Origin of the sequence: Leifsonia sp. TF02-11 (assembly GCF_017565305.1) — a bacterium.
Lineage (GTDB): Bacteria > Actinomycetota > Actinomycetes > Actinomycetales > Microbacteriaceae > Leifsonia.
Genome location: NZ_JAGEKP010000027.1, coordinates 1 through 43,746, shown reverse-complemented (window position 1 = coordinate 43,746; position 43,746 = coordinate 1). Strand labels below are relative to the sequence as shown.

Here is a 43,746-nt window from a genome sequence, read left to right as displayed (position 1 = left end):
CCCGCTCCAAACGTTCTCAGTCCGCTCGACTCCGCCGAGCGATGAGACCCAGCTCCTCTAGCCTTTTCATGCCCGTGGCTCTCCCTCGGACAAAAGGTCCAGCGCAGTCCGCACCGGCAACGACTATCAGCCGTACCGTGTGGGCCGAATCACGACGACATCGGTGGGCCAACTCAACTTGACAAAGCCACGACGACGTAGATGCGGTCGCGGGATTGGGGCGCGGGAGCGCCGAACTTCTGCGCGTGCATCGCGTTGAGGGAGACGACGCGGAACTTGTAACCGAGTGCCCGCAGCTCCTGCCGCCACACGGTCCAGGCGGTGCGGTACTTCGCGTTGATGGCGATGTCGACGACGTTCTCGACGACGACGAGCCGGTAGCGGTGGTGCTCGATGAAGCGCAGCACGTCGAACATGAGCAGGCGCGAGCGGGTCTTCGCCTCGTCGGAGAGCGGGTCTTCGAACAGGCCTTCTTCGATGTCCGGCAGCTTCGATCCGTTGGCCTGCGACCACTTCGTGCACTCGGGGGAGGCCCAGAGGATCGTGGTCGAGGGGAAAAACGACGGCCGTTCCTGGTGTAGGTCGACGATGGCGTGATCGGTGCTCTGGTGGTTCGCCGCGTGGATGTCGATCGCGACGTCCCAGTGGTTCGCGGCGACCTTGACCTTGACCCCGGGCACCTGTCCGGCGCCGGTCGAGGATCCCCCGGCCCCGGCGAAGAGGTCGGTCATCGTCACGTCGGATTCGAGAGTGGGAAGCATCAGCGCTTACCTCCCGTGCGCTCGATGTGGAGCTGCAGGGCCGCGACGGCCGGGATGACCAAGAGGAAGATGATCAGTGCGGCCCAGAGGCTGCTGCTGGCGACGGGTCGCGCCCCGATGTGGCCAGCGAAGAAGGCGGGGACGATGTCCGCGGCTGCGACGATCACCAGGGCGGCGATGAAGCCGAGGAGGACGCTGTACGCCGCGGTGAACATCCGCGCCTGCTTGGCCCGCGGGATGCGGCGGGGGCGCGGTGCCCGCACCCCCGCCGTGGTGGTGATTCGGATGGTGGTCACGGTCGGTGCCTTTCGTTGTGGGTCTCTCGCCTACCTCTCTACTCTACTTTAAAGTAGAGTCTACTTTCAAGGGGATTCTACGTTTTAGTAGATGTTTTTTGACCGCTGGCCGGTCAGCTTGCGGCTGGGGCGGGGCCCAGTTCGACGGCGCTCCAGGTCCAGCTGCCGCTGCCGATGCCATAGACGGTGGTGCCTTCGGAGTCACGCCCGCGAACGATCTCAGGCGGATCGCCCGCTGATTCGTATTCGGCACTTTGCAGGAGGTAGGCCTGCAGCTCGCCGTTCCAGCGCACGAGGATGCGGAACTCGTCCGGGGCGTCGGCTTCATCCTGGGCGAGGTCGGCGGCGATCTGATCGGCGACGTCGCGAGTGAATGCTGGGCAGAGGTACCCGTTCCAGCGGATGTCGCTGACGGTGTGCGCGATGTAGACGCGGCCGTCGCCGTAGGTGACGGGCACGTTGAAGCGAAGGCTGGTTGCGGGCATGAGGGCCTCCTGGGGTGGCTGGCTGGCAAAGGGTCGGGTGCTGCCACAGAAGGCGCACCGCGTGACGAAGGTGGGCTCATCGCGCAGGGAGATGAGCACCGGGAAGCTCTCGGCGCTGCCACACCGGGGGCAGCGGGAGGTGTCCCCGGCGTGCGCGGCTTGGATGGCGAGGGCGAGGGCTCGTCGCCATTCGGTGCTGGCGGTGTTGATCCGAGCCAGGACCGGGGAGCCGACAGCGGCGAGGCCGGCCAAGGTGAGGTCGGTGAGGGCGTCGTCGTAGACGCGACCGCAGTCGGCGCACACGGCGAGGCAGGTCTCCGGCATCTCCGCGAGCCCGTCTGGGGCCGGGCCGGGCTTCTCGCTGACGAGCCGCCCGCTGCGGTCGGCGGCGTGAAAGCGTTCGCTGTTACCGCAGCGACACTCCACGTTGAGCGATCCGGGCTCGAGGCGGGCGGTCTCGCCGACCGCGATCGGAATGGTGGGATAGGGCGGCGTGATCGCCCCGGCGGTGAGGGTGGAGATCATCGGAGGACCTCCGCTGCGAAGTCGTAGCCGCCGAAGGGGCTGCGTCCGGGCACGGCACGGGTTCCGATTCCGCCGCGGCTGGTGAGGATCGGCGCTCCCGGGAAGGTCCATTCGGTGGGGTAGGCGTCGAGGAATGCGCGGCCGCTCTTGCTGTGCTTGCCGGAGACCTCGTCGCGCCAGCCTGCGGGGGCGACGGGGATCTCGCGCCAGCCGGGCATGGCGTGGTCGTGCCAGGCGGCGAGAGCGTCGTTCTCGGATGGGGTGATGTGGTGCCAGCCGCAGGCGGTGCAGATGACCTGGTGCAGGAGGGTTCCGACGCAGCTGCACGGCGTCGGGCTGTCATAGCGGGACCCGGGGCAGAGGTGGTAAGTGCCGCAGGTCGGCCTCGAAACGGTCCAGTGTGTGTGCGCCCACCGTGAGCGGCTTCTCGGTGATGTAGGGCCGGTGCCACATGTGGCTGGCCTGGAGGCAGTTAAAGTGTCCGTTCTCGAAGAGGTAGCGGCTCCAAGCGGCGTCGAGCTCGGCCGGGTTCCAGTAGGCGGTGGTGAAGTGCAGCGGCGCACCGGCCCACGCGGGCGCGGCCGCCACGTCCATCTCGTGGATCATGGCATCCAGGTCGAAGGTGAGCTGGCTCATCGCTGTGCCTCCTGGTGGGTGGTCCGCTGGAAGGTGGCGAAGATCCCGGCGATGATGCCGACGATCAGCGTCACGAAAGAAGTCAGGGTCACGATGGCCGCGATGACGCCGACCCACGAGGGGATGACTGTCGGCGAGCTGGCGAAGATGGCGATCAGGCCGAGCACGGTCAGCAGGACGAGGGCCTTGCTGTGAGGGAAGAACCGCATGGGGTGTCCTTTCGGAGTGGGGTGAGGGGGTGCCGCCCACTGGCGGCACCCCGAAGCTGTTAGTCGGCGAGCTGGATGCGCTCGGAGTCGTCGGCGCGCTCGATGGTGATCGGCACATTCCCTGAGACGACCAGGCGGACGCCGCCCTTCCCGTCGGGCTCCGCGAAGAGGGTGAGGAGGGTGGCGTCCTCGTCGTCGCAGAAGTCGACACGACCGAAGTCATCCGGCATGGCCTGCCGCGGAAGTCCGGACGGGGAAGCCACCTCGCCCTTCACCCAGTCGTGCGGCTCCAGGCGGTCGCCGGTGTCGTAAGGGGTCAGTCTGTAGGTGGTCGCGTAGTCGCTCATTGGTTTCCTCCTCGTCGCTTGCCCACCCCTCTATTCTACTTTAAAGCAGAGTCTACTTTCAAGGCGAATCGCCTTTTTGGTAGAGTGATTTTTGCTCGGAACGAGTCCGGGAGAATGGGGGCAGGAGAGTGGAGGACCTGATGGCCGGATTCGAGCTAGACCTGGTGCGGAAAGCCGCGGGCCTGACGCAAGGGCAGGTGGGGGAGCGGCTGGAGAAGTCGTTCAAGACGGTGAGCAAGTTCGAGCGTGAAGCGGACCGCATGACGCTGACCAGCTTGCGCAGCTACCTAGTCGCCGTCGGGGCCGAAAGCGCCACCATCTCAGTGACCGTCGGCGGCGAGGTCATCGACCTTCCCCTGGATCTCACCTCCGCTACAGCTGGCGACTCCTGACCGCTCGTGCCCACCGCCCGACGGCAACGGCATCCCGGTCACGTTCGATAGCGGCGCCCACGGACTGACAAAGGTCGATTCCCGTCCCTCTGCGCGCCTTGCGGTAGAGCGCAGCTGAGGGCGCTCTTTTCGTGCCGCTTGCGGTACGAAAAGAGCGGCAACCCGGACGGCAACTCGCACCGCGACTACGGGGACGTCGTCTCCGCAACGGCTGCGACACGCCGGGGACGAGGATCGAGATGCGTGCCGCGCACATCCTGGTCATGACACAGAAAGCATCGACCATCCGGGAGGCGGCCAAGACCGCCCGCTCGGCGGAGCGCTTCCGCCATGAGGTCCTCCTGGAGAGGATCCGGCAGGCCGGCGACACGGAGCGGGCACGCATCCACGCGCGAACTGCACTGCAACTGCGCGCGATGACAGTCACGGCCGCGCTGCTGGGCGCCCTGCTCGGAGGATCGTCCCTCGCTGCGCACCCACCCGGAGTCGGAAGCCCGGCGTCGGCACCGAGCAGCGTCGCGCCCACCTCCGACGACGTCGCTCAGACGGACCCCGCTCCTATCGCGCAGAGGTAACTTTCGCGTCTCCTTGCACGGGCCAGGGTGCAGGAGGGGCGTGCATACCTACCTGGATGCGCAGCCCCTCCCGCCTCGAGTCCTCGGTCAGCGGATCTGCCGTGTGGGTGGAGCAACCGTGTTGGTCTCCCAAGCGGGACGCGGGCTCGTTGGCGTCGTGAGGGCATCTATCCGGGCGGCGATGCCCTCGACGTCGACCCGGGCGGGTCCGGTGCCTGCCGCGGCCGCCTCGGCTGTCGGCGCTGCCGCCGGAGCGGCCTTGGACGCCTCTGCGGCCAGCGCGTTGAGTTCCGCGGTGATCGAGGTGAGGCGTTGCTGCGCCTCGGCGAGTTCGGCGGCCCGAGGGAATGGCCGGCCGATGCGCGCCTGCGCGTCCTGCAGCGTGGCCTCGGCCTCACGGAGAACCCCGCGCTGATCCGTGAGGAGCCTCGGCAGGGACGCGGTGAGGTTCTCCAGGCGCGTGACATAGCCGATGCCGGGCGATGCCATCTCTTCGCGACCTACCGAGACGGTGGCATTCGGGACACCACGAAGCTCCGCAACGATCTGGATCGAGCCGAGCATCGGTCGGGTTCGCATGTCGATCGTGAAACCGCCGAGCTGGCCCAGCTCGCCGAGGTCACGTTCGGCGTACACGGGGAGGGAGCCGAGGTACTTGCTTCGCGCCCAGACGGCGATCGCCGCGGCCGCGTCCGCACGCTTGTCGTACGCGCGCCCGTCGATGACGGCACGGAACCGGTCGCCGTCAGTCGGGACGGCTGAGGGGATCATCTGCTCCAGGATCTCGATGCGGTCTTGGGCGAGCTGCGCGCGCTGGGTGGCGACGGCGTGCATCTCGTGGAGGTTGCGCTGGGAGCGGGCATGCGCGCGTTCGAGGCGTTCCAGCTTCGCTGCCTGGTCGGCGGCTTGCGCCTGCTCGAGTAGCAGCGGGTTGCCGCTGGAGAGAGCCTTCGCCTCGGCGGCCGAGAGGGCGAAGTCGCCGATGTCTTCCATCTCCCGCACGTCGAGCTTGCCGCGCATCACCTGGGCGATGAACTTCGCCTTCCGCTCGACGGTCTGCCACATGTACGCGTCGAAGGAGCGCTCCACAACGTAGTTGTGCACGGCGATCTCGGCGTTCTGGTTTCCCTGCCGAATTCCGCGACCGTTGCGCTGCTGGATGTCCGCCGGCCGCCACGGCACGTCGATGTTGTGCATGGCGATTGCTCGGGCCTGCACGTTCACACCGGTGCCCATCTTGCCGGTCGAGCCGAGCAGGACGTCGACGTTCCCGGAGCGCGCGGCGGCGAACAGGCGACCCTTCTCGGCGTCGTTGCGTGCCGAATGAATGAACCGGATCCGGTCGGGGTGCATCCCGCCGGCCACCAGGAGCCGCTTGAGCTCGTTGTAGGCGTCCCACCGGTCCTTGGCGGGGGTGCCGAGGTCGTTGAAGACGATCTGCAGGCCGCCGGGGTTCTCGGAGACCTCGCCGGTGATCGTGTCGAGGTAGGTGAGGTCCTTGCCCGCCTGCCACTCGTTCAGGATGGTCGCGGCGACGACTTCGAGCTTGCTGCCGGGCTGCGCGTGCTCGGCGCCGACCATCCGCATGTCCAGTGCCGCCTTGCGGCCGTCCCCGGCGATCTTGAGCATGTTGTCTTCCTCGGGCGGGACCGCCTTCGCGGCGACCATCTCGGCGCGCTGGCAGATGTGCTCGAGGTAGGACTCCAGCGCGGGTGTGGGCGGGATGACGTGAACGTGCGGTGCACGCTCGCCGTCCGGTCGCGCGCGCAGCAGGGGGACCGGAAGCCCGAGGTCTTCGGCGGTCTTCACGTCGGCGAAGACGTGCCACATGCGCAGCATCTCCGGGACGTTCTGGAACTTCGAGAAGCGGGTCTTCAGCCGGAAGCCACCGGCCGGGCCCATCTCCATTTCTGTAACGAGTTCGCCGAATGTTGCCGCCCAGGTGTCGAACGTGAGCACGCCCGCAGCCTGCAGCAGGTCTGGGCGCAGGTACCGCTGCATGACGTGCGCCTCGGTGATGGAGTTCGCCAGGGGGGTCGCGGTGGCCAGGGTTCCGGCGCGGAGGCCGTGCCGGGAGCGCAGGTACTCCATCTTGAGGTGGAGGTCCGTCGCGCGGCCGGATCCGGGGAGGATGGCGGCGGCGTCGATGTTGGATTCGGTGGTGAGGTTCTTGTAGTCGTGGGCCTCGTCGACGATGACGTAGTCGATGCCGGAGGATTCGAAAGTGATGCCGGGGTCGACGGGCTTGTCGAGCTTGGCCTTGAGCTTCTCCTCGAAGCGGACCTTAGCCTTCTCGATCATCTTCACGGTCGACGATCCGGCAGAGCGCGCGGCCTCGATGTTTGCCTCCAGCTCGTGCACGCGTTCGCGGATGTATTCGGCCTCGAATGCGGGGGAGACCGGGATGCGTTCGAACGCCGTCCGGGTTGCGATGATGGCGTCCCAGTCGTTCGCGGCCGCGCGGGCCACGAACAGGCGGCGCTTGTCGCCGGCGAGGTCGTCGGTGGATGCCGCGAGGATCTTCGCCTGCGGGTAGATCTGGAGCCACTCGCGGGCGAACTGCTCCAGCATGTGATTCGGGACCACGACGATGGGCTTGTTGATCAGACCCATCCGGCGCATTTCGGTGGCGCCCATCGCCATCTCAGCGGTCTTGCCCGCGCCGACTTCGTGGGCGAGCAGCACTGCCGGTTCGGAGATCATGCGGGCGACGGCGGCGCGCTGGTGCGGCCGCGGCGTGAAGTTGGCGGCCATGCCGGGGAAGGTGAGGTAGTCGCCGGCGTCGGTGTAGTCGCGAAGCACGATGGAGTTGAACCGGCGGTTGTACTCCTCGGTGAGGCGGTGGGCGCGCTCGGCGTCTTCCCACACCCACTCCGCGAATCGCGCCTGCAGCTTCTCGGCCTTCTCGGTCGCTGCCTGGGTCTCGGTCGGGTTGAGGATGCGCTTGCCGTCGTCGAGCTCGTCGTAGACGGTGAGCGCGCGCTGTTCCATGACCGCTTCGGCGACGTCTTGCGCGGGCCGGCGGCTGGTGCCCCATTCGTCGGTGGCGAGGATCGAGCGCCGCGTCTGGGACTTGACCACCCACTTGCCGGGCATCGGGTTCTCGACAGTGAGTCCTTGGTCGCGCAGGATCTCGCGCAGGAACTGCTGGTGGGTACCCGGGTCGATCCACACCGCGCCCATCCGGACGGCGATCTCCTCCATGGTCAGGGGCTCTGGCACCACCCTCTCGAGGGCGGGCACGTTGGGTGCAAAGCGGTCTGGGTCGGCCTCGGCCGCGGCGCGGGCAGCGTCGAGCTTGACCCGGATGTCTCCGGAGAGATACTCGGCGGCGGGGACCAGGCGGTCGAGCGCGGGGTCGTCGTAGACGAGAGTGCCGAGTGCGGCGCGCGCCTCGCCCTCGTCGGTGCCGAGCAGATGGGCGATCAACGGGAGGTCGATTCCTCCAGTGCGGTCCATGGAGAGCGCGATCGCCTCGGACGGAGTCTCGGCCCCCTGGACCTCCGGCCGCGGTACCACGACGCGGCGCGAGAGCAGCGAGGCGGGGACGGCGTCCTGCTTCTCGTCATCGAACACTTCGAGCGCCATCACCAGCGAGCCGAACGGGTCCTGGCGGAGGATCCGTGTCGCGGTCGGGGTGATCCGAGCCATGCGTGCGGTGCCGGTTTCCTCGTCGACGCGGCCGGTCTCGCGCATCGTGTAGCGGTTCAGTGGACCGTACTTGGTGGAGTAGCGCTCGTAGTCGGCGCGCAACCTCTCGCGTGCGTGCTCGAGCTCGGCGGTGTCGTCGGCGGACGCTGCTTCCATCTCCAGCAGGATGCGGGCCTGGTCACGCAGGCTGAGCAGGGCGCGCAACTCGGTCGCGGCCGACTTCGGAACCTTCACCGGCTCGGCGCGGCCGCCCTGCACCTGCGCGAAGCTGCCGTCGCTTTCGGCCAGGAGGGTCCCGTCGAACACCTCTGCAAGCTCGGGGCGGTGCTCGTTCTGCTGCAGCTGGGACTCTTCGGAGCGCGCGGTGAACAGCTGGCCGCGCTCGCGCGCATCCGCGACGATCCCGTCGAGCGCTCCACGCAGGCCGCTCTCCACTGAGGTCAGGTCGCCGGTGACGTAGAGCGTGGGCCCGAACTGGCTCGGCCCGATGGTGTAGGTTCCGAGGACGTTCTCGGGGCGGGTGTCGAAGTACGCGTTGGTCTTGACGATCTCACCGTCGACCTGGTGGGCGTGAACCGTCTCCCAGACGTCGGATGCAGCGGGGCGGCCAGGCTCTCTGCGGCGGAAGACCAGTAGGTCGGTGACGACCTCGGTGCCCGCAGCACGGCGGTGTGCGCCAGAGGGGAGCCGGACCGCGCCGACCAGGTCGGCCATCCTGTTCATCTCCCGGCGGGCAGCGGGGTTCTGGGTGTCGAGCGTGTACCGGCTGGTCAGGACGGCGACCATGCCGCCGGGTCGGGTAAGCGCGAGCGACTTGATGATGAAGTGGTCGTGCAGCGAGTGCCGGCCGGCGTTGTGCACCGGGTCGTGCAGAGTGACGTTGCCGAACGGGACGTTCCCGATCGCCGCATCGAAGTGTCCGGCCGGGTACTTCGTGTCGGCGAAGGACTCGGCGCGGATCTGCGCGTGCGGGTAGACGGCCGCCGCAATCGCCGCCGTGGTCTCGTCGAGTTCGACGCCGACCATGCTCGCCGACTCCGGCGCCATGCCGATGAAGGTTCCCGCGCCGGCGCCCGGCTCGAGCACGGTACCGCCGTCGAACCCCAGCCTCTGCAGGGTCGACCACATCTGCCGCACGTAGGCGGGATCGGTGTAGTGCGCGTTGATTGTCGTGCGGCGCGCCTGGTCCCACTGCTCCTGGGACAGAAGGTCGCGCAGCAAGGCGCGCTCGGTCGACCACGCGGTCTTGGACTCGTCGAACACCTCCGGGATGGCTCCCCACGACGAGAACCGGGCCAGCGTCTGCTTCTCTTCAGCGGTTGCCGGGCGCCCCTCGTCGATCAGCGTGCGGGCGAGCATGATCGCGCGCACGTTCGCGTCGAAGCGTGCCTTGGCCCCAGAAGGCGCGAGGTCCTCCTGTGATGTCGGGATGAACCGGCTCAGTCCTCCGTCGGCCGCGTCGCGAATCGGGCCCGCAGGCGTGCCTCCAGCAACTGCTCGTTCTGCAGAAGGAATCCGTACGGGTTCTCCTGCTGCTGCAGCTCCCTCAGGAACTCCTCCGGCAGGCCGTGCTGACTCGCCAACTCCTCGATCGGCATCGCTGCCGAATCCCGGCTCTGCGAGCTCTCCGCCCAGTCCGCCAGCCAGTCCAGAGACAGGCCGTTGGTCGCCCGCCACTCCTGGTACGCGTCCTCGCTCGTCGGTTCCGGGCTGGGCGTCACCAACTCCGAGAACGCGATCTCCTCCGCCTGCGCCTTCGCCGCGTTCAACCGGCCTGTCTTCTCCAGCACCGACTCGCTCGGGCTGTCCGGTCCGGCCAGGTCGGGGATCAGCTGAGCCACCCGGACTCCGATCTCCTCCCCGAGGTCCTCGAAGAACTCCTGCGGTCGTTCCATCGTCGCCAACGATGTCGGGGCGAGCCTCGCCCACCTCTCCATCGCCTGCCTGCCGTACAGGTTCATGCGTCTCTCCTTGTGTCTTCCAGAAGTCCTCGAAGCTGACTTGTCCCGACGAGAGCGCCTGCTCCGCCGGGGACGGGTCCGCCGTTCGCGCCTCGTCGATGCGGGCGTCCGCCGCCTGATCTCCCAGTCCCCACAGGTCGAACTCGAGCTGCGTTTCGGGGGGTGAAGCCTTGCGGCGTCTGCCTGCCATGCGGTGCCTCCTCGTGATGCTTGGACATCGCCGAGATTAACAACACCTGGCCGTGATTAACAGCACCTGGCCTGGGGAAAAGCCCCCAGTTCCAGTGGCGCAGACGGTTCTTGTAATTCGCTAGCTCGCACACCTCGCGGGAGTGCACGAACGCGGGGAGCCCGGCGCCTATTGCCGCGCTCAGGTCCGCGGTGCGCATCAGAGTACCTCCTCGGAACGCGGCTTGAGCGACACCGGTTTGCGTCGCCGGAGCGGTGACCGGCCTACGAGGGCCAAGTTGTCGTCCCCTCCTACGGGGACGAGATAGAGCTTGTAGACGTTGAAGAGGTCCCGATCGCGAGCTTTCGCCGTGATCCGCCTCCCGGCCGGGACGATGGCGTTGATCGCGGATACGAGGCCGGCCACTAGGCGCGGATCTTTCGTACTGGCGAGTGAGCTGATTTCCCAGTGCGGCAGCCAGCGCGCCGCCCCCAGCGAGCGGGAAGGCTCCGGTTCGTCCTCGTCCTTCGCCCGGGGGAGCGACTTCGCCCATCTCTCGTACCGCAGAAGCGGACGCAATATTGCGGCGAAGATACCCGCGATCACCGCAAGGCCCGCTCCCCAGGTGAGCGCAATTAGCGGGAGTAACGGCACTCCCGTCGCCCTGGCGATTGTCATCTCGACCGCAGCGGCCGCGACAAACGGGATCAGCAGTTTCAGGGCGGCGGTGAATACACGGGATGCGGGCATCACTTGCACAGCGGTCCGACGAGACGGCGTGAGGTAGAGCGCATTGAGGAGGCATCCCTGGATCCACGTGCTGATATGGACACCTGTCCTGATCTGCAAGCGGTCCGCCTGCGCGAGAAGCCGTTCTTCCTCGTCGGTCAGCGCGGCCGCAGCCTTTCGGCGCGCCCGGCGCGCCGCCTCGACGTAAGCGGTGATTGTGATGGCGGTCACCCGGAGCCGCCCCGCTCGCCCACGAACCCGCGTAGCAGCCTCTCGGCTCACCGCTCGGCCCTCAGTCGGGTCAACGGCGTCCCCGGCAAGTCGGCCGGGGAGGAGACTACCGCAATCGCGTTCTCGACGAGGCTTTGGGCCAGCTCGTCGAGAGCAGGACGGATGTCTGGACGCCCCGTGGTGTCGATCGTGACTTCGACGGGAACGTCGAGGCCAACCCGCTCTGCCTCGTCCTCGATCTGATTCCTGAGCGCCTCGCCGTATTCGGTCCACTCGCGTTCCTGCAACGCCGTCAGCGCGTCCTGGAGTGCGTAGGGCGCGAGTGCAGCTTCCCGCTCATCCAAGAGCCGAACGAACTCCGCGGCGAGGTCCGGACTTTTCGGCACGTACACCGAGGTCGCAAGGCGGTTGCTCCGCTCACCACGGATATCCGCTTCCAAGGTCGCGATGTTCTGTTCGTCGAGCCCCAGTGCTGTTGCGCCCGCTCGCCACGCGTCCCAGGACCACGCCGGCGTCTCCGGAGTGGTCGGGACGGGGTCGCCGCCGTCGCTGGGCTCATATACCCACACGTAGGGGCGCTCATCCACTTGTGGGAGCGCCGCATTCGCCGTCTCGTATTCGTCGTCAATCGCGACCTCGGCCTTGTCGTACTGGTCGTGAGCGAGCGTGTGCTCCGCAAGGATCTGGTCGACGTAGAGGGTGATGCGCAGCGGTTCAGTCCGATAGCGGGGGAGAACGTCACCGGGCGCGATCGCATTGACCGCGTTTCGGATGATGTCCGCCTCCCATGATCCGGGTCGCCCCGCGAGCAGGTTTTCGACGCCGCCCAGGTTCGCCGCCGCCCCTGCGAGGACCTGCAGAGCGATCTCACCGAAGTCGCGTCGCCGTTCCTCGCCAGATCCGGAGAGGTAGGTGGCTCGGGCGGCCGCGGTGAGCGCGTCGACGGCAACGCGCTCGTGGTCCGACAGGGCATCGGTGAGTTCGGTCTCCAATGTGCGTGCCAGCCCGGCGGCCCGCTCGGCGTCGATGCGCACCTGATGCGCACGCTCGGCGAGACCCACCAGGCCGAGCCGGCGAAGTGGCAAGGCTGCGACGAAGAACCCAACACCCTGACGCGACGTAACCAGGCCTTCGTCCTTCAAAGCCTGGTACGCATCACGGACCGTCTGAACGCTGTTGATGTCGTACTGCTCGCAGAACTCACGAATGGTCGGGAGCTGATCGCCGACCTTGTACCGGCCCGAGGCCAAGAGGCGTCGAAGCTGAGCGCGGATCTCCTCGTACACCGGGGTCGCTGTCATGATCGGGAGCGTAGCAGAGATATTGTGTTGGTTATCTAGATAAAGACCAATCCGGAACAAGCCGGCTTCCTCGTTGCAGGGTTCACCGCAACCCACGCAACCGCGGCATATGAACGCAACCAACCGGCTTCGCGCGGACATCCCCATGTAGGCGCTGGCGATCGCCAGCGCATAATCGGTCGGTGTCCCCTGGTGTGGCTCCGGCCCTGGCCTGAGGAGCACCCATGAAGCGCATCCTGGCGCTGGTCTGTGCAGCGACGGTCGCCGTCGCGCTGTCCGCTACTACTACGGCTGCGGCGGCTGTCCAGTCGTCGAGCGGGGACTACTGCGCGGTCCGAGTCGAGCCGCTCGCGTCGGACGCCGAGCCTGCAACCCCCGTTTGCTTTGAGACGCAAGCCGAGGTGGACGCGTACCTTGCCACCGTGACAGCACCGCAGCGGCTGGCCCGGAGCGCGGCGGCTGCGTCGAGCACCGTTCTCGGCACGGTATACAAGGACGCCAACTATTCTGGCGGCAGCCTGTCCTTCTACGGCACCGGCAGCTGCTCCGGGGTCACCTTCGGTTTTGCATCCGTGGATGCGGCATGGCAGAACGCGATCAGCTCGGCAAAGGCGTACGCCGGGTGTTTCGTATCCCTCTACAGCGCGCCGTCGTATGGGGGCAGCCAGCTGCTCTGCACGCCGAGCTGCGCCACCCTGGGCGCGTTGAACGACCGGGTGCTCTCACTGGTATTCCGTCCGGCGAGCTGAGGTTAGCGCTTCGGGGCGAGCCCGGCTGCCTGGCAGATCCCGGGCCGCCCCGGAATGACGGCAGGGCTGCCGTCATCCATGACACAGACCTGGAGTTGGGATGGCACCGGGTGGGGCCCCGGAGTCGCGGCGAGCTGGTCGGTGTGTTTGTCGAGCGCTCCACGGCGCCACATGTCCTGGCAGACGGTGATCGGGTCGGAAACGGTGCCTGCGCCGGTCGCTCCGTCGTGCATCGTCGCGGCTGCATAATCGAACTGTCCATCTGCACCGCGGTGGGGCGACGCGAGGCAGTAGACGATGTCCGAGTTCGTTACCCGTTGTGACTGCACTATCGCCGTTGCGGCGGTCGCGACTCCGCCGATCACGAGGACCCCGATGCCGCCCCAGAGAGCGAAGCGACGGCGTAACGTCGTGCGTCGGCGGCTGCTTTCCGTGCGGACCTGCGTCAACAGGGTCTCCCGGATCGCGTTCGTGCGGGCCTCGGTCATGTTTGGCATGTCGTCGTCGTCGTAGATTGGTGTCATTGTGGCGCTCCGTCCAGTCGAGCGGTGAGTTCGCTGCGGTCATCGCGCATCAGGTGACTGGGAATGCGGCGACGGATCTTCTCGCGGGCGCGGTGCAGCTTGGATTTCACCGTTCCTATGGGTATGTCCAGCAGAGCAGCCACGGTTGCAACCGGAAGCTCCTCGATCACGATGAGGTCGATGATGGAGCGCTCTTGCGCGTTCAGAGTGGTCATCGCGTCGTAGATGGCGCGCAGCTGGGCGTTCTGGTTCAGACGCTCGAGCACGTCATCGGCGTGATCGGCCTGTTCTTCGGGCTCGGGAAGCGCCGCGAGTAGGCGCCGCCACCGACGTGTGCCTCTCGCCTGATTCAGTAAGACGTAGCTTGTGACGCTCAGCAACCAGGGCAGAATCGCCCCGTCGACGATGCGGACTTTGGCTCGGCTGCGCCAGGCTTCGAGGAACACGATTGCGACCACGTCCTCGGCGTCGTGCACGCTCTTCAGCTGCGCGTACGCCTTGCGAAAGACCCGAATGCGGTAACGATCAAAGAGGACACCGAAGGAGCGCTCGGTGCCGGTTGTAGCCTCCAGCCAGAGAACTGCGTCTGTGCGTTCGTCGTCCACTCGAGAACCCCCGTCCAGAACGGACAGAGGCTAACACGTAGGGCTGACCCCACTCAGCGAAGGTGCGTGGTGATGGTGTTCTCGACGTGGCGCGTACGGTCGCCGAAGGCGTACCAGCACAGAACACCGAGCAGGGGGAAGAGAACCAGAGCGACAATCCACAGCACCTTGCTCCAGTACTCCATCTGGCTGGAGCGGACGATTTGGACCGCCGCAATCACGATGAAAGTCAGCCACGCCGCCAGGGCGACGAATCCGACGATGACGAGGACCCATCCGAGGACGTCAGGGGTGTTCATCAGACCCTCCTTCACATCTCGTGCGGGCGACGATCTGCCGCTCGCGAAGGCCTATGCCCGGCGACGATAGCACGCGAAAACAGCTTCACCTAGAGCGTCGGCGCGTCGGGAAATTGGTGGGAACCGGACCGGTTTTGCCGGACATCCCCTTGTAGAGACCTCCTCCCGGAGGCCCCTGATCCATTTCGTATTGGGGAAGGAATACACGGATGAAAACACTCAAGGACCGAGCGCTTCTGGGAGCGTTCGCGACCGCTGCAAGTGCAGCGCTCGTCGTCATCGGGGCGGCGATGCCTGCACAGGCAGCGACCACGAACTCATCGAATCTGGCGACGATCACGGCCGGTCAGACCAGCACCGGCACCCTCGTCGACCACACCTGTCTGTCGGCAGGCAAAGCAGCCTCCGCCTGCACCTACACCACAGGTGTGAGCCTCGGAACGCCCGATTCGGTCACGCGCGCCCAAGTCCTCGCGGACAGCGGCCTGTCGGCCTCGCAGAAGTCGGAGATCCTCGCGACCACATCGCCGAACGGCACCCTCGCCGTCTCATCGAACCACTGGTCGCAGTTCGTGACCGGCGCCGTCTACACGCAGACCCAGAACGGCACGTTCTACTACAACGGCTCGCGGGTCTGGGTCACACAGACCTACTCCGGGTACACCGGCTCCCACGCCTGCTTCACGAACTACGTCGTCCCGCCGTGGAATATCTCCAATATCGCCAAGAGCGACAGCGGATCGACCACGGCTCGCAACCTGTACTGCGGGTGGAACGTTGACCAGGCGGGCATCTTCACCTCGTCCTTCTCGATGACCGCCACCGTCCACACCAACGGCACCATCTCCGGCGCCGGCGCGACCGTCGGCTAAGTCCCGACTGGCGACGGCGGTCGCGAAGCTGGGGGAAAGGCTTCACTTCGGCCACGACTGCCGCGAAGGCCGCATCCACGGGTCCGACACGACTCATGGGTGCGGCCTTCCTCTTTCAACAGAACAGAACTTCGCGCTAAGAGACGATGGATCCTCCGCGCAGCGAGCGAGAACACTCAGGAAACACTCAACCTGACGTAACGTTCATTATCAGCGTTAGTTTTGGGTGCGATAACGGCTGCATTTCCAGCTGAACTTGCCGGTGCATTCCAACGTCTGCCGGTGTACGCTAACGGCATGGCGAAGCTCTCGACGGTCTCGGATCAGCGTCCCGGCCTGCGCGCACACGAGGAATCGATCGGTCTTCCATTCGACGACCTGGTCACCCGACTGCGCGACATCCTCGGCGTGCGCCTTGTCGGCTATATCGGCGGCGTGAAGTCGGCGAGGATGGTCTCCAGCTGGGCCGACGGCCACGGTGCGCCCGGCGAAAAGGATCAGGACCGGCTGCGCCAGGCGTACCACGCCGCGGCGCTGCTTCGGGAGCGCTACGACGCCGTCACGGTGCAGTCGTGGTTCAAGGGCATGAACCCGTCGCTGGGCGACACGGCGCCGGCACAGGTGCTGCGTGAGGGCGAGCCGCTGGAGGTCGCTCGCGAGGTGCTCGCGGCGGCGAAGTCCTTCGCCTACATCGGATGAGCCCGGTAGCACTGAACGTCTCGGGCGATCCGGGACGGGTATGGCGCGTCGGCTTCGAGCCAGACATGTGGGCGTGGACGCCGTGGCGGTACGCGACAGATGATGGGCTGTTCAATGGACGCTGGGACGACCAGCTCGGGCAGTTCCGCACGCTCTACACCTCGAACAGCCTGCGGGGGTGCTTCCTCGAGATGCTGGCGAAGCTGCAGCCGTCCGAGGCGCTCGAGACCGAGCTGGACGACTTCGAGGATGACGACGGGAGCGTCAGTCGCCATACCGAGGGCGGAAGCGGTGAGGTCGGGTACTCGTGGCTGAACGGACGGACCTTCGGCGACGCCGATCAGGACGGCCGGTACTGCTTCATCACGCACTCTGACAGCCTCGCCGCCCTGAAGGCCGGCTACCGCTTCGACCGCCACAGCATCGCCCTGGTCGACGTCGACACCGCGCTACTCAAGGACGCCCACGATCGGGTGCTGACCCGATCCATCGCGCACTGGCTCTACGATCTGCGTGACGACGACCGCAACGAGCTCGTCGACGGGATCGAGTTCCGCTCACGTCACGGCGACGAGATCCGGATGTGGGCGGTGTTCGAGCGCTCAGACGACGAACAGCGCAGCAGCCACATCGAACCAGTGAGTGAGCCTCAGCGGGTCACCCCGGAGACTGACGAACTCGTGCAGGCGTTCGACCTGCTCGGACTTCGCTGGGTGGAAGACTGAGGCCATGGCAGCACGATCGCGATCGGCGCGTCAGCCTTCCAGGGAGAGAACGCTCAGCAGCCGGTGATCCTCAGGGATCTGCGCCAAGAGGGCGGCCCGTGCCGCTGCATAGTCGGCTCCGCTTGCCTCAAGCTCGTCCACAGCCGCCAGCCGGATCTGCCCGGTCGCAATCACGCGGCCACCGCGCGGCATCGAGTTGTGCACTTGGACCAGCTCGTAGCCCTCGGGAACCTGCGCCTCGATCAGCTCGCGCGCGGCTTGTGCGTCGTCGGCCTCGGCGGTGAGCTCGGTCACGACTTTCGACTGGACCAGGCCCCGAATGCGCATGCATCAAGGCTACGTCGGGCCGCCGACGCTGCACCGGAACGGAGGCGTCTCCGCCGCCCGTCGTGAAAGCCTAAATCTCGACGGTCCCCTGGTGCTCGTAGTGGATCACGTCCCCCTCCCACCCCCGGAGCTCGAAGCGTTCGTAGCGCCCAATTGTGACTGGCAGATCGAACTGCCCCGGAGCCCGCCCGTTCAGGAGAGGTATCTCGCGACGCACCTCACGACCATCCGAGTAGTGCAGCACCGCATTGCCCACCTCGAACGGTCGACCGGGCTGCTCACTGGACATGTCAGCCCGGGATGTTGCGGGGGTCGTTGCCATGGCTGGAGCGGTCGCCGATCTGGCCATTGAGATTGTGCACGATGTGCTCGACGCCCCGTCGCACTGCTTCATCTCGTCCGGCGGCAATCGCGTCATCGCGGGTGTCGTGCGCTCCACCGATGGTTTCGCCTGTCCCCTCGATACGGTTGTGCCAGGCGCCGTTCTCGTGGAACGTTTCTACGTCTCCTTTGGGCATGTCAGCACCGTACGCCCGCTCATTCTGCGGCGCCAGGTACCGGTCGGTCCCTGGGATGCGCACGGGCACGTCAGGCCACGGAATAGGAGTAGCCGCGATCAGCGGGCGGCCAGTCACGCCCACCTGGCTATTGCGGAAGCCGACGGCAGCCTGCTTTTGCCGAGTTGCGCGATCAGGAATCGCGCGAAGGGCGGCGAGTTCGGCCCTGGCGCCTTCCAGGGCGCGCTCTAGCGCCACGCGCTCGGCGTCAGCAAGCCGAAGGCCGACCGCGTACAGGACTAAACCATCGTCGGTGAGCCGGTCGAGGCCGACAGGTGGAGGGAGCCGGTCGAGTCCCCCGCCTCCGAAACCTGCCGGAGCTGGATAGCAGGGTAGCCGCTCGGCACCGTCCAATAGCGGTACAGCGGGATCTACGAAGGCCCGATGCCAGGTCCACTCCGACGCCGCGCGCACCCGGTCCAGCTCGACGTAAAGCCACGCGAAGGTTTCCCGACCGTCGCGGATGCCGGCGTCGATGATCTCGATCGGCCCGTAGCGTCGCGTAGCCATAGTCACTCCCCTCACTACCTAGAAGGGCCGGGCGCGCAGCTGCCACGCTCAACTCACGCCGTCAGCGGCGCGGCGGTATGTGCCTACGTGGGCGGGTGCGCACGGCGTCCTTCCAAACCCATCCCTCATGCTTCTGCCCGTCCCTGGTGGTGAAGCGGATACGCACCGCATGTTCGTTCCATGCAAGAACCTCGACCTCCGGGCGAACTACCGCTTCGTGGAACCTCACAAAGGCGACCGCAGGTGTAGGAGCCGGCGACTCGATCGCGGGATCGTGGTCGAGGTCTACCTCCTCGTCAGTCAGCCACACCGGGCGGGGGCGAGTGATGATCTGCTCGATCACCCGATCCATGCCTGCGCCCGGATAACGCCGATTCTGACCCAATGTTCAACCTCCCGCCTTGCGACCCATTAGAACATATGTTCGAATCTTGGGGGAGGTTGCGATGAGAGTCCTGCGCGCCGGGGAGAAGGTCTGGTTGGTCGTCGACGACGTCGCGAGCAGAATCCATTTCGTCATCGAATACGGACCTGCAGTCAACCAGCTCACGCACGAGACACTCATGAAGTACCGGGTCGACCACTGGACCCTTAGACGCTCGGAACGATGGCCGTTGGGCTACTGGGACGAACTTGGAGCCGCTACTCGAGCCTGCGAGTTGGCGCTCGAAGAGCGCGCTTTCATTTCACCGGCGACAGCACCAGACGGTTCGATCGTGACTGCGGAGGAACAGCGCGAGCGGTGGCGAGTTGGCCTTGATCCACGCACGGGTGAGCCAATCGAGCATCGACACTGACCGCGTGTTGCCAGCACGGCGATATCGTCGCAGCATGGCGATATCGGAAAGCGCTGCGGCAATCCACCGGGCGCGTATCCGGACCTTCCTCGAACGGGTCGCTGATCGCTTTCCCGACAACCCGATCATCGCACTCCGGGAAAAGTACGGCCGCACTCTCGGTCTCGTTATCACCTGGGAGTCACAGGGCGATGGAACCTTCGCGGTCTCGGACCTGGAGACCCCCGACCTGGAGCGGCGCATCCTGGAAAGCGCCATCGTTGACTGTCGAGCGCTGTTCGCTCAGAAGGACACCTGCTATCTGCCCTCAGTTCTCAAGGCCTACAAGTCGCTGGTTGGGCCAGAGCGCGCTCGCAAACTGACCGACCTGTCGCAGTTAGTCAACGCCGTCGTGAGGGACGGAAGGCTGACCTCCCCCGTGATGTACTCCGGTCGGCTGGAGGAAGACAACGGGCTCGGCCCCGGGCGCCTCCTCGGCGATGATCAAATCGCCATGGACTACATCTACGGCGTTGCCTTCCATGACGATCCGGAGCGAGCGCAGCGATTGGCGAACGTCTCGGACACGGCCACCGTCCGGTTCGCCGTCATCGTGCAGCTCAATCAGCTCATCTATGCGGCCGAATGTCTGCGCGACCAGATCCACCACGACGTCAAGGCACGCTACCTCCGCCTCGATGAATGAGCCAGGCAGGCGAGGAACGTTTGGAAGCCGTCCGAGGAAGGTCAACGGCCGGGCCTCGGTGCCGCACTCGTGAGGCTGACCCGCTCTACCCTTCCTCGATGTCGCGCCAGTCATACACGGCAACGTCCGCGTCATCGCTCGCGAGCACGAAAGTCTCATAGGTGGTCCGCGATTCGTTCAGCGGGCGCTTGAACTCGCTCGGAAGGGTGGCCGTCCATCGCGACGATGCGGTAATGCTCAGTACGGCCGCCGGGGAAGCGCAGCAACGCGCTGCGCCAGCGCACGAGTCCGCCAAACTCTTCAAGGCCGTCGACGTCGCCCATCTGAATGACGATACTCACCGGCGTTGCAGGGGGGACAGGCATCACTGCTGAGATGAGGGGCGGAACTCCCACGGCGGTCAGGATGGTGACGATGTTGGCCATGTTGGCCGCCAGCTCGCTGGCGGCCCTCCGGGGAAGAGCGTGTGGCGACGGCCAAATGGCGGCCGCCCTTTCGGCGTCGTACATGAGGTGCAGTCATGCGGACTCTGTGCGGCGGCCCGATCACCGGCTGGGTTCACCAGTCCCATGGCTTGCGGGATCTCAACCGCGCTTGCCCTTCTTTCGCTGCTTCCGGCGCGGGGTGGGATGGCCCTTACCGCTGGGCTCATTCGCGAACCGGCCAGATGCGGGCGTCACACCCCTCTCAACGGCGTCAAGACCAGTGTGTTCTGCAGCGATCAACTGAAAGATGAGCTCGATGATGACGTAGCCGGCGCTCAGGAATCCAAACATGGCCCCAATCTGCACAACCCAGGCCTGCCACCCAAGAATCGCACGGCCATCGTTGACCGCAGTCCAGCACAATGACGCTGCCATAGCGCCCGCGAACGCACCGAATCCGACCGAGAGAGCCGAATAGCGCGAATACATGAACCTGCCAACTTTCACTCGCGGGCGACGCGCCGTGGCGCGAGCCTCTACCGCGATGATGAGAATGGCGATCGGCAGAGTCTGCAGGAGCATCCCCGCACCGTTTACTGATACCCAGGGCACAGCGGGACTCTATCTAGAGCGCTTCAGTGACGCGCCGCGTTCGCACGTCGAGTTGGCGCCCGGGGAGCTGTTCAGAAGCTGATGCGGACCGAGACGGCAATGCCTAGACCTAGTCCGTCTCCATCGACTGCCGTCGCGCGGTCACCATAGCGCCCAAGGTGGGGCGCAGCAGCTGTCGGAGGTAGGCCATGACGATCGAAGCACCGATGAGGACGATGCCGAGTGTGGGCAGGATGGCTCCGAGCACGCGGACAAGGATCTCCACGAACGAGAGCAGACCATTACTTACTCCCCCGGCCGAGTTGCTGGAGTCGACGAGGTAGTAGCTGAGGCTCGGGACAAAGATCACGAGCAGCGCGCCGACAACGGCCAGGCCGACGCCCCACCAGAGAACGACGTTGGGTCGAAGCTTGGACGAGTTCATCGTGTTGGTTCCTCCTACGGTCGGGAGCCGGCTCGCCATTTCTTCGGCGAGCCGGCTCCTTTCACCCTATGTGGGTCAGGCGCGCCAAAGGTATGCAGCCCCGGTTACGCCGGACAGCGAGAATCCCTGCATTTGGGTGTAGGCCAACACGTTGCCCCACGGAACGCTGTAGTCCCCGCCCGAGCAGCCTGTCGAGTACCAGGCTGCCGCGTGACTGGAGTTGTAGCCGCGGCCGTTGGTGCACAGCTCGACGTCCGAACCGTTCTCCCAGTGGTACTGGCGGTTGTACCCGTTATATCCAGCAACCGCGCATCCCTGAACGCTCGTCCACCAGGTCCCAGGGCCGGCGACCGAACGCACCGTTTCCCCGCAGCCAGACATCGGCGCCATGACCTTTCCGAGCGTCTGGGTCTTGCCTGCCCGGTCCGCGGCCTGGACATCCGCGATGACCTTCGGAGCGTCCCCCGCCTTGACGTTCACGACGACCTCGTGGCCGGACGGAACAGCGATCACCAGCGGACCGGAGAACGTCGACGGGTCCAGGGCGACTGCAGGCGGCGCTACGTCTGCAGTGACCGCCTGGGTGGCTGCTGCCGGCGCCGGCGTGGCATTGGCTGCGGGCGCAATTGCCAGCGTGCTGATCGCTGCCGCCACAACAGCGACACCAAGGGCGAACTTCCTCGTTCTTACTTGCATTCCTTGCTCCTTACGGATCCCGCGCAGCATCGACCGCCTCGTGAGCTGCCGCTCCCGAGCGAGACCCCATCACATCCAGCGACCGAACCCCCGCCGGTCGACTTACGGAACCTATCGTCAGGCTATGGATCACAGTCACCGAAAACGATTCCTGTGAAACCGCTTCACATTCGCTAGACTCCGCCGTCTACCCACTCGCCCATTCAAGAGTTACTCTGGAAGAGAGGAGGACGAATGCGCCCCACCATTTGGGTTCTCATTGGGCTCGTGCTCGCGGCTGCGCTGGCGTCCTGGGCTTTTGTCGCGGGCGCGCCGATGGGCCTCTATCTCGCGATCGCGTTCTGGATCGTCATCTCGATCGGCACGATCATCAGGATCATTTCGGCGGCGCGTGGGCGGAAGGTCAAAGCTGCCGCCCAGCCTGTCGTCGACGGCGTCGAGACATGGGAGAGCTTGTACCTGAACCATCGACCACCCCGTCTAGCCACGGTCGAGGCTCCCCCATACACGGCCACCGAGCCGACCGACTTCAACTCGCGGAGTGGGATCGACCTCGACCGGAAGCGGGCCGAGCTCTAGCGATCGGCCCCGCGATCGAGGGCTGAGCTTGCGATTGGCTGCGGGAAGGCTCGATGGCCGGCCTTGAACCCCGCACCCGGCAAGCTGCGTCAGTAGTTAAGCCCTACCAGGGAGTGTTCTCCCCTGGGCCGGGGCGGCGCGTCGCCTCGGGTATCCCTGGGCGCAGCGTGGGCGGCAGATTGAGCCTCTCTGACTCCTCGTTGATCCGGGTGAGCGCCGCCTGATCATCGACCAGCTCCATGATGATCGCGACGGCGAGCATAGCTGCCATAGCGGCCATGTTCGTCGCCGGGCCTCGGAGCGCGTGCGAGGGTTCGTGGCGTAGCAACAGGTCGTCGGCCTCGCCGGCGAAGTAAGAGGTCTGGGTGGTGGAGCGCACATGCACCGCGAGAGACAGACTGCCGTAGGAATTCTCGAGGAAGCGCTCTTCGTCGAGATCACGCATCATGTCAGTGAACGATGGCAGCCCCCTCCCCAGCGGGACCGTGATCGCTGCGGCCGTGGCGAGCAGCCCGTCGTCGCTGAACCATTTGCCGACCATCTCGATGTTCTCCTTCTCACCGCGGATCATCGAGACCCGCAGCTTTGAGAGTCCGTCGTACCGATGGAACGCCCACTGGGCCGTGACCGCGTGCTCCAGCGCCGCTCGCGCGAGCACCATCGCCTCGCGTTCGAACTCTGAGTCGACCAGCAACACATAGGCGCGCGCGTGCCTGATCGTTTGGACGCAGATACCCCAGAGCTGCTTGAACACAACTTCGTCGGCGACTCTGACGACAAAGTCGTCGCGGTCGATGAGCTCTGACGCCTCTCGAATCCAAGCGATCCAGTCGCCCTCGGTCGGTCGAGGTTCAGAGTTCATTGACGCCTCGGATCATTGGAGTGGACAGCGATGTGCTGGATGAGTTGTCCCCAAGCTGCGTGAGCCTGATCGACGTCGGGATATCGGCCGAGGTGCCACCGACCCTCCGGCAGACCCTGCAGCTTGTAGTCGACCACGAGTTCAACGTCGTGCTCTCCCTGCCGGGTAACGGGGATGAGACTCGTGATGTGATCGGGGTTGATCCATCGCGCGGGAGGCGGCCCACCCAGCGCAGCGTGGATGAGCGGAGCGTCGGCCGCGGCCGGCGGAAAGGCGATGAGAGCCACGCGCGACAGCGTAGTAGGACCCTCGTCCGCGAAGGGCCAGGGCGGTACGGTCATGCCATGGTTGCGACCACGCTCGTCGACGTCGACGGCCGTCGTCTGCGCCTTACCAACCTGGACAAGGTCCTCTACCCAGAAACCGGGACCACCAAAGGGGACGTCATCCATTACTACGCGAGCATCGCGCCGGCCCTCCTCCCCCACATCGCAGAGCGGCCGGTGACTCGCAAGCGTTGGCCGGACGGCGTAGGCACTGCGGCCGCCCCCGTCGAGGCCTTCTTCGAGAAGGACCTCGGCATGGGCGTTCCCGGTTGGGTACTGCGTGAAGCGATCCTCCACTCCGGCGGTAAGAAGCGTTACCCCGTCGTCGTCGATCGCGCGACGGTCGTCTGGCTCGCCCAGAGCGCGGCGCTCGAGCTGCACGTCCCGCAGTGGCGGTTCGACACTGAACGCCGGCCGACGCGGATGGTGCTCGACTTCGACCCGGGCGAAGGAACCGGTCTGGCCGAGTGCGCTCAGGTGGCTCTGTGGGCGAAGGCGATCCTCGACGACATGGGCCTTGCAACTTTCCCTGTGACCTCTGGCAGCAAGGGCATCCACGTCTACGTGCCTCTCGACGGCCGACTGACCTCCGACCAGGTCTCGAACGTCGCGCATGAGCTCGCGCGCGCACTCGAAGCGGATCATCCGGAGGAGGTCGTATCGAAGATGTCGAAGGAGAAACGGGTCGGGAAGGTGTTCATCGACTGGTCGCAGAACAACGCGAAGAAGACGACCATCTCCCCGTACTCGCTGCGCGGTACCGCCCGGCCCTTCGCGGCCGCGCCCCGCAGCTGGGACGAGATCGCTGCGCCTGGACTCGCGCAGCTCGACTTCGCCCATGTGCTCGATCGCTTTGAAGAAACAGGCGATCTGCTCGCCGACCTCGACCCCTCCCCCGCTGTTCGCCCACCTGAGCCTCTGCGAGCCAAGATCGACCTGGCACGCGCCAAAGCCGCTGAACGCCTCCCAGACGCCGCCGCACTGCCCGGAGGGAGCAGATACGAGCCGAAGCTCGACGGCTGGCGCGCAGCAGCTGTCGTCGACACCGAGGGAGTAACCCTCTGGTCCCGGCAGAAGACGAATCTGACCGAATCGTTTCCTGACGTCGCTGCGGCGATCGCCGAACAGGCAGATGCCGGCGTCGTGCTCGACGGCGAGCTGGTGCGCTGGCGCGAAGGGCGACTCGATTTCGACGCGCTGCAGCGCCGTTTTGCCTCTGGTAAGCAGCGTCGTCGGCAGCTGATCGCTGAGGAGCCGATCGACTTCGTGGTATTCGACGTACTCGCTGCGGGCGGCCGCGATCTGCGCGGCCTGCCCTACGACGAACGTCGCCGCACTCTCGAACAACTCGCGGCCGGGTGGCAACCGCCGCTGAGCATGATCGACGCCACTGCGGACGCGGCTGAGGGCCGGCGGTGGTTCGAGGAGCCGCTCGAGAGCGGAATCGAGGGCGTCGTCGTCAAAGGCGGTGCGCAGCCGTACCGCGGCGGCCAGCGCGACTGGTGAGTTAACTGCACCACCAGCGCGTTCGCCACAACGGGCCATCTCGCGTTGGTAGACCGGTGGTGCGGTCCGTGACCAGCCGTGGCGAGGAGCATAAGTGTGAGCGAACCGGACACCCCGAAAGACCCGGTCGGTCTCGGCCTGCGCACAGGCGATGTCCCGCTAGCGCGGGTGGGAAGTGTGCGCGCCGGGCCGGGCCCGATGGAGCCGTACCTGCTGCTAGATGAGGAGGGTCGGGTCGTCGAGTCGGTCAGCGCGTGGGTGCGCTACATGGTCGTCGGCGACCACAGCCCGCGCACGATCCGGTCGTACTGCTACGCCGCGCTCACCTGGTTCCGGGTGCTGTGGCAACTCGACGTCGGCTGGGAGCGGGCGACTGAGGCAGAGACAGCCGCTCTGGTGGGCTGGCTTCGCGTAGCGCCGAACACCCAGCGTCGCCGGCAGGCTGGTGCCCCGGCAGTAAACCTCAAGACTGGGAAGCCGAACCTCGGCCTGGGCTACAGCGCGGCGACCATCAATCTCACGCTGGCCGCGGTGCGCGGGTTCTACGACTTCCATGCGCACTGGGCTCGAGGGCCGGTGGTCAACCCGGTCCCGGAGTCGCCTGCTCGGCGTCGCGCGCTCGCTCACCGCAGCCCGCTTGAGCCTCGTCAGGCGTACCGGCGCGGGGCGTACAGGCAGCGCGCACATTCGCGCGCGCCGCGGTCGATCCCAGATGCGATGTGGGACGAGTTCTTCGCGCAAATGCCGAGCGACCGTGATCGGGCGTTGGTCGCTTGCTATGTCAGCTCTGGAGCGCGTGCCGAGGAGCTGCTGGGAGCCCAGATCGAGGACGTTGACTGGGCCGGACAGCGGATGTCAGTCGTCTCCAAGGGCTCGCGTGAGCGGCGTCTCGTCCCGCTATCTCCCGAGGCCATGACGTGGCTCAGCCGGTACCTGCGCATCTTCGACGATGCATCCAGCGGACCGCTCTGGAGGACCATTCGGGGAGAGCCGCGCCCACTGACCTACAGTGCCGCCCGCCGGGTTCTGCAGCGCGCGAACGGCAGGCTTGGGACGAACTGGACGCTGCACGATCTCCGGCACACGGCGGCGATGCGCATGGTGAGCAGTGGCGTCCTGACGCTACCTGAGGTGCAGGTTGTGCTCGGTCATGCTGACCTGCGGACCACGAGCATCTACACCACCCCGCGCATCGAGGAGGTCATCGACAAGGTGCATGAACACTACGCACGTCCCGCGCCGCCACGACCACGCTTCGCGTCCGGTTACGCCGCCGAGGACATCGCGATCATCTTCGGAGATGCCGGTGAGTAGGGCGCTCGTGTCCACGACCGGCGTCTGGAGCCGGAGGGAAGCACCCCAAGGCGACGACACCCGCCCCGGGTCGCCTTCGAAGAAGTCGTGGGGCAGCGCGGAGATCGTTGAGCCGCGCGCGCCTCAGCCTCGCCTGCCGCAGCCGCTCGGAGATTTGAGGTCGGCGTCGGTTGAAGCCCTGGTCTCCGCGGCCTGCTCCGTGCTTCCGCGGTCGGCCACTCAACTCGACAAGCGCGCGCGCTCCATCCGGCGTTTCACCGAGCACCTGAGCACCTTCCCCGGTGACACCTGGCAGCAGCGGTGGGACGCGAGCGGCTGGGAGACCTCAACGAGCGCGCTCGCATCGCTCAACCCTGCACCGGCCGCAAGCTGGACGATGACCAGCGGCTTCTCCTGGCTCGTTGCCCTCCGGGTCCTGGTCCCGTCGCTTCGCGTACTGCGGACCGGTGCGATCTCCGACTTCTTCAAGATCTTCATCGGGAGCCAACGCGGCGACGACGACCTGGCTGCTCTCACTGCTGCGATCGAAGCTGCCCCGGTAAGCGCGAAGTCGCGCCATCAGACCCTCACCGACCTCTCCTACATGCTCGCCATCCAGGCCATCCCCGCCTCGGACATCACACCCGGCGGCTTGATGCACTTGGGGCTGGCGTTGCGGGAAGTCAGCACCGCGCGGGATAAGAACACCCGCAAGCTGGCGGGAGCCCTGGTCTGGCAGGTGCTGTTCGACGCCGGCAAGTTCCCGGAGGGCACGCCCGTGACCATGCGCATCGCCACGGTGGGCGGGCGTAAGAGCGTGGCAGAAATGGTCGACTCATACGGCGTCTCCAACGCCGGGGTGCGCCAGCTCCTCATCGACTACATCACCCACCGCGGGGCCCTTGGGATGGACTACTCGACCCTCAGTCGTCTGGTCCGGGCTTTGACCCGCAACTTCTGGTGCGTGATCGAGCGGATGAACCCCGACCAGTCGAACCTGGACCTTGATGAGACTACATACGAAGCGTGGCGCTCTGAGATTGACACTGTGCAGACCCCGGAGGGACTGCGTCCTCGGCAGAGCGTCTGGGATCTCCTGATCACCGTGCGCGCGCTCTACCTCGACATCCAGAGCTGGGCGATCGAGGACCCGGCACGATGGGGGCCGTGGGTTGCCCGCTGCCCGATCCCGCCCATCGCCAGCCGCGGCTACAGCGCAGGGAGGCGTCGCCAAGCTGAGCGGATCGCCGATCGCACACGCACGCGGCAGCCGATGCTGGAGATACTGGTCGAACACGTCGTAGCGGTGCGTGATCAGATGAGCGCGCTTCTCGCCGCGGCCGAGTCATCTGCTGGAGCCGAATTCGAGGTGAACGGCGTCCGCTACCTGCGCGTCGCGCCGCCGCCGAGTGCCGCAAAGAATCCAGACGGTGGTCCGCGCGCACGACCCGGTTCAGCTCTGGAGCGGGAGACTGAGACTGGCGTGCTCCGGATTCAGCCGGCCGACGGCGGGCCCACCATCGAGATTCAGGGCGAGGAGGCCCGGACCTTTTGGACCTGGGCGATCGTCGAAGTGCTACGCCTGACTGGCATGCGGCACGAGGAACTGCTGGAGCTGTCCCATTTGTCGGTCCGGCAGTATCGGCGGTCAAACGGCGAGGTGGTCGCACTGCTCGTCGTGAGCCCTTCCAAGACAGACCGGGAGCGAGTCATCCCAATGTCACCCGAACTTCTCCACGTGATCGCCCAGGTAATCCGCAGACAGACCGACAAGCTCGGAGCGATTCCACTCGTGCACCGGTGGGACCCACACGAGCGCCAACACACCGAAGCGATGCCGTTCCTCTTCCAACGCAACCGTGGTCACACTACTGGTGTGATGAGTCCGACCACCGTCGCCAGGATGATACGCCGGATGTGCCAGGAGGTCGCGGAGCGCTACCCGCAGTTCCAGGGACTGACATTCACGCCGCACGACTTTCGACGCTTGTTCGCTACGGATCTCGTGAACAACGGACTGCCTATCCACATCGGAGCAGCACTGCTCGGACACGCAAGCCTGCAGACAACTCGCGGCTACGTCGCCGTGTTCGACGAGGACGTGGTCCGTCACTACCAGCTCCACCTGACCCGACGGCGGCAACTGCGCCCCAAGGAGGAGTACCGCCGCACCTCCGCCCAGGAATGGCATGAGTTTGAGGAGCACTTCGACAAGCGCAAGGTCGAGCTCGGCGGCTGTGGACGTCCGTACGGCACTCCGTGCGCGCACGAGCACGCGTGCGTGCGCTGCCCGATGCTGCACGTCGAACCTCAAATGGTGCCCCGAATGGACGAGATCGAAGCTGACCTCTTGGCGCGTCAAGAGCGTGCGGTGGCGGAAGGCTGGCATGGGGAGATCGAGGGGATCGAGGTCACACTCGACCACTTACGCAGCAAGCGCGAGCGTGTCACACGACTCAGACCCGTCGGACCAGTCGCTCTCCCCTCGCCGGTTCTGCGACCAACCGATGAACCGAGGGGGCCACAAACACGATGATCTTGAGGAGCCAACGTTGCCGCGGTGGAAGGTACCGGAAGTTCTTCGTGCTGACGTGCTTCAGTCAGCGGCTGGCAGCTGTCGGGGTGACGACGAAGTCGTCGAGGTTGCGCAGTTCGCTGCGGACGTGCTCGGAGGCGTGTTCGGCGACGTGCGTGGCGTCGTGCAGGGTTTCGGCGTCGGTGGTGATGATCGCAGATCCCAGCAGGCGGTGGCCAACCCAGCGCAGTTTGACGGTCTGGATGCCGGTGACCCCGTTGGCGTGTTCGAGGGCGCGCTCGATGCGCGCGATGAGGTCGGGGTCGACCGCGTCCATTAGGCGCGCGCCGACGGATTTGATGGTTCCCCAGAGCAGTACGAGGATCGAGATCGAGATCAGCAGACCGATGATCGGATCGGCGATCGGGAAGCCGAGCAGCACACCGATCGCTCCGAGTACGACGGAGAGTGACGTGATTCCGTCTAGGCGAGCGTGCACACCATCGGCCACGAGGGCTGCGGAGCCGATCTTGCGTCCGACCCGGATACGGTAGATGGCCACGAGTTCGTTACCTGCGAAGCCAATGAGGCCGGCGACGATGAGCCACCAGGCGTTCTCTACTGGGCGCGGGTGGATGAATCGATCGATCGCCTCCCAGCCTGCGATGACGGCCGAGAGGGCGACGACGAAGATGATAAACAGGCCGGCCAGATCTTCCGCGCGGCCGAATCCGAATGTGTATCGTCGGGTCGCGGCCCGGCGGCCGAGAACGAAGGCGATCCACAGCGGGACTGCCGTCAGCGCGTCCGCGAAGTTGTGGATGGTGTCGGCCAGCAACGCGACCGAACCGGTGAATACGACAAAGATCAGCTGCAGCACCGTGGTGCCCAACAGAATGAACATCGACACCTTCACCGCAGTGACACCGGCGTTGCTCGCCTCGAGTGCGTCATCCACGGAGTCGGCGGCGTCGTGCGTGTGCGGGACGAAGAGGTCGTAGAGGAAGCCCTTCACTCCGCCATGCGGATGGTTGTGGCCGTGCTCGTGATCGTCCTTATGGGGGTGGCTGTGCTCATGGGAACCGCTGTGCTCGTGCTCGTGCTCGTGCTCGTGGTCGTGGTTGTCGTGTTCGTGGGTGTGCGGGCCGTTCACGCGTGGACTTCCTCAACTGTGGCCGCCTCGGTGTGGTGGTGACGGGGGGTTCCGCCGAGCGAGTGCTCGGCCTGGAGGATCGCATCGGTCACCAAGCGGCTCGCGTGCTCGTTCTCCAGCCGGTAGAACACTCGCTGCCCGTCTTGCCTTGTCGATACGATTCGGGCGAGGCGCAGCTTCGCCAGGTGCTGTGACACGGCCGAGGGCTGCTTGTCGAGAATGTCTGCCAGGTGGTTCACGGATAGCTCGCCCGTGTCCTTCAATGCCAGAACGATTCGTACGCGCGTCGCGTCGGCCAGCATCCCGAACACTTCGACGGCGAGTTCGACGAACTGGCTGTCGGGAAGGCGTCCGCAAATCGTCTTATCTGCATCCATACGCAGATTATAAGTTCTAATAGTGCACTGTTCGCAACCCCAGCCACTAGCAAGTCCGCTCTCCATTAGAGATACCGGAGGGTATTCCGCGTCAAGCAAGCAGCCCCGCGGCAGTTGGGTGGCCCAGCGGCACTCTCCGCGATGGCGCCTTCGCCAGGTGTCTACCCGATAGCGTCAAGCAACTCGGCGCATGCCCGTTCGCAGCGCCGACACGCCTCGGCGCAGATACGGCAGTGCTCGTGCATGTCGGCATGCTTCTCGCATTCGTCCGCGCAGGCTCCGCAAACGATGCGGCCGGACTCGAGCGCCGCCCGGGTGACGTTGGCGTCGTAGCCGGTGTGGCGCGACAGAACGTTGGCGGTTGAGCCACAGATGTCGGAGCAGTCCAGATCCGTTCGGATGCACTTGGTGAGTTCGGCGACCATCTGCTCACTGAGGCATGCGTCGGCGCAGGCTGTGCAGGCCTGGGCGCACTCGATGCACGCCTCGATACAGGCGCCGAGTTTGTCGCGGTCTACGCCTCCAAGATCCCCCGGATACGTCTCAAGCATTCGCGTTGCGGTCGACATGATGACTCCCTACCTCTTCGTTGATCCCGCCTTCGGATGCGACGGTACCCGCCGGCCCACCGTTTTCCACCCGTCATCCCGGTTTGCGGGAATACCGTCTAGGGGTATCCTGTTCTTGAACGAAGATACCCTCGGAGGGTATCCGCTATGTTATGGAGGAACGATGGAGACAATCGACTACCAGGTGACCGGGATGACCTGCGGGCACTGCGAGCGTGCCGTGTCCAGCGAGGTGGGCCAGGTGGCTGGCGTCGAGGGCGTGAAGGTGTCCGCAAGCGACGGCGTGCTGCACGTCACCACTGGTACCGGAGTGGACGATGCCGCGGTGCTCGCCGCGGTCGATGAGGCCGGCTACACCGCCGTACGCAAGTAAGTACCTATCCCTCCCACGACCGCAAGGAGCCCGACGTGTCAGCATTCCCCACTCCCGCCGGCGGATCGACCCTCGAACTCGAGGTCGGCGGGATGACGTGCGCGTCATGCGCGATGCGGATCGAGAAGAAGCTGAACCGGCTCGATGGTGTCACGGCGACCGTGAATTACGCCACCGAGAAAGCACGTGTGTCGATCCCGGCAGGCATGGATATGGCGGCGGTCATCGAGGAGGTTGAGAAGACCGGCTACACCGCGGCCCTGCCCGCCGTCGGGCCGGCCGCAGCAGAGAACGCGAGCGACCCGGAGCTGACCGGGCTGCGCAACCGCCTGATCGGCAGCGTGGCACTGTCGGTTCCGGTCATCGCACTGGCGATGATTCCGGCTCTGCAGTTCCCCTACTGGCAGTGGCTCTCGCTCACCCTCGCGGCACCGGTTGTCGTGTGGGGTGCGTGGCCGTTCCACAAGGCTGCCTTCATCAACGCCCGCCACGGGGCGGCGACCATGGACACCCTCGTGTCGATCGGCACCTTGGCCGCGTTCGCGTGGTCGCTGTACGCGCTGTTCTTCGGCACGGCCGGAATGCCGGGCATGAGGCACGGATTCAGCTTCACCGTGGCCGCCTCCGATGGGGCAGGCAACATCTACCTTGAGGTTGCGGCCGGGGTGACCACGTTCGTCCTCGCCGGCCGCTACTTCGAGAAGCGATCGAAGCGACAGGCCGGCGCGGCATTGCGAGCGCTGCTGGAGTTGGGTGCCAAAGATGTCGCGGTCCTGCGGGACGGACACGAGACGCGCATCCCGATCGAGAAGCTGCAGGTCGGCGACGAATTTGTCATTCGACCGGGCGAGAAGATCGCCACCGACGGTGTCGTTGTCGACGGTGCGAGCGCCATCGACATGTCCCTGCTGACCGGCGAGTCCGTGCCGGTCGCGGTCGCCGTGGGGGATGCGGTGTCCGGTGCCACCGTCAACGCCGGCGGCCGCCTGCTCGTGCGGGCCACCCGGATCGGCAGCGACACCCAGCTGGCCCAGATGGCCAAGCTGGTCGAGGACGCTCAGTCCGGCAAGGCCGAAGTTCAACGCCTCGCCGACCGGATCTCCGGCATCTTCGTACCGATCGTGCTCGGCATCGCTGTCGTCACTCTCGCCGCGTGGCTGATCACCGGCCACCCAGCCGCGGCAGCGTTCACCGCCGCGGTCGCGGTGCTGATCATCGCCTGCCCGTGCGCACTGGGCCTTGCCACCCCCACCGCATTGCTGGTCGGAACGGGACGCGGGGCGCAGCTCGGCATCCTGATCAAGGGACCCGAGGTGCTGGAGTCCACCCGCACCGTCGACACGATCGTGCTGGATAAGACCGGCACCGTCACCACCGGGAAGATGACTCTGGTCGACATCGTGACAGCTCCCGGGGTCGATGAGAGCGCCCTGCTCCGAGTTGCCGGCGCCGTCGAAGCAGCGTCCGAGCACCCCATCGCCCGAGCCATCGCCGGCGCAGCGACCGAGCGCACCGGACCACTCCCGGTTCCGGAGTCCTTCGCGAACATCGAGGGCCGCGGAGTGCACGGCATCGTCGACGGTCACCTGGCGCTGGTCGGGCGGGCGTCGCTTCTTGAGGAGTGGTCCATTGCTCTCGACGAGTCCCTGACCGCCGCGAAGAACGTTGCGGAAGCGGCCGGCCGGACGGTCGTGAGCGTGGCCTGGGACGGCCGTGCCCGCGGGCTGCTTGTCGTCGCGGACGCCATCAAGCCGACCAGCCGCGAGGCGGTGGCCGCCCTCAAGCAGATCGGACTCACCCCGATCCTGCTCACCGGCGACAACGCCACCGTCGCTCGGGAAGTCGCCGATGCCGTCGGCATCGACACGGTGATCGCCGAAGTGCTCCCGCAAGACAAAGCAGAGACCATCCGTCGCCTGCAGGCCGAGGGCAAGACCGTTGCGATGGTGGGCGATGGCGTGAACGATGCCGCCGCCCTGGCCACGGCGGACCTGGGGCTCGCGATGGGGACCGGAACCGACGTCGCGATCGAGGCCGCCGACATCACCCTCGTCCGTGGCGACCTGCGCGCCGCAGCCGATGCGGTCCGCCTCGCCCGCCGCACCTTGGGCACCATCAAGACCAACCTGTTCTGGGCGTTCGCCTACAACGTCGCCGCGATCCCGCTGGCCGCCCTCGGCCTGCTCAACCCGATGATCGCCGGAGCCGCGATGGCGTTCTCCAGCGTCTTCGTCGTCAGCAACAGCCTCCGGCTACGCGGCTTCCGCCCCCGCGGCACCGCCACCACACCGACCGTCGACACCCCCACCCGTGTCCTCGAGACCGTCTGACCACCAACGAAAGGGAACACCACCATGACCGACAGCTGCTGCAGCACCACCGGCAACCACGACGACGCCGCCGCCTTGCCTGCCGGAAGCACGAACCTCCTCGGCGGCACCGGCGCAGACGACCTCACAGAGTGCGTGGTGATGAAGGGAAGCACCGTCAGCAAGGCGAAAGCAGAAGCAGCCGGCCTCTACCGCGACTACAACGGTGAGCGGTACTGGTTCTGCTGCGCCGGCTGCGCACCCCGTTTCGACGCCGATCCCGCGGCCTACGTCGCCGCGTAACCGTCACCGCCCGGTACAGGCGGACTCCAGCACATCACCCAGGTGAAGGGCTAACACCATGACCGATCACAACGGGCACGACCACCACGCCCAGCACACCATCCCCACCGAGACCGAGCCTGGTCACGGGCAGGATGCCCCCGACATGAGCGGCCACGCACAGGACGCGGGCCGGGACACCGGACGCGACATGGCCGGGCACGCCGAACACGACATGGCCGGACACGACATGGCTGCGCACTCCGGGCACGGAGCAATGGGCGGGCATACCGGCCACGGTGACCACGTCGGCCAGTTCCGCCGCCTGTTCTGGATCATGCTGATCGTCGCCGTTCCCGTGGTCGGGTTCTCTCCGATGTTCGCGATGATCCTGGGGTATCCGCTGCCGGACGCCGCCTGGGTCGCGTGGATCTCACCCGTCCTCGGCACCGTCATGTACGTCTGGGGAGGCCGCCCCTTCCTGACCGGCGCCGTCAGCGAACTGCGGGCTCTCAAGCCCGGAATGATGCTGCTGATCGCGCTGGCGATCACGGTCGCCTTCCTCGCCTCCTGGGGCGCCAGCTTGGGCATCCTGGATCATCAGCTCGACTTTTGGTGGGAGCTCGCCCTCCTCATTGTGATCATGCTGCTCGGGCACTGGATCGAGATGCGCTCCCTGGCGCAAACCACCTCCGCGCTCGACTCGCTCGCCGCCCTGCTGCCCGATGAGGCGGAGCGGGTAGAGGGCGACAATACCGTGCAGGTGGCACCCGCCGACCTGCGGGTGGGCGATGTTGTGGTGGTCCGCCCTGGCGGCCGAATCCCCGCGGACGGCCGCATCGTCTCTGGGTCGGCGAGTATGGACGAGTCGATGATCACCGGCGAATCCCGCACCGTCCGCCGTGACATCGGCGCCGCCGTCGTCGCCGGCACCGTCGCCACCGACTCCGGCCTGCGCGTCGAGATCACCGCCGTCGGCGACGACACCGCGCTGGCCGGCATCCAGCGCCTGGTCAGCGACGCGCAGAACTCCTCCTCCCGCGCGCAGCGGATCGCCGACACCGCAGCCGCCTGGCTGTTCTGGTTCGCCCTCGGCTCCGCCGTCATCACCGCGGTCGTGTGGACCCTGATCGGCCTGCCCGACGAGGCGGTCGTGCGCACCATCACCGTCCTGGTGATCGCCTGCCCGCACGCGCTCGGCCTGGCCATCCCGCTGGTGGTCTCCATCGCCACCGAGCGCGCGGCCCGCGGTGGTGTCCTGGTGAAGGACCGGCTGGCCCTGGAGAGCATGCGCACCGTCGAAACGGTCCTCTTCGACAAGACGGGCACCCTGACCAGGGGCGAACCCACCGTCACCGCCATCGAGACCACTGACAGGATGAGCTCCGATCAGCTTCTGGCACTGGCCGCCGCGGCCGAAGCCGACTCCGAGCACCCCCTCGCCCGGGCGATCGTCAACGCCGCCACCGCAGGTCACCTGCAGGTGGGCGGGGCATCCGGTTTCGAGTCGTCACCGGCCGTTGGAGTATCGGCCACGGTCGACGGCCACCACATCCAGGTCGGAGGCCCCAACCTGCTACACGAGGCGGGCGTCGACGAACTCCGAGTCGCCGACGCCTGGCGGGAGGATGGCGCGATCATCCTCCACGTCCTTGTCGACGGGCAGGTCGCTGGCGCGCTGAAGCTCGCCGACGAGATCCGCGAGGAGTCCCGGCAGGCGGTCGACGCGCTGCACGCACAGAACGTGCAGGTCGTGATGATCACCGGCGACGCCGACGCGGTCGCCAAGTCGGTCGCGACCGACCTCGGCATTGACCGGTACTTCGCCGGGGTGCGACCCGAGGACAAGTCCGCGAAGGTCAAGGAGCTGCAGGAGGAGGGCCGCAAGGTGGCGATGGTCGGCGACGGCGTGAACGACGCGCCCGCGCTGGCCCAGGCCGACGTCGGCATCGCGATCGGCGCCGGCACCGATGTGGCAATCGCCTCCGCCGGGGTCATCCTCGCCAGCGACGACCCCCGCTCCGTGCTATCGGTGATCGAGCTCTCCCGGGCCAGCTACCACAAGATGAAGCAGAACCTCTGGTGGGCAGCCGGCTACAACTTGATATCCGTCCCGCTCGCCGCCGGTGTCCTCGCACCCATCGGCTTCGTTCTTCCGATGTCGGTCGGCGCCATCCTGATGTCGCTGTCCACCATCGTCGTCGCACTCAACGCGCAGCTGCTACGCCGACTCGACCTGCGACCGGAGACCAGCGCCCGAGCCGCCCTCGACCGATCCCGTACGATGCCGGAGACCCCGCAACCCGCCTCCCGCGTCTAACCATTCTTGGAGCCTCCATGAACGACACCACGGCCGCCACACAGCATGAGCACGAACACGGCTACATCACTGACAAAGCCAGCTACATGCGCCGCCTCAGCCGCATCGAAGGACAAGCCCGCGGAATCGCCCGGATGGTCGACGAGGAGCAGTACTGCATCGACATCCTCACCCAGATCTCCGCGCTCACCTCCGCCCTCAAGAGCGTCGCCCTCGGCCTGGTCGACGACCACCTCAAGCACTGCGTCGCCGACGCCGTGCTGCTGAGCGGCGAGGAAGGACAGGCCAAGATCCAAGAAGCCAGCGACGCCATCGCCCGGCTCGTCCGCTCCTAAAAGCGCGCCCGATCGGATCAGCTGCTCGAGCGTCCCAGCTCGTCGCACCGCCTGACGTATTCCTCGTGATCAATCTCGCCTCGGGCATACCGCTCGTCAAGGATCGCCCGGGCAGAGGGACGCAGCGGGACAGAGTTATCTCCACCCGACGGTCCCCGCCGGGTCAGAGCAACGACCAGCACGACGACAACCGCGATGATCAGCAGTGGCACGACCAGCCAGAAGACCCACCAAGCGCCGCCGCCCATCATCCACCCGTACACGGCCGCCTCCTCTGGGATGTCCTTCACCCAGCATGACGCATGGATCCCGAAAGAGATCGGGTACTAAGTCCCGTCAAGTAAAACCCCCGGCGGGTATCCAGACTGCGCCGTTACCGTGTCTCTTGAAAGGAGGAGAAATGCTCGCCGATTGTTTTTCGATGCGCACCCGCACCTGGCGTTGCGTCCTCGTCCTCCTGATCGCGGTCGCCGGTGTCGTAACCGGGATCCTAGCGATGCACGTGGTCAGCACTCCCATGAGCCAAATGCATCAGGCCGGGAGTGAACCGGTGGTAACCCTCGCGGCTGCGTCACACACTGACCAGTCGCACACGGCAACTGTCGTGCCGTCCCCGCCGGACAACGCGATGAGCACTGGATGCGCGGCCGGCGAGTGCGACCCGATGCACGACATGACCGCCATGGTCTGCACCCTGGCGCTTCTGGCAGTGACCATCCTCCTGATCGCTCCCGCACTCGGCCGGGCACTGCTGGGCGTCGCCTCGCGCGCCGTGCCTGCGAACCTGGCCCGCAGGTTCGCCCGATCCATCGGGGCACTATCCCCACCATCGCTTGTGGCTCTTTCAGTCGATCGCAGATGACGCACGCTGCACCCGCGCACCGCGTGGAGGTGCTTCCGCCTGCCCACCATCCGCAGATTCCACACGACGAAAGAGACCACCCAATGAACACCAAACTGATCGCGATCGCATCCGGCGCGCTCCTGACAGCGGCCGCCCTGGCGGGCTGCACCGCCGGCTCCTCCGGAAACAACTCCGGCATGGGCAACATGCCCGGAATGGACCACAGCACCTCGAGCACCGACACGGTAACCTCCGACCACAACCAGGCCGACATCACCTTCGCCATGGACATGGTTCCCCACCACAAGCAGGCCATCGAGATGTCCGACACCCTCCTGGCCAAGCAGGGTGTGGACCCGCGGGTCACCGACCTCGCTCAGAAGATCAAGGCCGCCCAGCAGCCCGAGATCGACACCATGAACGGCTGGCTCACCACATGGGGTCAGAAGACCGACATGGGCGGGATGGACATGGGCGGTGGCGGGATGATGTCGCAGCAGGACATGGACGCTCTGAAGAACGCGTCCGGCGCGGACGCCGCGAAACTGTTCCTCACCCAGATGATCCAGCACCACCAGGGCGCCATCACCATGGCCACGACCGAGACCGGGCAGGGGAAAGCGACCGACGCCGTCACGCTGGCGAAGAAGATCGCCGCAGCACAGACCGCCGAGATCGCCACCATGAAGCAGCTCCTGGCGAGCCTGTAACCCTTCCCGGTCCACCAGACGCGGGCGCCGTCACCCCTCTCCCCCCAATCCGTGGCGGCGCCCGCCCCTCCGCTTCTCTCTCGACCCCTCTGGTCGCTTCTCCACAGGACATCTGATGAACAACCCGAACCTCACCCGCCGCAGCCTCCTCCTGGGCGGCGCCGGCGTAGCCACTGCGTTCGCCCTCGCCGCCTGCACGGGCGGCCCGAACCTTCTCACCGCCACCAGCAGCCCCGTCGCCGCGGCCGAGAAGGCGCGCCGACGCACCGGGCACAGCACCCGCGTCGAGTTGACCGCCGGCAAGGCCGACATCGATCTGGCCGGCCGCACCGCCTCCACCTGGGCGTACAACGGGCAGGTCCCCGGACCGACGATCCGCGCCACCGCCGGTGACAGCATCCAGGCCCGCGTGATCAACCAGCTGCCGGATGACACCACCGTGCACTGGCACGGCATCGCCCTGCGCAACAACATGGACGGCGTCCCGCCGATCACCCAGCAGCCGATCACTCCCGGAGCCTCCTTTGACTACGAGTTCACCGCCGACGCGCCCGGAACCTACTGGTACCACCCGCACGTCGGCCCGCAACTCGACCGCGGCCTCCAAGGCCCGCTCATCATCGAAGACCCGCACGAACCGCTCAGCTACGACCACGACTGGGTACTCATCCTTGACGACTGGCTCGACGGCGTCACCGCCACCCCCGACCAGGTCCTCGCCGATCTCAAGAAGGGAATGAGCGGCATGGGCGGAATGGGCGGCATGGGAGGGATGGGAGGGATGATGGGCGGCGGCCAAGACGGCGGCACCCCTACCCGCAACGGCAATCTGCTTACCGGCACCGCCTCCAGCCTGCTCGGCGGCGACTCCGGAGACGTCTACTACCCCTACTACCTCATCAACGGCCGCCCAGCAGGAGACCCGGCGACCTTCACCGCCAAACCTGGCCAGCGCGTACGCCTGCGCATCATCAACGCCGGCGGCGACACCGCGTTCCGGTTCTCCGTCGGCGGACACCGGCTCACCGTCACCCACACCGACGGATACCCGGTGAACCCAGTCGAGGGCGACAGCATCTTGCTTGGAATGGGCGAACGCTACGACGCGATCATCACTATCGCCGACGGCGCCTTCCCCATCATCGCCGAAGCCGTTGGCAAAGCCGCCCGCGGCTTCGCCGTCCTCCGCTCAAACCTCAGCAGCCCCTCGCCAAGCTCAGACAGCTCAGCAGCGCCCACCACGTTGCCGATCACCGCGTCGATTCTCACCGCCACCCCCGCCGACACCCTGCGGCGACGCGGCGTCGACCGCCGTATCAAGATCGCCCTCACCGGCGGAATGATGAAGTACGACTGGGGCATCAACGGCAAAGCGTTCGACATGAACAACCCCCTCGACGGCGCCTACTCCGTTCGACAGGGAGAACGCGTTCAGTTCACTATCGCCAACCAGACCATGATGTGGCACCCCTTCCATATCCACGGCCACACCTTCCAGCTCGACGGCGGCCCACGCAAAGACACCGCTATCGTGCTGCCCCACCAGTCCGTTACGGTGCTGCTCGACGCCGACAACCCCGGCCGGTGGATGACCCACTGCCACAACATCTACCACGCCGAAGCCGGCATGATGGCCGTCCTCGGCTACGAGAAGAACTGAGTCAACGACGCTCCTTGCGTTCGCGATGCCCCCCCGTCCAGTGGGCTGCTCATGCGCGTCCGAGCCAAGTACCAAGGTGTGAGCCCGTCAGCAACGGCATGTCAACTGGTTGGTCCCAGGGCACCTGGATCGACAAGAGCACAGATGATTAGCGCAGCTTCCCATACCCAGCGCCGTCGTACGGAAGGGATGTTGTGGCGGATACGGCAGTTGAGGCTAGAGGATTGGTGGCGAGTATCGCCTTGGACGTGACCGCGCTCCTATTCACACGGTGGACATGCTCGCCATCATCCTCGGCGCGCCTGGTAAGAGCCGCGGCCGCGAGACGGCCGCTGGCCCTGGTAACCGCGACATACGCTCTACGCGTTTGCGGTGGCGGGAATGTTCGCCCTCCATCTGATGCTCTGCCGGGCGTTGTTATCTCGGGAGGCGGTGGCGCCTGATGTTCCGGCGGCCCAGGTGCGGTAGCCGCCGTCGAGGTTGACGACGTCGCGGCCGTGCTGAGCGAGGATGCGCGCGGCGGTGTGGCCGCGCTGGCCCACTTGGCAGTGCACGACGAGCGGACCGTCGGGCAGTTCGGCGAGCCGGCCGCGGAGTTCGTCGACGGGGATGTTGACCGCTCCCGGGATGGCGCCGGCGGCATGCTCGTGGGCGGTGCGGACGTCCACGAGGGTCGTCCCGACCTTCAGCGCCGTGCCGAGCTCGTGCCACTGAAGGGTGCGGGTGGCGCCGGTGCGGAGGTTGTCGGCCACGTAGCCGAGCTGGTTGACCGGGTCCTTTGCGGAGCCAAACTGAGGGGCGTAGGCCAGCTCCAGACGGGTGAGGCGGGATGCGGTGATGCCGCCGGTCATGGCGACCGCGAGCACGTCGATGCGCTTGTCCACGCCTTCGCCGCCGACGATCTGAGCGCCGAGGATCGCATCCGAAACCGGGTCGACCAGGAGCTTCATCGACATGGGCTGGGCGCCCGGGTAGTAGGTGGCGTGCGAGGCGGGGTGGGTGTGGATGACGCGGTGCGCGCGGCCGGCGGTGACCAGCTGCCGCTCGCTCCACCCGACCTTCGCGGCGACGGTGTCGAACACCTTCACGATCGCGGTGCCCAGCGCCGGGGTGTTCTGCTCGTCGCGTCCTGCGATCACGTCGGCGACGGTGCGGCCGTGACGGTTGGCGAGACCTGCCATCGCGACCAGGACTTCCGATCCGGAGAGCGCGTCGACCTTCTCGACGCCGTCGCCGACGGCGTAGATGTGCGGGTCGCTCGTGCGGTTGGCGGCGTCGACGGCGATCCCGCCCGTGGGCCCAAGACGGAGGCCGGCGGAGCGGGCGAGGTCGACGCTGGGCACGACCCCGGAGGCGTCGACGATGAAATCCGGCCGCAGCATCGCGCCGTCGCTGAGCCGCACCGCGCCAGCCTCGGCCGAATCGATGGTAACCGCGGTGCGGATGTCGACGCCGTGGCTGCGCAGCTGCGCCTCCATGGGCGCCACCATCTCTGGGTCCAGCGGGGTGAGGATCTGCGTCGACCGCTGGATGAGGGTGACGTGGATGCGGCGGCGCACCAGGTTCTCGACGGCCTCCAGGCCGATGAACCCTCCCCCGACGACGAGGACCGACGGATTGTCCGCGGCCGCCTGCACGAGCACGCCGATCGCGTCTACGTCTTCGACGGTGCGGAGGGTATGGGTGGGGATGCCGGTATGCCCTGCCGCCTCCCGCACGGATGCCCCGACGGCGAGGATCAGCTCATCGTAGCATTCGACGAAGGTGTCGCCCGCGGCCACATCGAGAACCGACACCGTGCGTGCGGCGGGGTCGACGCTGATCACCTCGTGCCCGGCGCGGACATCCAACCGGAACCGCGCCGCGAGCGACTGCGGCGTCTGCAGCAGCAGCGACGACCGATCGGCGATCACCCCGCCGACGTAATACGGCAGCCCGCAGTTCGCGTACGAGACATACGGACCCCGTTCGAACACCACGATCTCCGCAGACTCGTCGAGCCTGCGCAGCCGGGTCGCTGCGGACATTCCTGCGGCGACTCCGCCGACAATCACGGTCTTCATGCTGTGGACCTCCTGAGGTCGGCTTGTTATACCCTACCGGGTATCGTACTATACGGAGGGGGGTATAACCAACCGCCCCCAGCCGACCTTGAGAAAGCGAGCCTCAACCCATGTGCTACCCCGCCACCTGCAAAGTCTGCGGCAAGACGACATGGAGCGGCTATGGCCAGCACGTCGCCGACGTGCGCCGCCGCGTGCCCGCGAACCAGTGGTGCAACGGCACCCACACCGACGCCGAGAAGGCCGCCGCATCTGGCGGTGGCTTCTTCGGCCGGCTCTTCGGACGCGGCTGACCATGAGCACCGTCACCGTAACCGCCGAGACACTGAAGGGCCGCATCGAGCAGCACGACATCGTGCTGCTCGACTTCTGGGCAGCCTGGTGCGGGCCCTGCCGCATGTTCGCCCCTGTGTTCGAGGCGGTATCCGAGCCGCACCCCGACATCCTGTTTGGCAAAGTCGACACCGAGGCCGAGCAGGAGCTCGCCGCCGCCGCGGGCATCACGTCCATCCCCACGCTCATGGCGTTCCGCGGCGGGGTCCTCGTGTTCTCCCAGCCCGGCGCGTTCGCCGCGCGGGAGCTTGAGGACCTGATCGGCCAGATCCGCGCCATCGACCCCGCAGAACTGAGCGCAGCCAAGGCACGCGCGTGAGTCGACGAGATACCCTGGCGGGTACCTCGACCCGCTCGCCCCGCCGGCATCCCCCAGAGAGAAGACAACCGTGGCCATCACTACCACCGATATTAAGCCCGTACTCAACCGCCTCCGTCGGGCGCAGGGCCAGCTGAACGCCGTCATCACCGCCGTAGAGAATGGCGGCAAATGCCGCGACGTCGTCATCCAGCTCGCCGCCGTCTCCAGCGCCCTCGACAAGGCCGGATTCCAGATCATCTCGACGGCGATGCAGAAATGCCTCACCGACCCCGAGGACACCACCGACCCGATGACCGTCGAGGAGCTCCAGAAGCTCTTCATGACACTGGCGTGAAGAAGGCGACGGAAGCCGCCATGTCCTCGGGCGTCGTCGTTCACCTCGACGAGGCCGAGCCGACCAAACACGCGACCGTTCTCCGAAACGTCAGCAACCTCCTCGATGCGCTCGATCCTGGAACGCAGATCGAACTCGTCGTCCACGGCCCCGCCATCGGCATCCTCCTACCGGGCGGCCCGCACAGCGAGATTGTGCGGGCACTCCAGAACCGGGGACTCGCCGTGGTCGCCTGCCAGAACACCCTCCGCAGCGAACACATCAGCCCGGAGCAACTCATCCCGGACGCCGCGATCGTCCCATCCGGCGTCGCGCACCTCGTGCTTCGGCAACGCGAAGGGTGGGCGTACCTACGGCCGTAATCTCGGTGAGAGCCCCGATAGTGGTCAGCCCGTTTGCCGCCAGATCGTGCACGGTCGGGCCGGACACCTCAGCGCGCTAATTCTTCTCGTCTGCTCTCCGATGCGCCGAGTTCTGGCTGCGGTGCTGTGTGCATCTTTGCAGACCGCACGTTCGCCCATAGAACAGCCTGTGCCCCGATGGCGCACAGCCAATTGACACCTGCTTGGTGCAGATAAGGAAGCCCGAGACGGCCACTCTTGAGGATCTTGTGGAGCGGCAGGTCCGCGCGAACGCACCGGATCGGCTCTGATTCTGCGATAACATCCAGCACCGCGGGGCGTGAGGAACGGATTGGTGACAACTGATCGTTAGTGCCGGGAGGCGCTGACGGGGAGGATGTCATCATGCCCGGCCCCTATCCCAGAGAGTTCCGCGAGGACGTCGTTGCGGTTGCTCGCAGCCGCGAGAGCGGCGTCACCATCAAACAGATCGCCGCCGACTTCGGTATCAGCGAAGCGACGTTGCAGAACTGGCTCCGTCAAGCCGACGTCGAAGACGGTAACCG

The 43,746-nt window shown here is 66.4% G+C and carries 51 protein-coding genes and 1 pseudogene; 25 read left to right on the top strand and 27 right to left on the bottom strand.

Annotated features, from left to right (window positions below; translation table 11 throughout):
• Nucleotides 1–173 precede the first annotated feature (173 nt).
• The 7 genes and pseudogenes from JNB50_RS23195 to JNB50_RS23165 form a co-directional block, all read right to left on the bottom strand.
• Nucleotides 174–761: a DNA cytosine methyltransferase gene (locus tag JNB50_RS23195; protein WP_208042456.1), complete on the bottom strand. Its 588-nt coding sequence runs from the start codon at nucleotides 759–761 to the stop codon at nucleotides 174–176.
• Entirely contained in the window at nucleotides 761–1,057 is a 297-nt protein-coding gene (locus JNB50_RS23190; protein WP_208042455.1) for a hypothetical protein, read from the bottom strand. The genes JNB50_RS23195 and JNB50_RS23190 overlap by 1 nt, the downstream gene beginning before the upstream one ends.
• A 113-nt stretch (nucleotides 1,058–1,170) precedes the next feature.
• Nucleotides 1,171–2,067, bottom strand: coding sequence for a hypothetical protein (locus tag JNB50_RS23185; protein WP_208042454.1), 897 nt, complete (start codon nucleotides 2,065–2,067; stop codon nucleotides 1,171–1,173).
• Nucleotides 2,064–2,387: pseudogene (locus tag JNB50_RS25675) on the bottom strand (DUF6349 family protein); the annotation flags it as partial. The gene JNB50_RS23185 and the pseudogene JNB50_RS25675, both read right to left, overlap by 4 nt.
• Before the next feature lie 19 nt (nucleotides 2,388–2,406).
• Nucleotides 2,407–2,703, bottom strand: coding sequence for a DUF6349 family protein (locus tag JNB50_RS25670; RefSeq protein ID WP_208042452.1), 297 nt, complete (start codon nucleotides 2,701–2,703; stop codon nucleotides 2,407–2,409).
• Nucleotides 2,700–2,912: a hypothetical protein gene (locus JNB50_RS23170; protein ID WP_208042451.1), complete on the bottom strand. Its 213-nt coding sequence runs from the start codon at nucleotides 2,910–2,912 to the stop codon at nucleotides 2,700–2,702. The genes JNB50_RS25670 and JNB50_RS23170 overlap by 4 nt, the downstream gene beginning before the upstream one ends.
• A 59-nt stretch (nucleotides 2,913–2,971) precedes the next feature.
• Entirely contained in the window at nucleotides 2,972–3,259 is a 288-nt protein-coding gene (locus JNB50_RS23165) for a hypothetical protein (protein ID WP_208042450.1), read from the bottom strand.
• A 140-nt stretch (nucleotides 3,260–3,399) separates the two neighbouring features.
• Here JNB50_RS23165 and JNB50_RS23160 point away from each other — a divergent pair, with 140 nt between their 5' ends.
• Entirely contained in the window at nucleotides 3,400–3,651 is a 252-nt protein-coding gene (locus JNB50_RS23160; RefSeq protein WP_208042449.1) for a helix-turn-helix transcriptional regulator, read from the top strand.
• 263 nt (nucleotides 3,652–3,914) lie between these two features.
• Complete coding sequence (locus tag JNB50_RS23155; RefSeq protein ID WP_208042448.1) at nucleotides 3,915–4,226, top strand: hypothetical protein; 312 nt, start codon at nucleotides 3,915–3,917, stop codon at nucleotides 4,224–4,226.
• Nucleotides 4,227–4,313: 87 nt separating this feature from the next.
• Here the strand turns inward: JNB50_RS23155 and JNB50_RS25900 are convergent, their stop codons facing one another.
• The 4 genes from JNB50_RS25900 to JNB50_RS23135 all read right to left on the bottom strand — a co-directional run bounded on the left by JNB50_RS25900 (nucleotide 4,314) and on the right by JNB50_RS23135 (nucleotide 12,268).
• Nucleotides 4,314–9,248, bottom strand: coding sequence for a DEAD/DEAH box helicase family protein (locus tag JNB50_RS25900; protein WP_208042447.1), 4,935 nt, complete (start codon nucleotides 9,246–9,248; stop codon nucleotides 4,314–4,316).
• Nucleotides 9,249–9,316: 68 nt separating this feature from the next.
• Nucleotides 9,317–9,838 carry a hypothetical protein gene (locus JNB50_RS23145; protein WP_208042446.1) on the bottom strand — a complete coding sequence of 174 codons (522 nt, stop codon included), beginning with the start codon at nucleotides 9,836–9,838 and terminating at the stop codon, nucleotides 9,317–9,319.
• Nucleotides 9,839–10,226: 388 nt separating this feature from the next.
• Nucleotides 10,227–10,967 carry a hypothetical protein gene (locus JNB50_RS23140; RefSeq protein WP_208042445.1) on the bottom strand — a complete coding sequence of 247 codons (741 nt, stop codon included), beginning with the start codon at nucleotides 10,965–10,967 and terminating at the stop codon, nucleotides 10,227–10,229.
• Between the two features lie 47 nt (nucleotides 10,968–11,014).
• Entirely contained in the window at nucleotides 11,015–12,268 is a 1,254-nt protein-coding gene (locus tag JNB50_RS23135) for a GntR family transcriptional regulator (protein WP_208042444.1), read from the bottom strand.
• Nucleotides 12,269–12,492: 224 nt separating this feature from the next.
• Here JNB50_RS23135 and JNB50_RS23130 point away from each other — a divergent pair, with 224 nt between their 5' ends.
• Complete coding sequence (locus tag JNB50_RS23130; protein WP_208042443.1) at nucleotides 12,493–13,017, top strand: hypothetical protein; 525 nt, start codon at nucleotides 12,493–12,495, stop codon at nucleotides 13,015–13,017.
• A 2-nt stretch (nucleotides 13,018–13,019) separates the two neighbouring features.
• Here JNB50_RS23130 and JNB50_RS23125 read toward each other — a convergent pair whose 3' ends face one another.
• Genes JNB50_RS23125 through JNB50_RS23115 form a run of 3 tightly spaced genes read right to left on the bottom strand, consistent with a single transcriptional unit; the run spans nucleotide 13,020 to nucleotide 14,445 of the window.
• A complete protein-coding gene (locus JNB50_RS23125; protein WP_208042442.1) occupies nucleotides 13,020–13,541 on the bottom strand; it encodes a hypothetical protein in 522 nt (173 codons plus the stop codon).
• Nucleotides 13,538–14,146 carry an RNA polymerase sigma factor gene (locus JNB50_RS23120; RefSeq protein WP_208042441.1) on the bottom strand — a complete coding sequence of 203 codons (609 nt, stop codon included), beginning with the start codon at nucleotides 14,144–14,146 and terminating at the stop codon, nucleotides 13,538–13,540. Before JNB50_RS23120 ends, JNB50_RS23125 begins: the two co-directional genes overlap by 4 nt.
• A gap of 53 nt (nucleotides 14,147–14,199) precedes the next feature.
• Nucleotides 14,200–14,445: a PLDc N-terminal domain-containing protein gene (locus tag JNB50_RS23115; protein ID WP_208042440.1), complete on the bottom strand. Its 246-nt coding sequence runs from the start codon at nucleotides 14,443–14,445 to the stop codon at nucleotides 14,200–14,202.
• Nucleotides 14,446–14,654: 209 nt separating this feature from the next.
• Here JNB50_RS23115 and JNB50_RS23110 point away from each other — a divergent pair, with 209 nt between their 5' ends.
• From JNB50_RS23110 to JNB50_RS23100, 3 genes are all read left to right on the top strand, one after another.
• The gene (locus JNB50_RS23110) at nucleotides 14,655–15,317 is read left to right on the top strand and encodes a hypothetical protein (RefSeq protein ID WP_208042439.1); all 663 of its coding nucleotides are present in this window, start codon (nucleotides 14,655–14,657) and stop codon (nucleotides 15,315–15,317) included.
• 297 nt (nucleotides 15,318–15,614) lie between these two features.
• Nucleotides 15,615–16,016, top strand: coding sequence for a hypothetical protein (locus tag JNB50_RS23105; protein WP_208042438.1), 402 nt, complete (start codon nucleotides 15,615–15,617; stop codon nucleotides 16,014–16,016).
• Entirely contained in the window at nucleotides 16,013–16,741 is a 729-nt protein-coding gene (locus tag JNB50_RS23100; RefSeq protein ID WP_208042437.1) for an RES family NAD+ phosphorylase, read from the top strand. Before JNB50_RS23105 ends, JNB50_RS23100 begins: the two co-directional genes overlap by 4 nt.
• Before the next feature lie 30 nt (nucleotides 16,742–16,771).
• Here the strand turns inward: JNB50_RS23100 and JNB50_RS23095 are convergent, their stop codons facing one another.
• The 3 genes from JNB50_RS23095 to JNB50_RS23085 form a co-directional block, all read right to left on the bottom strand.
• Nucleotides 16,772–17,068: a hypothetical protein gene (locus JNB50_RS23095; protein WP_208042436.1), complete on the bottom strand. Its 297-nt coding sequence runs from the start codon at nucleotides 17,066–17,068 to the stop codon at nucleotides 16,772–16,774.
• 290 nt (nucleotides 17,069–17,358) lie between these two features.
• Nucleotides 17,359–18,135 carry a DUF2188 domain-containing protein gene (locus JNB50_RS25325; protein WP_243768883.1) on the bottom strand — a complete coding sequence of 259 codons (777 nt, stop codon included), beginning with the start codon at nucleotides 18,133–18,135 and terminating at the stop codon, nucleotides 17,359–17,361.
• Nucleotides 18,136–18,196: 61 nt separating this feature from the next.
• Nucleotides 18,197–18,478 carry a hypothetical protein gene (locus JNB50_RS23085; protein WP_208042435.1) on the bottom strand — a complete coding sequence of 94 codons (282 nt, stop codon included), beginning with the start codon at nucleotides 18,476–18,478 and terminating at the stop codon, nucleotides 18,197–18,199.
• Nucleotides 18,479–18,581: 103 nt separating this feature from the next.
• On the opposite strand from JNB50_RS23085, the gene JNB50_RS23080 reads away from it, so the two are divergent.
• A complete protein-coding gene (locus JNB50_RS23080; protein ID WP_208042434.1) occupies nucleotides 18,582–18,932 on the top strand; it encodes a hypothetical protein in 351 nt (116 codons plus the stop codon).
• 34 nt (nucleotides 18,933–18,966) lie between these two features.
• Nucleotides 18,967–19,617, top strand: coding sequence for a hypothetical protein (locus JNB50_RS23075; RefSeq protein ID WP_208042433.1), 651 nt, complete (start codon nucleotides 18,967–18,969; stop codon nucleotides 19,615–19,617).
• Between the two features lie 155 nt (nucleotides 19,618–19,772).
• Here the strand turns inward: JNB50_RS23075 and JNB50_RS23070 are convergent, their stop codons facing one another.
• The 4 genes from JNB50_RS23070 to JNB50_RS23055 all read right to left on the bottom strand — a co-directional run bounded on the left by JNB50_RS23070 (nucleotide 19,773) and on the right by JNB50_RS23055 (nucleotide 21,774).
• On the bottom strand, nucleotides 19,773–20,042 hold the full coding sequence (locus tag JNB50_RS23070) for a hypothetical protein (RefSeq protein WP_208042432.1): 270 nt from the start codon (nucleotides 20,040–20,042) through the stop codon (nucleotides 19,773–19,775).
• A gap of 159 nt (nucleotides 20,043–20,201) precedes the next feature.
• Complete coding sequence (locus JNB50_RS23065) at nucleotides 20,202–20,624, bottom strand: hypothetical protein (protein ID WP_208042431.1); 423 nt, start codon at nucleotides 20,622–20,624, stop codon at nucleotides 20,202–20,204.
• A gap of 139 nt (nucleotides 20,625–20,763) precedes the next feature.
• A complete protein-coding gene (locus JNB50_RS23060; protein WP_208042430.1) occupies nucleotides 20,764–21,078 on the bottom strand; it encodes a hypothetical protein in 315 nt (104 codons plus the stop codon).
• A gap of 75 nt (nucleotides 21,079–21,153) precedes the next feature.
• A complete protein-coding gene (locus JNB50_RS23055) occupies nucleotides 21,154–21,774 on the bottom strand; it encodes a hypothetical protein (RefSeq protein ID WP_208042429.1) in 621 nt (206 codons plus the stop codon).
• A gap of 234 nt (nucleotides 21,775–22,008) precedes the next feature.
• Between JNB50_RS23055 and JNB50_RS23050 the strand changes: the two genes are divergently transcribed.
• Nucleotides 22,009–22,353 (top strand): hypothetical protein, encoded by a 345-nt coding sequence (locus JNB50_RS23050; protein ID WP_208042428.1) that lies wholly within the window; start codon nucleotides 22,009–22,011, stop codon nucleotides 22,351–22,353.
• Nucleotides 22,354–22,456: 103 nt separating this feature from the next.
• Here JNB50_RS23050 and JNB50_RS23045 read toward each other — a convergent pair whose 3' ends face one another.
• A complete protein-coding gene (locus JNB50_RS23045) occupies nucleotides 22,457–23,215 on the bottom strand; it encodes a hypothetical protein (RefSeq protein WP_208042427.1) in 759 nt (252 codons plus the stop codon).
• Nucleotides 23,216–23,235: 20 nt separating this feature from the next.
• On the opposite strand from JNB50_RS23045, the gene ligD reads away from it, so the two are divergent.
• The 3 genes from ligD (at nucleotide 23,236) to JNB50_RS25895 (ending at nucleotide 28,876) form a co-directional block, all read left to right on the top strand.
• Complete coding sequence (gene ligD, locus JNB50_RS23040) at nucleotides 23,236–25,047, top strand: non-homologous end-joining DNA ligase (RefSeq protein WP_208042426.1); 1,812 nt, start codon at nucleotides 23,236–23,238, stop codon at nucleotides 25,045–25,047.
• 96 nt (nucleotides 25,048–25,143) lie between these two features.
• Nucleotides 25,144–26,361 (top strand): tyrosine-type recombinase/integrase, encoded by a 1,218-nt coding sequence (locus tag JNB50_RS23035; RefSeq protein ID WP_208042425.1) that lies wholly within the window; start codon nucleotides 25,144–25,146, stop codon nucleotides 26,359–26,361.
• Nucleotides 26,362–26,368: 7 nt separating this feature from the next.
• A complete protein-coding gene (locus JNB50_RS25895; RefSeq protein WP_208042424.1) occupies nucleotides 26,369–28,876 on the top strand; it encodes a site-specific integrase in 2,508 nt (835 codons plus the stop codon).
• A gap of 64 nt (nucleotides 28,877–28,940) precedes the next feature.
• Here JNB50_RS25895 and JNB50_RS23025 read toward each other — a convergent pair whose 3' ends face one another.
• From JNB50_RS23025 to JNB50_RS23015, 3 genes are all read right to left on the bottom strand, one after another.
• Complete coding sequence (locus JNB50_RS23025; protein WP_208042423.1) at nucleotides 28,941–30,008, bottom strand: cation diffusion facilitator family transporter; 1,068 nt, start codon at nucleotides 30,006–30,008, stop codon at nucleotides 28,941–28,943.
• Nucleotides 30,005–30,385: a metalloregulator ArsR/SmtB family transcription factor gene (locus JNB50_RS23020; protein WP_208042422.1), complete on the bottom strand. Its 381-nt coding sequence runs from the start codon at nucleotides 30,383–30,385 to the stop codon at nucleotides 30,005–30,007. The genes JNB50_RS23025 and JNB50_RS23020 overlap by 4 nt, the downstream gene beginning before the upstream one ends.
• Nucleotides 30,386–30,546: 161 nt before the next feature.
• Nucleotides 30,547–30,954, bottom strand: coding sequence for a four-helix bundle copper-binding protein (locus JNB50_RS23015; protein ID WP_208042421.1), 408 nt, complete (start codon nucleotides 30,952–30,954; stop codon nucleotides 30,547–30,549).
• 163 nt (nucleotides 30,955–31,117) lie between these two features.
• On the opposite strand from JNB50_RS23015, the gene JNB50_RS23010 reads away from it, so the two are divergent.
• From JNB50_RS23010 to JNB50_RS22990, 5 genes are read left to right on the top strand one after another with little or no spacing between them, the layout of a single operon-like run.
• Nucleotides 31,118–31,327 (top strand): heavy-metal-associated domain-containing protein, encoded by a 210-nt coding sequence (locus JNB50_RS23010; protein WP_208042420.1) that lies wholly within the window; start codon nucleotides 31,118–31,120, stop codon nucleotides 31,325–31,327.
• 35 nt (nucleotides 31,328–31,362) lie between these two features.
• Nucleotides 31,363–33,657 carry a heavy metal translocating P-type ATPase gene (locus tag JNB50_RS23005; protein WP_374222281.1) on the top strand — a complete coding sequence of 765 codons (2,295 nt, stop codon included), beginning with the start codon at nucleotides 31,363–31,365 and terminating at the stop codon, nucleotides 33,655–33,657.
• A 24-nt stretch (nucleotides 33,658–33,681) separates the two neighbouring features.
• Nucleotides 33,682–33,939, top strand: a complete 258-nt coding sequence (locus JNB50_RS23000) for a YHS domain-containing protein (RefSeq protein ID WP_208042419.1) — start codon at nucleotides 33,682–33,684, stop codon at nucleotides 33,937–33,939.
• 58 nt (nucleotides 33,940–33,997) lie between these two features.
• Nucleotides 33,998–36,238, top strand: coding sequence for a heavy metal translocating P-type ATPase (locus tag JNB50_RS22995; RefSeq protein WP_374222280.1), 2,241 nt, complete (start codon nucleotides 33,998–34,000; stop codon nucleotides 36,236–36,238).
• 17 nt (nucleotides 36,239–36,255) lie between these two features.
• Nucleotides 36,256–36,573 (top strand): metal-sensitive transcriptional regulator, encoded by a 318-nt coding sequence (locus JNB50_RS22990; protein ID WP_208042418.1) that lies wholly within the window; start codon nucleotides 36,256–36,258, stop codon nucleotides 36,571–36,573.
• Nucleotides 36,574–36,590: 17 nt separating this feature from the next.
• Here the strand turns inward: JNB50_RS22990 and JNB50_RS22985 are convergent, their stop codons facing one another.
• Entirely contained in the window at nucleotides 36,591–36,836 is a 246-nt protein-coding gene (locus JNB50_RS22985; protein ID WP_307794848.1) for an SHOCT domain-containing protein, read from the bottom strand.
• Between the two features lie 137 nt (nucleotides 36,837–36,973).
• Between JNB50_RS22985 and JNB50_RS22980 the strand changes: the two genes are divergently transcribed.
• The 3 genes from JNB50_RS22980 to JNB50_RS22970 all read left to right on the top strand — a co-directional run bounded on the left by JNB50_RS22980 (nucleotide 36,974) and on the right by JNB50_RS22970 (nucleotide 39,787).
• A complete protein-coding gene (locus JNB50_RS22980) occupies nucleotides 36,974–37,435 on the top strand; it encodes a DUF6153 family protein (protein WP_208042417.1) in 462 nt (153 codons plus the stop codon).
• Nucleotides 37,436–37,518: 83 nt separating this feature from the next.
• The gene (locus JNB50_RS22975; RefSeq protein ID WP_208042416.1) at nucleotides 37,519–38,127 is read left to right on the top strand and encodes a DUF305 domain-containing protein; all 609 of its coding nucleotides are present in this window, start codon (nucleotides 37,519–37,521) and stop codon (nucleotides 38,125–38,127) included.
• 115 nt (nucleotides 38,128–38,242) lie between these two features.
• Nucleotides 38,243–39,787, top strand: coding sequence for a multicopper oxidase family protein (locus tag JNB50_RS22970; protein ID WP_208042415.1), 1,545 nt, complete (start codon nucleotides 38,243–38,245; stop codon nucleotides 39,785–39,787).
• 359 nt (nucleotides 39,788–40,146) lie between these two features.
• Here the strand turns inward: JNB50_RS22970 and JNB50_RS22965 are convergent, their stop codons facing one another.
• Nucleotides 40,147–41,850 carry an FAD-dependent oxidoreductase gene (locus tag JNB50_RS22965; protein ID WP_208042414.1) on the bottom strand — a complete coding sequence of 568 codons (1,704 nt, stop codon included), beginning with the start codon at nucleotides 41,848–41,850 and terminating at the stop codon, nucleotides 40,147–40,149.
• A gap of 110 nt (nucleotides 41,851–41,960) precedes the next feature.
• Between JNB50_RS22965 and JNB50_RS22960 the strand changes: the two genes are divergently transcribed.
• The 5 genes from JNB50_RS22960 to JNB50_RS22940 all read left to right on the top strand — a co-directional run.
• Complete coding sequence (locus JNB50_RS22960) at nucleotides 41,961–42,143, top strand: hypothetical protein (protein WP_208042413.1); 183 nt, start codon at nucleotides 41,961–41,963, stop codon at nucleotides 42,141–42,143.
• A gap of 2 nt (nucleotides 42,144–42,145) precedes the next feature.
• Nucleotides 42,146–42,502, top strand: a complete 357-nt coding sequence (locus JNB50_RS22955) for a co-chaperone YbbN (protein ID WP_208042412.1) — start codon at nucleotides 42,146–42,148, stop codon at nucleotides 42,500–42,502.
• Between the two features lie 70 nt (nucleotides 42,503–42,572).
• Nucleotides 42,573–42,839 carry a metal-sensitive transcriptional regulator gene (locus tag JNB50_RS22950; RefSeq protein ID WP_208042411.1) on the top strand — a complete coding sequence of 89 codons (267 nt, stop codon included), beginning with the start codon at nucleotides 42,573–42,575 and terminating at the stop codon, nucleotides 42,837–42,839.
• Nucleotides 42,836–43,201 carry a DsrE family protein gene (locus JNB50_RS22945; protein WP_208042410.1) on the top strand — a complete coding sequence of 122 codons (366 nt, stop codon included), beginning with the start codon at nucleotides 42,836–42,838 and terminating at the stop codon, nucleotides 43,199–43,201. Before JNB50_RS22950 ends, JNB50_RS22945 begins: the two co-directional genes overlap by 4 nt.
• Nucleotides 43,202–43,585: 384 nt before the next feature.
• A partial coding sequence (locus tag JNB50_RS22940; protein WP_208042457.1) for a transposase occupies nucleotides 43,586–43,746 on the top strand: 161 nt, incomplete at its 3' end.

Bases quoted from the DNA above. Each gene is read 5' to 3' on its own strand.
- JNB50_RS22980 (WP_208042417.1), top strand. From the start codon at position 36,974: ATGCTCGCCGATTGTTTTTCGATGCGCACCCGCACCTGGCGTTGCGTC.
- JNB50_RS23195 (WP_208042456.1), bottom strand. From the start codon at position 761: ATGCTTCCCACTCTCGAATCCGACGTGACGATGACCGACCTCTTCGCC.
- JNB50_RS23115 (WP_208042440.1), bottom strand. From the start codon at position 14,445: ATGAACACCCCTGACGTCCTCGGATGGGTCCTCGTCATCGTCGGATTC.
- JNB50_RS23110 (WP_208042439.1), top strand. From the start codon at position 14,655: ATGAAAACACTCAAGGACCGAGCGCTTCTGGGAGCGTTCGCGACCGCT.
- JNB50_RS23080 (WP_208042434.1), top strand. From the start codon at position 18,582: ATGAGAGTCCTGCGCGCCGGGGAGAAGGTCTGGTTGGTCGTCGACGAC.
- JNB50_RS23075 (WP_208042433.1), top strand. From the start codon at position 18,967: ATGGCGATATCGGAAAGCGCTGCGGCAATCCACCGGGCGCGTATCCGG.
- JNB50_RS23050 (WP_208042428.1), top strand. From the start codon at position 22,009: ATGCGCCCCACCATTTGGGTTCTCATTGGGCTCGTGCTCGCGGCTGCG.
- JNB50_RS23065 (WP_208042431.1), bottom strand. From the start codon at position 20,624: ATGCTCCTGCAGACTCTGCCGATCGCCATTCTCATCATCGCGGTAGAG.
- JNB50_RS23105 (WP_208042438.1), top strand. From the start codon at position 15,615: ATGGCGAAGCTCTCGACGGTCTCGGATCAGCGTCCCGGCCTGCGCGCA.
- JNB50_RS23070 (WP_208042432.1), bottom strand. From the start codon at position 20,042: ATGGCCAACATCGTCACCATCCTGACCGCCGTGGGAGTTCCGCCCCTC.
- JNB50_RS23170 (WP_208042451.1), bottom strand. From the start codon at position 2,912: ATGCGGTTCTTCCCTCACAGCAAGGCCCTCGTCCTGCTGACCGTGCTC.
- JNB50_RS23020 (WP_208042422.1), bottom strand. From the start codon at position 30,385: ATGGATGCAGATAAGACGATTTGCGGACGCCTTCCCGACAGCCAGTTC.
- JNB50_RS23055 (WP_208042429.1), bottom strand. From the start codon at position 21,774: ATGCAAGTAAGAACGAGGAAGTTCGCCCTTGGTGTCGCTGTTGTGGCG.
- JNB50_RS23130 (WP_208042443.1), top strand. From the start codon at position 12,493: ATGAAGCGCATCCTGGCGCTGGTCTGTGCAGCGACGGTCGCCGTCGCG.
- JNB50_RS23100 (WP_208042437.1), top strand. From the start codon at position 16,013: ATGAGCCCGGTAGCACTGAACGTCTCGGGCGATCCGGGACGGGTATGG.
- JNB50_RS23095 (WP_208042436.1), bottom strand. From the start codon at position 17,068: ATGCGCATTCGGGGCCTGGTCCAGTCGAAAGTCGTGACCGAGCTCACC.
- JNB50_RS25325 (WP_243768883.1), bottom strand. From the start codon at position 18,135: ATGGCTACGCGACGCTACGGGCCGATCGAGATCATCGACGCCGGCATC.
- JNB50_RS22965 (WP_208042414.1), bottom strand. From the start codon at position 41,850: ATGAAGACCGTGATTGTCGGCGGAGTCGCCGCAGGAATGTCCGCAGCG.
- JNB50_RS22995 (WP_374222280.1), top strand. From the start codon at position 33,998: ATGACCGATCACAACGGGCACGACCACCACGCCCAGCACACCATCCCC.
- JNB50_RS22955 (WP_208042412.1), top strand. From the start codon at position 42,146: ATGAGCACCGTCACCGTAACCGCCGAGACACTGAAGGGCCGCATCGAG.
- JNB50_RS22990 (WP_208042418.1), top strand. From the start codon at position 36,256: ATGAACGACACCACGGCCGCCACACAGCATGAGCACGAACACGGCTAC.
- JNB50_RS23135 (WP_208042444.1), bottom strand. From the start codon at position 12,268: ATGACAGCGACCCCGGTGTACGAGGAGATCCGCGCTCAGCTTCGACGC.
- JNB50_RS23155 (WP_208042448.1), top strand. From the start codon at position 3,915: ATGACACAGAAAGCATCGACCATCCGGGAGGCGGCCAAGACCGCCCGC.
- JNB50_RS23000 (WP_208042419.1), top strand. From the start codon at position 33,682: ATGACCGACAGCTGCTGCAGCACCACCGGCAACCACGACGACGCCGCC.
- JNB50_RS23125 (WP_208042442.1), bottom strand. From the start codon at position 13,541: ATGACACCAATCTACGACGACGACGACATGCCAAACATGACCGAGGCC.
- JNB50_RS23015 (WP_208042421.1), bottom strand. From the start codon at position 30,954: ATGTCGACCGCAACGCGAATGCTTGAGACGTATCCGGGGGATCTTGGA.
- JNB50_RS22960 (WP_208042413.1), top strand. From the start codon at position 41,961: ATGTGCTACCCCGCCACCTGCAAAGTCTGCGGCAAGACGACATGGAGC.
- JNB50_RS23045 (WP_208042427.1), bottom strand. From the start codon at position 23,215: ATGAACTCTGAACCTCGACCGACCGAGGGCGACTGGATCGCTTGGATT.
- JNB50_RS23145 (WP_208042446.1), bottom strand. From the start codon at position 9,838: ATGAACCTGTACGGCAGGCAGGCGATGGAGAGGTGGGCGAGGCTCGCC.
- JNB50_RS25670 (WP_208042452.1), bottom strand. From the start codon at position 2,703: ATGAGCCAGCTCACCTTCGACCTGGATGCCATGATCCACGAGATGGAC.
- JNB50_RS23010 (WP_208042420.1), top strand. From the start codon at position 31,118: ATGGAGACAATCGACTACCAGGTGACCGGGATGACCTGCGGGCACTGC.
- JNB50_RS22975 (WP_208042416.1), top strand. From the start codon at position 37,519: ATGAACACCAAACTGATCGCGATCGCATCCGGCGCGCTCCTGACAGCG.
- JNB50_RS22970 (WP_208042415.1), top strand. From the start codon at position 38,243: ATGAACAACCCGAACCTCACCCGCCGCAGCCTCCTCCTGGGCGGCGCC.
- JNB50_RS23165 (WP_208042450.1), bottom strand. From the start codon at position 3,259: ATGAGCGACTACGCGACCACCTACAGACTGACCCCTTACGACACCGGC.
- JNB50_RS23160 (WP_208042449.1), top strand. From the start codon at position 3,400: ATGGCCGGATTCGAGCTAGACCTGGTGCGGAAAGCCGCGGGCCTGACG.
- JNB50_RS23060 (WP_208042430.1), bottom strand. From the start codon at position 21,078: ATGAACTCGTCCAAGCTTCGACCCAACGTCGTTCTCTGGTGGGGCGTC.
- JNB50_RS23185 (WP_208042454.1), bottom strand. From the start codon at position 2,067: ATGATCTCCACCCTCACCGCCGGGGCGATCACGCCGCCCTATCCCACC.